This is a genomic window from Novilysobacter viscosus, from assembly GCF_046600715.1.
Classification (GTDB): Bacteria; Pseudomonadota; Gammaproteobacteria; order Xanthomonadales; family Xanthomonadaceae; genus Lysobacter_C; species Lysobacter_C viscosus.
Genome location: NZ_JBJMAV010000002.1, coordinates 1 through 56323, shown reverse-complemented (window position 1 = coordinate 56323; position 56323 = coordinate 1). Strand labels below are relative to the sequence as shown.

The following is a 56323-nucleotide window of genomic DNA, read 5'->3' as shown; positions in this document are numbered from 1 at the left end:
CTATCCGTCCGTCCGCCGGGACCTCGCGTTCGTCGTCGCGCAGGACGTGCCCTGGACGCTGCTGGAAGGTGCGATCCGGCAGGCCGCGGGCCCGTCGCTGCGGGATCTCGTGCTGTTTGACCGCTATCAGGGCAAGGGTGTGGAAACAGGTTGCAAGAGTCTCGCTATGGGCTTGATTCTGCAGGAGGATTCGCGCACCCTGACCGACCGCGACGTGGAAGACGTCGTGGCCCGGGTGGTGGCGGCGCTCAGCCGTGACCACGCGGCGAAGATCCGGGGATAGGGGACCACGGCGCGCGCATCTTCCGCACGCCGAACCGTTCGAGATTGAAGATGGCATTGACCAAAGCCGAGATGGCCGAACGTCTGTTCGACGAGGTCGGGCTCAACAAGCGCGAAGCCAAGGAATTCGTCGATGCGTTCTTCGACGCCTTGCGCGAGTCGCTCGAGCAGGGCCGACAGGTCAAGCTCTCGGGCTTCGGCAACTTCGACCTGCGGCGCAAGAACCAGCGCCCGGGCCGCAACCCCAAGACCGGCGAGGAGATCCCGATCTCCGCGCGGACCGTGGTGACGTTCCGTCCAGGGCAGAAGCTCAAGGAGCGGGTCGAGGCCTACAGCGGAGACGCCCGTGCTTGACCCCGGCAGCAACCGCGAGCTCCCGCCGATCCCGGCCAAGCGCTACTTCACCATCGGCGAGGTCAGCGAGCTGTGCGACGTCAAGCCGCACGTACTGCGCTATTGGGAAACCGAGTTCCCCAGCCTCAACCCGGTCAAGCGCCGTGGCAACCGCCGCTACTACCAGCGCCACGAGGTGCTGATGGTGCGACAGATCCGCGGGCTGCTGTACGAGCAGGGCTATACCATCGGCGGGGCCCGCCTGCGGCTGGAAGGCGAAGCCGGCAAGGACGAATCCGCGCTCAGCTCGCAGATCATCAAGCAGGTGCGGATGGAGCTGGAGGAAGTCCTGCAGCTGCTGCGCCGCTGAGGCCAAACGGCTATACTCTGCGGCCGCCGCGAGGCGGTCCAAGTAGTCATCGGGGCGTAGCGCAGCCTGGTAGCGCACCTGTCTGGGGGACAGGTGGTCGTCGGTTCAAATCCGGCCGTCCCGACCAACTTGGTGCAGCATCGACGAAAGCCCGGCCCTGGCCGGGCTTTTTTGTGTCGAACGGGCGGGAACTCGCCCCGCGCCGCGTGGTCGGACGCTCGCACCCATGCAGGGTGCGCCCCCGTTACGAAAAGGAGTTCGCGATGCGTTGTTCTGTTGCCGCGGCGATGGCCGTCCTGCTGATTGCATCCGCGGTGCCCATGCCGGGTGCCGCCCAGGCCGGGGACCCGGTCGATCCCGTCTCGTCATCTGCCACCGGCGCCCCGGCGACGGTGGGCCCTGCAGATCCGATCCGCGACCTCGCGCCGTTGGTGGTGTCCGGGGTGCAGCCTGGACCGGCCCTGTGGAAGGTGTCGCGTGGCGGCCACGTCATGTGGGTCCTGGGGCTGGTGGCGCCGCTGCCCCGCGAGATGGAATGGCGTTCGACCGAAGTCGAGCAGGTGATCGCCCAGGCCGACGCGGTGTTGCAGGCCCCCGTGTGGGCAGTCAACTCGGACGTGGGTGTCTTCAAGGGCCTGAGCCTGCTGCCGGCCGCATTACGGGCACGGCGCAATCCCGACCGGGCCGAACTGGCCGATGTCCTGCCCGCGACGCTGCATGCCCGATGGGAGGTCCAGAAGGACCGCTACCTGGGTTGGGAGCCCGGCATCGAACGTTGGCGGCCGATGTTCGCGGCCGAGAAGCTGGAACGAAAGGCGATGGAGCGGCTGGGTCTGGACGGCGAGGTGGTCGCGCCCGTGATCGCGGCGGCGGCCAAGCGCTCCGGCGTGGAGCAGGTCCGGGTGGTGCTCGAGACCAAAGTTGAGGCCCCGCGCGAATTGTTGAAACGCTTCAACGGGGCCGATCTGGATGACGTCGCATGCCTGGAGCGCACAGTGGACCGGTTGGAAAACGAGCTGCCGATGCTGGTGGCCCGCGCCAATGCCTGGGCGGTCGGGGACCTGGCGGAATTGCGGCGCCTGCCGCAGGGCAATCCCCTCTCCAGCTGCCTGACGACCGTGCTCCAGAGTGAACTGGGCCGATCCCTTGGGTATGCCGACATGGAGGCCAGGATGCGCGATACCTGGCTGCAAGCCGCCCAGAAGGCCTTGGCCGAACATGCGGTCAGCCTGGCGATGCTGCCGATGCGCCAGGTACTGGGCGGGGACGGCTACCTGGCGGCGCTGGAACGGCGCGGATTCACCGTACTCGCGCCCGACGCCAGCGACGAGGTCGGGCTTTCGGAAGATACGTCGCCAAGGGACGAAGCGGGTACCGGTTCCCAGGTGTCGCGGGATAGCTCGCCGGAATGACCGATCCCATGGGTGCTGCCCGCATCGCGCGGGTGGCGTCCACGGGCCATTGGGTCAAGCCCGGCGCGAGGCCCCCGCGGTCGCCGGCCGGGCCGGGTCGGCCGCCAGGTCCGGCCAGCGCCGGAGTACGGCAGCCCTGATTCCGGCGACGTCCAACCCCGCGTCGGCCAGCAGTTGCTCGCGGCTGGCGTGGTGCTGGAACGCATCGGGCAGGCCGAGGTGGACCACCGGCATCACTACGCCCTCGGCCGCGAGCAGTTCGGTCACGCCGCTGCCTGCGCCGCCGGCGACGACGTTGTCCTCGAGGGTGACGAAGCCCTCGTGGGAGGCGGCCAGTTCCAGCAGGAGGGCGCGGTCGAGCGGTTTGACGAAGCGCATGTTGACCACGGTGAGGCCGAGTTCGCCGCCCACCTCCTCGGCTGCCGCCGTCACTGCGCCGAAGGCGAGCAATGCAACGCGCTCGCCACGCCGGCGAACCTGGGCGCGTCCGACCGGGAGCGTGTCCAGCGTCGCCTGCACCGGGACACCGGGGCCGCTGCCGCGCGGGTAGCGCACCGCCGCCGGTCCCCGGAAATGATGGCCGGTGCTCAGCATCCTGCGGCACTCGTCCTCGTCGGCGGGGGTCATCACCACCATGTTCGGCACGCAACGCAGGTAGGACAGGTCGAGGTTGCCGGCATGGGTTGCACCGTCGGGGCCGACCACGCCGCCGCGGTCGATCGCGAACAGCACGTCCAGTTCCTGGATCGCGACGTCGTGCACGAGCTGGTCGTAGCCGCGCTGCAGGAACGTCGAGTAGATCGCGCACACCGGCTTGGCGCCCTCGCACGCCATGCCGGCAGCCAGTGTCACCGCGTGCTGCTCGGCGATCGCGACGTCGAAGTAGCGCTTCGGATACTCCCTCGAGAAACGCACCAGGCCCGAGCCTTCGCGCATGGCCGGGGTGATGCCCAGCAGCTTCGGGTCGGCGGCGGCCATGTCGCAGATCCACTCTCCGAACACATCGGTATAGCTGGGCTTCTTGGCGGCGGCGGTGCTCACCAGGCCCTGCACCGGGTCGAAGGGGCTCACCGCGTGGTACCCGATCTGGTCGCCTTCGGCCAGTTCGTACCCCTTGCCCTTGGTGGTGATGATGTGGAGCAGCTGCGGGCCCTTGAGGTCCTTCAGCGTCTTCAGTGCGCCCATCAGCGCGCCCATGTCGTGGCCGTCGATCGGCCCGGTGTAGTGGAAGCCGACCTCCTCGAAGAACGTCGAGGGCACGAACATTCCCTTCCAGTGCTCTTCCCAGCGGCGCACGAATTTCGCCGCGGGCCGGCGCTTGTCGCCCAGCAGCTTCTTGCCGCCTTCGCGCAGGGCGTTGAGCGTCCGGCTGCCGGTCAACCGCCCGAGCATCCGGGTCAATCCGCCGACGTTTTCGGAGATCGACATCTGGTTGTCGTTGAGGATCACCAGCAGGTTCGGCTCCTCCGTACCCGGGTCCTCGCCCATGCCGCCAGCGTGGTTCAGGGCCTCGAACGCCATGCCTGCGGTCATCGCGCCATCGCCGATCACCGCCACCACCTTGCGATCGTCATCGGCCTGCTGAAGGGCGATGGCCATGCCCAGCGCGGCCGAGATCGAAGTGGAGGAATGGCCGACGCCGAAGGTGTCGTACTCGGACTCCTCGCGCTTGGGGAACGGCGCCACGCCGTCCTTCTGCTTCACCGTGTGGATGCTGTCTCGGCGGCCGGTCAGGATCTTGTGCGGGTAGGTCTGGTGGCCCACGTCCCAGACCAGGCGGTCGACCGGGGTCTGGTACAGCCAGTGCAGGGCGACAGTGAGCTCGATCACACCCAGCCCCGCGCCGAAGTGGCCGCCGACCTTGGCGACCTGTTCGATCAGGTAGGCGCGCAGCTCGTCGGCAATCTCGCGCAGTTCCCCTTCGGGGAACTCGCGCAGGTCTTCAGGCACCTGGATTCGCGAAAGGCGCGGGTAGCGGAGCGGATCGATCATCACGTGGGGGACCGGCGACAGTCCGCCATTGTCCTGCCCGCGGCGGGCACGGGCAAGGCGAGGGTCGGGCGGTGCGATGCGGGGTTCAGCGGCCGCGCAGGCGTCCGAACAGCCCCGACGACCGCGTGGCGTCCGGTTCCGGCTCCGGTGGTCGCTCGATGTCGGCGAATCCGGTGGCCAGGTTCGCGTTCACGAAATCGGTGACATCAGGTTCGGGTACACCGCTGGCCTGGGCGATGTCGACGACCGTGGCCGGGCCCTTCATCATCACCGTGGCGATGCGGAAGTGCTTGGGGTACTCGCGCTCGGTCTGGGGCCACTTGAGCATCTGGAACCGCGTGTCCGGCGGGAACCCCCCCGCCAGCTTGCCGCCCCCGGACACGAGGGCGCCGAACCACACCAGCCGGTTCAGTGGCTGGGCGTCGCCGGCAGCTGCGCTGGCGGCGGCCCAGGCAGCGGCATCGATTGTTTCCAGGTCGGCGTCTTCGACCTTGCGCTGGAAATGGTCGGCCAAGGGCTTGAGCAGGGCCGGCCCGTGGTAGGTGCGTGCATCGGCGTCGATCAGCAACGGCACGTCGCCGTGGGCCAGCCGCACGCGGCCCTTCAGGCGCGGCGACGTCAACCACCCCAGCAGGCTGTCGGGTCCCTCGTCCACCAGCGGCACCGGCTCGGGTGGGGCGACATTGACCGGGGGTGCGACCGCCGAAGGTGCCGGGACTGCAGGCTGGTCCGGGTCCGAAGCCTCTTCGTCCTGGTCCACCACCTCGCCGGGCAGGGGGTCCTGCGGCACCGGCGCTGGCGTCATTCCCGCCGGCGACGGGGTATCAGCCCGCGTCGACATCGGGATATCCACGGCGACCAGGTCCAGGGACTCGCCCGTGGCGGCCGCCAGTTCCTGCAACAGCGCGGCCACGCCCTCGGAATCCACCGGCTGGGGCAGCAGGAAGTCCGCCTGGGTGCGTGGGGCACTGGTGAGGCCGATCACGGTCTTTCCGGCGGCATGCAGGCGCAGCCAACTCATCGGGCCGTACATGCTGTCCATGTCGACAATCACGTACTCGGCCTGGCTGTCAGGCACCAGCGACCACTGTTTGCCGAGGCGGGTGTTGGCGTCGGCGAAGGCCGCTTTGATCGCGATTTCGGTGGCCGCGTCCATGCCGGTCAGGCCGAGGGTCAGGGGCATCTTGGGGCATTCCGGTCGTAGCAGTGGCCCCGGAGTGTTGCGGAGCGGCCCGCGCGCGTCAACGCACGCATCGCGTCGCAGGGTGACGTGGGCGGGCACGGCGGGGGGCCACATCGCCCCCGGCTCGCCCGTCAGCCCGTGGAGCGCGCGTTGCGGGGCAGTTGCGCGCGCAGGAACGCCATCTGGTCGGCCAGGATGTTGCGGTTGGAGAGGATCAGGTGTTCGATCCAGCTGGGGCGGTAGGGCACGGCGAGCAGCGGCATTCCGGCTTGCTGGGGGGTGCGGTTGCCCTTGCGGGAATTGCAGCTGAAACAGGCGGCCACCACGTTCTCCCACACGTCGCGGCCCCCCTTGGACACCGGCTTGACGTGGTCGCGGGTGAGCTGGGGCCGGTGGAACCCGTGGCCGCAGTACATGCACAGGTGCCCATCGCGCGCGAAAAGCGCCAGATTGGTCAGCGCCGGCGTGGGGTCCAACGCGTGCGAACGTGCATGGCCGCGGGCAGCGACGATCGGGTGCAGGTCGAGCACGCTGCGCTCGCCGCTCAGGCGCGAGGTGCCACCATGGATGGTCAGGCAGGGGTCGCCCAGCGTCCAGGCCACCGCGCCACGCGCGTACAGGCACGCGGCATCCTGCCAATGCATCCAGCTGAGCGCACGCCCGTGGGCGTCGAGCGACAGCAGGCGCACCCGGTTGAGCCGCTCGATGGGAAGGTGGAACGGGGGCTGGGGTGCGGAGCGCGCGTCGAAACGGGCAGGTGCCGGGACCTGCCGATCGAGATCGGTGGAATTCCCCGCCTGGACCAAGCGCAGCTTCGCTCTGTCGGTCTCCATCGGGGCACCAGCTTATACCGGTTCGCGGGCCGTTTGGATAGCGTTGCCGCCGTGGTCCGGATCAGTCGAACGCTTCGGCCTCCAGCGACATCAGCGTGTCGGCCCCGGCGTCGATCGCGGCCGCGTGTGCAAGGGTGCGCGGGAGGATCCGGCGGAAGTAGAAACGCGCGGTCTCCCGCTTGGCGGCCTTGAACGTCGCGGGCCGGTCGGACGCCTCGGCGACGGCCACCGATCGCGCCCACCAGTAGGCCAGGCAGACGTAGCCCGAGTACATCAGGTAGTCGTGGGCGGCGGCGCCGATCTCTTCGGCGTCGGCGGCCGCACGCTGGCCGATGCGCAACGTGAGCTGCTGCCACTCGGCCCGCTTGGCCCGAAGCGGTGCGACGAACGCCTGCGCGGGCGCGGGCAGGTCCGGTGTCTCGCAGAAGGCTTCGATCATGTCGAGCATGACCTTCAACCCCGCACCCTGCTGTTGCAGGACCTTGCGGCCCAGCAGGTCCAGTGCCTGGATGCCGGTGGTGCCCTCGTACAGGGTGGTGATGCGGGCATCGCGTGCCAACTGCTCCATGCCGTGCTCGGCGATGTAGCCGTGGCCGCCGAAGCACTGCAGCGCGTGGTAGGTGCACTCCACCCCCCACTCGGTCAGGCAGGCCTTGACGATCGGCGTCATGAAACCCAGCAGGGCATCGGCCTGCGCGCGTTCTGCCGCATCGCCGGCGTGGTGGGCCAGGTCGACCTGCAGCGCAGCGTGGTAACCCATGGCCCGGCCGCCTTCGACCAGCGCCTTGCAGGTCAGCAGCATGCGCCGCACGTCGGGGTGCACGATGATCGGGTCGGCGGGCTTGTCGGGGAACTTGGGGCCCGACAGCGAACGCATCTGCAAGCGCTCGCGCGAGTAAAGCAGGGCGTTCTGGTAGGCGCGGTCCGAGAGCCCGAGCCCCTGCAGTCCGACCGCAAGGCGAGCCGTGTTCATCATTGTGAACATGGCCATCAGGCCCTTGTGCGGCTGGCCGACGAGGAACCCTTCGGCGCCATCGAAGTTGAGCACGCAGGTCGCGGACCCGTGGATGCCCATCTTGTGCTCGAGGCTGCCGCACCGCACCGCGTTGCGTTCGCCCAGTGACCCGTCCCCGTTGACCCGGACCTTGGGCACGATGAACAGCGAAATGCCCTTGCTGCCGGCGGGCGCGTCGGGCAGCCGGGCCAGCACCAGGTGCAGGATGTTGTCGGTGAAATCGTGCTCGCCGGCGGTGATGAAGATCTTCGTGCCGCTGACGGCGTAGCGATCGTCGCCGAGGGGCTCGGCCCGGGTCCGCAACAGGCCCAGGTCGGTGCCGCAGTGGGGCTCGGTCAGGCACATCGTGCCGGTCCAGCGACCGTCCACCAGCGGCTTGAGGAAGCGCTCCTGCTGCCAGGGCTCGCCGTGGTGGAGCAGTGCCTCGGTGGCGCCATGCGAGAGCAGCGGGAAGTTGCCCCACGCAAGGTTGGCCGCGTCGATCATCTCCTTCAGCGGAACGCCGGCGGCGTGCGGCAGGCCCTGGCCGCCGAACTCCCCGGGGGCGGTGAGTCCCGACCATCCGCCTTCGACGTACTGCGCATAGGCTTGCCGGAAGCCAGTCGGCGTGGTGACCTCGCCGGTTGCCACGTCGAGGCTGCAACCCTCGCGGTCGCCCACCGCATTGAGCGGTGCCAGCACCGTTTCGTTGAAACGTGCCCCTTCCTCCAGCACCGCATCAAGCACGTCCCGCGTGGCATCCGCGAAGCCCATCCGTTCGAACGCCGCTTCGGCCCCCAGGACATCGAACAGGGCGAAGCGCATGTCGGCGAGGGGGGCTTTGTATCGGCTCATGGTCGGATCCAGTTTGATCTGCAACAAGAGGCAGGGACGGCGCCCGGAGCGAGGTCCCGAGCGGAGGGTCGTGCAGGGTTTACGCGCTGGCGACGGCGGACTGCGAACGCAGGGTTGCCGTTTCCGACTGCGCCATGCGTCAGCGAAGAACGCCGGGCAACCCCGGCGCGGGGCTCAGCGCGCTGCGGCGCTCGACTTCGAAATCGCGCGACCCCCTCTCCTCCGGTGCCGCGACGATGCGCCCGCTCAGCCGGTAATCCACGCTGCGACCCGCCGACAGCGCGTCGGCGACGGCGAGCTTGGCTGCCGCCGGCGGGGCGAGCATGACGGTCACCACATCGGCGGATTCCGGGCCGATGGAAAGCCCGGGCGTAGCCTGCACGCGTCCGGCGTCCGCATCGGCCACGGTCAGACCCAGGTCCACCGACTCGAAGCGCATCGGCATGCTGCTGAAGTTCTCGATCCGGAGTTGCAGCGACCAGCGGCCATCGGCTTGCACGGCCAGCTGCTGGATCCTTGCCGAGGGCTCGGACACCCGCTTTACCGGGCCGCCCGCACACGCGGCGAGGCCGGTCGCAATGAATAGGACCCCTGCCATCCAGCGCAGGCTGCGTACAGGCCTTGGAGCTCTCATGCGGTGCCTCCGGACAAGGGAAGCGCGAGAATACTACGGGGCCCTGCGCCGGGGCGGGCGCGTAACGGACGAACGCCACGCATGCCTAGTCCAGAAGTCCGCGGCGCAGTGCATACCGGACCAGCTCGGCCGTGTTGCGCACGTCCAGCTTGGCCAGCACGCGGGCGCGGTGGTTCTCCGCGGTCTTGGCGCTGATGTCCAGCTTGCGGGCGATTTCCTTCGTGGTCAGCCCTTCGGCCATCAGGTGGAACACTTCCCGCTCGCGGGCGGTGAGCCGGCCGTAGGGGTCGTCGACCACGCGGTCGGGGTTCTGCAGCTGTTCGGCAAGTGCACGCGACGCCTGCGGTCCGAAATGGCCGCGGCCGGCATGCAGGCTGTGGACGGCGGCCAGCAGCTCGGCGGCGGCGCTGTCCTTGACCAGGTAGCCCGACGCCCCCGCGCGGACGGCCTGCAGCACGTACTCGTCCTCCTGGTGCATGGTCAGCACCAGCACGCGCGCGCCGGGCAGTGACTCGCACAACCGGCGGACCACTTCCACCCCGTTGAGACCGGGCATTGCCAGGTCGGTGACCACGACGTCGGGACGCGTGGCCAGGGCCCGATCCAACGCCTGCAGGCCATCGGCGGCTTGCGCCACCACCTGCACCTCCGGGTCGGACTGCAGCAGCCCGACCAGGCTCTCGCGAACCAGCGTGTGGTCGTCGGCAATCAGTACCCGGATGATCCCCATCGCCCTAAGCTGAGCGACGCCACCGGCAGCGTCAAGCGGGGGCCGCGCTCGATGCGGTGCCGGGCGGGTTCTCCAGCGGCACCACCGCGCGCAGGCGGGTGCCGTTGCCGGGCGAGGCGTGGAGCTGCAGGTGCCCCTCGTGCAGCCGCAGGCGCTCGCGCATGCCACCCAGGCCGCTGCCGCCGGACGCCTGGGCGATTTCCGGATCGCAACCCCGGCCATCGTCGACCACCTGCAACTGCAGCAGGCCACCGCGTGCGACCACCCGAACCAGCACGTTGCGGGCGTCGGCGTGGCGGACGATGTTGTGCAGCGCCTCCTGGGCGATGCGGAACATCAGCGTTTCAACGTCGCCTTCCAGCACGGGCAAGGCCTCGACCTCGACCGCGATGGCGAGTCCGGACGACTCCCCGACCGTGCGCGCGAGCCAATGCAGCGCCGGATCCAGCCCGAGGTCGTCGAGGATAGGCGGGCGGAGCAGCCGCGAAAGCTCACGGGTGTCCTCCAGCGTGTCCCCGCACAGTGCGATTGCCGCGTCCAGTTGGTCGCGCAGCGCCGCCTGAGCCGGCGTGAGCCCGTCGCCGATCCGCGCAAGCCGGTGCTTGAGTGCGGTCAGGTTCTGGCCCAGGCCGTCATGCAGTTCGCGCGCAAGGCGGCGGCGCTCGTCCTCCTGCACCCGCAGCACCGAACGACCCAGACGCCGGAACTCGCGTTCGTTCGCTTCGAGTCTTTGCAACAGCCGCTGGTACTGGTCGCGCAGGGCCTCGAGCGGGAGGTCGGAGGGGGTCGGGGGGCGGCGGCTCACGGTGTCGGCTCCGGGGGCATGGGTCCGGTGGCACGGGTGTCGAGGAGGAAGCCCTCGCGCATCCCGGGGGGCAGGGCCTTGACCGCTTCGGCATGTGCCGTGTCGGCCCGCGCCGAGGCACGCTGGGCGGCAGCGGCCTCCCCGCCCTGGGCATGGGCGAGCGCGCCGAGGCGGTGCAGTTGCCAGGCGCGCTGATAGTCCCCTGCGCGCAGCAACCCGGTCGCTTCGCGATAGGCGGCCCGTGCCGCGGACGCATCCTCGCGTGCGAGAGCCTGTTCCATCTGCCATTCCAGCCACGCCAGCCGCAAACCCGCATGGCCCAGTGCCGTGGTTGCCCCGTCCAGGCCGGCGTCGGCGTTGCGACGTGCGCCCAAGCGCGCCTCACGCAGTGCGATCTGCAACTGCAGGTGGCGAACGCCCGACGCGATCGCCAGTTGCGACGCCTGCCTCAATACGGCCGCGGCCTCGCGGGTGCGGCCCTCCCGGGCCAGCAGGTCCGACTCCAGCATGCCGGCTATCGCGCGCTGTTCGCTGGCGGCGGACTCCAACTGCGGTTGCAGGCCATCCAGTGCCGCGCGCGCCTGGTCATCGGCATGCGCCGCCAGCAGGGCCTGCACGCGCAGCAGGGCCACATCGGCCATGCCGCGCTGGTCCTGGCGTTGGCGGAACAGCGCTTCGGCGGGCTCCAGCTGTGCCAGGGCTGCCGCCACGTTCCCCTGCATCAGCTCAAGATCGGCGAGATTGCGCCGGCTGACGGCTGCCTCCTCGGGCATCTGCTGCCGCTCGGCCTGCGCCAGCGAATCCTCCAGGCGCTGCCGGGCCTGCTGCCAGTCGCCGCGCGCCATCGCCAGCAGCCCGAGGTTCTGTGCGGTGCGCACCGAGCCGGTCTCCGACCCGAGCGCGGCGTATGCCTCGGCCGCCTGCTGCCAGTACACCTGGGCGTCGTTGTAGGCGCCCAACTGGTAATGGGCGAAGCCGATGTTGTTGAACGCCTGCGCGCTCCCGTGCGCATCGCCGGCCGCCTGCCAACCACGCAGGGCGCGTTGGTACGCTTCCAGCGCCGACGGGTAGTCGCCGCGCTCCTCCGATAGCAGGCCGATCTCGTTGTCGACCGCTGCCAGGCCCTCGCGATCGCCCAACGCGGTGTACAGGGTGCGGGCCTGCTCGAGGTGCGCGGCCGCCTTGTCGAACCGTCCGGTCAGTGCCAGAACGTTGCCAAGGTTGCGCAGGCTGGTGGCGACGCCTCGGCGATTGCCGACCATGCTTCGCAGTTCCACCGCCTTGCGGTACTGCTCGATGGCGTCGGCGGTCTGGCCCAGCCGGCCATAGCCGATTCCAAGCGCGTTGACCGTCTCGGCCTCGCCGTAAGTGTTGCGGCTGCGCTTGTACAGCACCAGCGCGCGGACCAGGTGGTCATCGACCGCTCGCTGCGCGTCGCCGCTGAGCAGGGTGAACTTGCCCAGTTCGAACCATGCGCGCGGGTCGTTCGGGTCGCGCTGGCTGAGCGCCTCCAGGGTGGACACCGCCGCGGCGAAATCGCCCGCCGCGCCTTGGGCGCGCCCCTGCTGGAGCTGCGCGTAGGTATCGTCGGGCGTGGCCTCCCGCAGTGCCGTCCATTGGGCCACCGCCAACTCGCCGTCGCCCTCGAGCAGGGCGCGCTCGGCGACCAGGCGTTGCCGTTCGGGCCCCGGCAGGGCGTCGGCCCCACGCTGGGCATTGTCCAGTGCATCCAGGGCGGTATCGATCTCGCCGACGGCCCCGGCCGTCTCGGCCACGGCCAGCCACGCCCGGGGCTGGCCATCGATTGCAGCGGCTCGTTCGAACGCCGCGAGCGCTTCAGCCAGCTTGCCCTGCTGGCGCAGCAGCAGGCCCGATCCGAGCTCGTGCGCGACCGCCTCCGGGGTATCCGGCAGCCGCGGCACGGCGCCCGCCCAGCCCAGCGCATCACGCACCGCGGGTTGCGCCAGCCAGCCCTGCAGGGCGGCTGTCGGGGTCGCGGACGACGGGCCTGCCAGCCGACGCGGCGGGGCCGTCTCGCCGTGCAGTCGGGCGTCGGCCTGCCAAAGGCCGTTGGTCGTGCGCAGATCGACCTCCAATACGCGGCCGGCGGCGGCGGTGGCACGCAGGGCGTCGATATCCGGCTGGCCGGCACCGGCAGGGTCCAGTTGCCGGATCGCCTGGCGCGCGCGTTCGCCGTCGACCACGGCTACGCCCGGCAGGGACGCCAGCGTGCCCAGCAGGCTGTCGTCCAGGACCAGCCGTTGCGGGGGAGGCAGATCCGTCGCCGGGGCGAGGGGCAGGACCAGCACCCGCTGCAGCGGCCGCACGTTCTCGACCACCGGCGGGGCCGCCGGCCGCAGCACCCACCAGGCGCCCGTACCGGCAGCCAGGGCCAGCGCGGCTGCCAGGCCCCAGGCCCAGCTCCGTCGCGGGCGGAATTCGCGCGGCAGCCTGCGGGAGTCGATCGCGGCGATGACGTCCTGCGCCCGCTGCAAGCGCTGCGACGGCCGCGGCCGAAGGAGCCGCCCAAGCAGCCGCACGACCCATGCCGGGACGTCCTTGCGGCGCGAGGTGATCGAGGCAGGTGGCCTGACGATGCGTTGCGCCAGCGACTCGGCCAGCGTGCCGCCCGAGAACGCGGGTTCACCGGCGAGCATTTCGTAGAGGATCAGCCCCAGGGCGTAGAGGTCGCTGCGTGCATCCAGCCGGGCCCCGCGCGCCTGTTCCGGCGACAGGTAGTCGGGCGTGCCCACCAGCGTGCCCGTCTGTGTGAGCCCGCTGCTGGCCAGCGAGCGGGCGACGCCGAAATCGGTGATGTAGGCGTTGCCTTGCGGGTCCAGCAGGACGTTGGCCGGCTTCAGGTCGCGGTGTACCACGCCCTTGTCGTGCGCCGCCGCCAGGCCTTCGGCGAGTTGCCGGGTGATGGCGAGGGCTTCGTCGACGGCCATTGCGCCGGTGGTCTCGAGCTTTTCCTCCAGCGAGCACCCGTCGATGAAGTCCATGCTGATCAGCCAGCGCTCATCGTGCTGGGCGAGGTCGTGGATGCGCACCACGCGCGGACTCGACACCTGGCGCGCGAGCAGCAGTTCCTCGCGGAACCTGTCGAAGGCACCGGACCGCTGGGCCAGTTCCGGGCGCAGCAGCTTCAGCGCGACCGGCACGTCCAGGGTCAGGTCGGTGGCGCGGTAGACCACGCCCATCCCGCCCAGGCCCAGCATCGATTCCAGCCGGTAGCGACCGGCCAGTACCGTGCCGGGGGCCAGGTCAACCTGCGCGTGCAGGCCGGTCGCGGTGGCGGCCCCATCGTCCCCGGTGGAGCCGGCGGCCATCAGGGGTCCTCGTGCGCGGCGACGATCGACTGCCAAGGGAGCGCGTGGCGTGCCTCCAGCAGGTCGCTGGCGCGCCGCGCGGCGATCCACAGGGCGGCGTTCTCGGCGAAGGCTTCCAGCAACTCCAGGTCCAGCGTGGTGATGGCCGGGCCCGGGCCCACCCGGTCGGCGTAGATCACCCCCAGCACCCGGTCCCCGTCCAGCAGGGGCAGGCACACCAGTGTGCTCAGGCCTGCGCTCGACACCGATGCGCGGGAGGACAGCCACGCCTCGCCGGGCACATCGTTGACGATGACCGGCCGGCGCCGGTCGATCGCGCGGCGTACCGCGCCGACGCTGCCGGCAAACGTGCTAGAGGCCATGCCGGTGGGGTCCAATGAGAGGCTCGACCGCACCGAGAAGCCACCGCCTTCCTCCTGCATCAATGCGAAGCCACGCCCGCACTGCGCCAGGTCCATCACTGCGCTCACGCTGGCATCGAGCAGGGCGCCGAGGTCGGTGAGCTTGCCGATGCGGACGGTGTGCGCAGTGGCGGCGGCCCGACGGGCGACCCGGGCCGATGCTTCGGCGCCGGCGAGCGCGTCGTCGAAGGGGGTGAACTCGCAGTACACGTCGCCGAACCGCAGCCAGCAGGCCTGCGAGAGGGCGCCGGAGGAGATCGACATGCCGTCAACGAACGACCCGTTCTTGCTGCCCTCGTCGTGCAGCCGCCAGGCACCGTTGTTGCCCTCGATCCGGGCATGCCGCCGCGAGACCGAGGGGTGGTCCAGGACCAGCTCGTTGGCAGCCTCGCGCCCGACGCGCAGCACGCCGTCCGGTTCAAGTGTCCGGATGACGGCTGCCTGGTCGGGCGGATAGGCGATCAGTCGCGCCTGCATCGCACCATAGTAGCGTGCGGCTCGGCGGCCGGGACGGCCCGGCCGTGCGGCGACTCGCCCGTTGGCGCGCGCCTACTGACCGAAGTCGCGCAGGTAGGCGATGCTGAACTTCAGCGTGGCGGCACCGGAAATGATCTCGCCGGCCTCGTTGTCGGCGTCGCGCGTCGCCCGCCACTGGTCCTGCAGGCCCTTGCCCGCGCGCGCGGCGGCATGGGCGCGGATCGCGTCGAGCGAAGCCATCGCGGCGGCATAGTCCTCGATGGCCACCGCGTCCTCCGCGGCATCCAGCTGAGCCAGCAAAGGGGGGCGCTCGGTTGCCGGGGCGGCATCGATGCGTGCACGCAGCCAGTCGAACTTCTGCTGGACCACGCTACCCGTCTCGCGCACGTCGGCGAGCACCAGGAATTGCGAGAAGCCGCCCGTGGTGCCGCGCGCCCTCACGCTGCCGGGTGCGATTTCATCGGTGATGTCGCGGAAGGCGCCGCCCAGCGGAGCCTTGAACAGCCGATAGGAGCTGCCGACGGTGTAGACCAGCGCATGGGTGTGGAGGTCCACGCGGACCGTGCGATCAAAGCTGAGCCCGCCCAGCGCCGGTGGCTCGATGGTGACCAGCAGCGGGAGCGCACCGTCCAGGGACGTGTCAACGGAAGGCAGCCGTGCCAGCAACTGCGGGTCGGTGAGGCTGACCAGCTGGGCGCTGACTCCCAGGCTGGCGGCGGTCAGCCCGCTGGCGTCGTCAAAGGTCAGGGTGATGTCGGCGAGTGATTGGCCAACGCCACCAACGTCGATGGTGGCGGTGTCGCCGCTGACGTTGACCTGGACCGGGATCGGTTGCGCGGAGGCAAGGACCGGCGCCAGCAACAGGGTCGATACCAGCAGCCAATTCTTCACGAGCATCCCCATGTGTCCTCCGCGGCGCGCTGCGCCAGGCATCTTGTTCAGGTCGACCCCTCCATTCGACGCGTCCTGCTTCGTCGTGGGGCAAGTGGCTTGAGCTCCCTGGATGGAGCCTAGCGGCGCAGCGCGCGGGTGTCAGTAGGGAGTTCCACCCAGGCGGCGCGCCCGGTTCGAATTACGTCAGGGCGGGTGAATGTCGCGTCAACCGCGGGTGGAGCGGGACGTGGGGGATTTCCACCAGGCCCGCTGGAGGCAATGCCGGATGGCCGCCGGGGCGCCGCAATGGGAGAACGGAAGCACGCCGCCAGACCCGAGCGGAACATTCCCGGAGCCCACCATGCCCGTCCGTCATTCCCCCCCTGTCGTGAAGTCCCGGACATTCCGTGTCTGCGCCATCGCCGCCGGCCTCATGGCCAGCGGAATCGCGCTGGCCGAAGCGCAGCTCGATCCCCAGCTGCTCGCCCGGATGCAGGCCGCCCAGGCCACCGACCAGCTGCAGGTCGTCATCAGCTACGAGCAGTCCACCCCGGTCAGTGCCGGGCAGGTGGCCGCGCTCAAGACGCTGGGCATCGACAAGGGCGTGGTCATGCGCACCCTTCCGATCGCCGGCGCGCTGGCAACGCCTGCGGAGATCCGCGCGCTGGCCAAGCGCGACGACGTCGCCTCCATCTACTTCAATGCGCCGCTTCGCTACTTCAATAAGGAGCAGCGTGAGATATCCGGCGCCGCCCGGGCCGTGCAGAACCCGGGCGACTACGGCCGGGCAATTCCCTTCAGCGGCGCTGGCGTGGGCGTGGTGGTCAACGATTCGGGCGTGGACGCCACCCATGCGGACCTGAAGCTGGGCCGCAACGTTGTGGAGAACGTCCAGGCGGTGACCAACCTGGCCGCGATCGACTCGATGCTGCCGATCACCTACGTGGAAGGCCAGCCCAACACCGACACCGGCTCGGGCCATGGCACCCATTGCGCCGGCACGATCGGTGGCACGGGCGCGGCGTCCAACGGCCTGTACCGCGGCGTCGCCCCGGGCGCCAGCATGGTCGGTTACGGCTCCGGCGGCGTATTGCTGATCCTGGATGCGGTGGGCGGGCTCGACTACGCGGCGACGAACCAGTTCAGCTTCGATGCGCCGATCCGCGTCACCAGCAATTCCTGGGGCAGCAGCGGCAAGTTCGAGCCGCTCAACCCGGTCAACGTCGCGACCTACGAGCTGTACAAGCGCGGCATCGTCAGTGTGTTCGCCGCCGGCAACGACGGGTCGGGCGAGGACACCCACAACCCGTACGCCCAGGCACCGTGGGTGATCTCGGTCGGCGCGGGCGAGAAGGACGGCGTGCTGACCGGGTTCTCCTCGCGCGGCAAGCGCGGCGAGGTCGGCGACTTCACCATGCCCGACGGGCGCCAGTGGACCTACATCAACGAGCCGACGGTGGTGGCCACCGGCGTGGACATCGTGTCGACCCGTGCGCTGACGGGCGCGTTGCCGCTGCTGGCGTCCGAGCAGGACACCGCCAACCTGGCGCCGGCGCACGTGCCGTACTACACCCATTCCAGCGGCACCTCGATGGCGACGCCGCATGTGTCGGGCGTGGTCGCGCTGATGCTGGAGGCCAACCCCAACCTGACCCCGCAGCAGGTCAAGGACATCCTCGAGCGCACGTCCACCAACATGACCGGCCGGCTGCCGTGGGAAGCGGGCATGGGCCATCTCAACGCCTACGCCGCGGTCGCCGAGTCCGCCGGCATGCGCGACGACTACGGCATGACCGTCAATGGCCTGCGCGAGTTCAACGCCAATGCGCTGCTTGCGCCGGGGTCGGCTCCGCAGCCATTCTCGGTGGACTTCGCGCCGGTGGGTACCGTGGGCGAGTACACCTTCGAGGTCGGTCCCGAGGTCGCCTTCGTCAATGCGCGCGCCACGATCGGCGACAACACGCTGGCGCTGGTGCTGACCGACCCGGACGGCATCCGCTACGGGTCGGCGATATCGCTGCCGGTGCTGGGCTCCACGGTGAGCACTGGCGCGCCAGGCAAGGTCGGTACCTGGAGCGTGACCGTGCGCGGCATCGGCTCGGTGTCCGGTGTCGCGCTGGACCCGGCGAAGGTGACCAACGGGTACGGCGCCCCCGGCACCGTGGAGGGCGAGGTGAGCTTCCTCAACAGCGGCGGCTACACCGGGATGGGCGACGTCGCCCGCCATCCGGCCCGCCAGGCAATCGAGTTCGCGGTTGCCAACCGGTTGGTGGACGGTGGCTCGGACCGCCGCTTCCGTCCCGACGCAATCCTTAAGCGGCGGGAGATGGCCCAGTACCTGGTGATGGGCACCAGCATCCGCCAGCACCTCCCGCTGGACCGCCGCCCCAGCTTCAGCGACCTGTCCGAAACCAGCGCCGACTATCCGTTCGCCGAGTCCGTGGTGGCACGTGGCGCCGCCCTGCGTGACCTGGGCCAGACCCAGGAAGGCGTGATGGGCCTGATGGCGGGGCAGTTCCGCCCCGACGACGGCGTCACCCGGGTCAGCCTGGCGTACTCGCTGGTGCAGAGCCTTGCGTTGCAGGAGCAGGCGCAGGGCTTCCAGGGCGAGCTGACCGCGTTCTACATGGGGCAACGGGTCCCGGTGGCCGATGCAGGTTCGATCCCGGCCAGCCTCCGCGGCTACGTGCAGCTGGCGCTGGACCTGGGCCTGATCAACGCGCGCTTCGCGGTCAGCCAGGGTCCGTTCGACCTGCAGCCCACGTTGCACGCGTACTTCGACCCGACCAAGGGCGTGACCCGTGCTGCCTACGCGGTGGCGGCAGGGCGTTACCTGGCGCACTACCAGAGCGCCGAGGACTGATCGGCCAACCGTTCACAAGGCTGTAAGCAGGGAAGGCCCGGGTTCGCCCGGGCCTTTTTTCGCGTGGCGGCCCATGGGGCGCTGCGGTAGGCTTCCCGGTCTTTCCCCCCGCTGCGCCGACCGTGTCCAACCACGCCTCAAACGAGTCCCAGACCCCCGCCTCCACGTTCGACCCTTCCGCCGTGGAGGCAGCCGCCCAGCGCTTCTGGGACGGTACCCGCGCGTTCGAGGTGGACGAGGCTTCGGACAAGCCGAAGTACTACTGCCTGTCGATGCTGCCGTACCCCTCCGGGGCGCTGCACATGGGGCATGTGCGCAACTACACGATCAGCGACGTGATCAGCCGCTACAAGCGCATGACCGGCCACAACGTGCTGCAGCCGATGGGCTGGGACGCGTTCGGCCTGCCGGCCGAGAACGCCGCGATCAAGCACCGGACGGCGCCGGCCAAGTGGACCTACGCCAACATCGCCCACATGAAGCAGCAGCTCAAGGCGATGGGCTACGCGATCGACTGGTCGCGCGAGTTCGCCACCTGCACGCCGGACTATTACGTGCACGAGCAGCGCATGTTCGTGCGGCTGATGAAGCAGGGCCTGGCGTACCGCAAGAATTCGGTGGTGAACTGGGACCCGGTGGACCAGACGGTGCTGGCCAACGAGCAGGTCATCGACGGACGCGGGTGGCGCACCGGCGCAGTCGTGGAAAAGCGCGAGATCCCTCAGTGGTTCCTGAAGATCACCGACTACGCGCAGGAGCTGCTCGACGGGCTGGACACGCTGGAGGGATGGCCCGAGTCGGTCAAGACCATGCAGCGCAACTGGATCGGCCGCTCCGAAGGGCTCGACATCCGTTTCGACGTCGTCGACGGCGAGGGCCGCCCGGTGGATTCGGTGAGCGTCTACACCACCCGCCCGGACACGCTGATGGGCGTGACCTGCGTGTCCATCGCCGCCGAGCATCCGCTCGCCGCGCACGCGGCCCGCGACAATCCGGAGCTGGCCGGCTTCATCGCCGGGCTGCGGCAGGGCGGCGTGTCGGAGGCGGAACTGGAAACCCAGGAGAAGCGCGGCATGTTCACCGGCCTGCGCGCCGTGCACCCGCTCAGCGGCGAAGAACTGCCCGTGTACGTCGCCAACTTCGTGCTGATGAACTACGGCACCGGCGCGGTGATGGCCGTGCCCGGCCACGACCAGCGTGACTGGGAGTTCGCCAAGAACCACAACCTGCCGGTCAAGGTGGTGGTAATGCCCGAACCGGTGCGCGATGCGCTGGCCGAGATCGGTCGCGACGTCGCCCGGCACACCGACGCGATGGCCGCGGCCCTGGGCGGAGGGCCGTCCATCGACGCCTACGACACCGCCGCGGCGGTGCAGGTGGTGAAGGACTATGCCCGCGAGGTCGACGAGGTGGGCGCGCATACCGAGCGCGGCTGGCTGGTCAACTCCGGCGAGTGGGACGGGATGGAATCGGCGGAGGCGTTCGATGCCATCGCCTCGCGCCTGGAGGCCGAAGGTCGCGGCGCGCGCCGGGTCAACTTCCGCCTGCGCGACTGGGGCGTGAGCCGCCAGCGCTACTGGGGCTGCCCGATCCCGGTTATCTATTGCGACAGCTGCGGTGCGGTGCCGGTGCCCGAGGACCAGCTTCCGGTGGTGCTGCCCGAGGACGTCGAGTTCATGGGCACCGGCTCGCCGATCAAGGCCGACCCGGAATGGCGCAGGACCACGTGCCCCACCTGCGGGGCGGCGGCCGAGCGCGAGACCGACACGTTCGACACCTTCATGGAGTCGAGCTGGTACTACGCGCGCTACACCTCGCCGGGCGCGGCGACCCAGGTCGATGCGCGCGCCGACCACTGGCTGCCGGTGGACCAGTACATCGGTGGGATCGAGCACGCGATCATGCACCTGCTGTACTTCCGCTTCTACCACAAGCTCCTGCGTGACCAGGGGCTGGTAGGCAGCGACGAGCCGGCGCGCAACCTCCTCACCCAGGGCATGGTGATCGCCGAGACGTTCTACCGCGACAACGACGACGGCTCCAAGGACTGGATCAACCCGTCCGATGTCGAGGTGGTGCGGGATGAGCGCGGCAGGATCACCGGTGCCACGCTGCGCGCCGATGGCCGTCCGGTGGTGGTGGGCGGCATCGAGAAGATGTCCAAGTCCAAGAACAACGGCGTCGACCCGCAGGTCATGATCGGCAAGTACGGCGCCGACACCGTGCGCCTGTTCTCGATGTTCGCCGCGCCCCCCGAGCAATCGCTGGAGTGGAACGAATCGGGCGTCGATGGCATGGCGCGGTTCCTGCGCCGCTTCTGGCGCGAAGTCACCACGCACGTGTCACAAGCCGACCATCCGGACGTCGCCCACCTGCTGGACTCCGGCACGGCCCTGACGCCCGCGCAGAAGACGCTGCGTCGCCAGCTGCACGAGACGATCCAGAAGGTCGGCGACGACTACGGTCGCCGCCACAGCTTCAACACGGCGATTGCCGCGCTGATGGAACTGCTCAACCACGTGGCCCGGTTCGACGACATGACCGACGCCGGGCGCGCTGTCCGACACGAGGTCCTGGCGTCGATGGTGCTGCTGCTCAACCCGGTGACCCCGCATGTCAGCCACGCGCTGTGGCAGGCGCTGGGACACCCGGAGGCATTGCTGGAGGACGTGCCGTTCCCCCGGGCAGACCCGGCGGCACTGGTACGCGACGCGGTGACCCTTGCGGTGCAGGTCAACGGCAAGCTGCGCGGCACCATCGAGGTGCCGGTCAACGTCGACCGTGCCGAGGCCGAGCGCATGGCGCTGGCCGAGCCCTCGGTCGCCAAGAGCCTGGAGGGCCAGACCGTGCGCAAGGTCATCGTGGTCCCCGGCAAGATCGTGAACATCGTCGCCGCGGCCTGACCGCCCCGTCTTGCCGCCCCGCCAAGCCTCGTCCAGACTCCCCCGATGACCACGCCCCGCATCTTCCGACCGCTTGCTCCCCTCCTGCTGGCCCTGTCGCTGGCGGCCTGTGGCTTCCAGTTGCGCGATTCACTGGTGCTACCCCCCGACCTGGGCCCGGTGAAGGTCCGCTCGGTCGACCGCTACAGCCCGCTGGCCGAAACCCTCGCGCGCTCGCTCTCGCGTGCCGGCGCGGTCCCGGCGGCAGCCGATGCCGCCGATGCGGCGGTGCTCGACCTGCAGGCCGAGCGCTGGGGCGACACCCCGATCAGCGTCGACTCCTTCGGCCGCGCGCAGGAGTTCAGCCTGCGCTATGCGGTGGTGTTCGAACTGCGGCGGGCCGACGGAACCGCCCTGGTCCCGCAGCAGACGATCGAACTCGCGCGCGATTACATCTCGGTGCCGACCCAGTCGGAGGGCACCGAAGGCGAGCGCGAGATCCTGATGCGTGAACTCCAGCGCGAGATGGCTGCGGCCGTGCTGCGGCGCATCGATGCGGTCACCAAGGGCATGCCCGTGGGCGCCGTCGCGCCGGCCGGCCGGGTGCCGGCGCTGGAAGCCGATGGCGTGGCCCCGTCGATGCCGGCGGTGGACACCATGGCCCCGGTCCGCGGCGATGGAACCGCACCGCCCGAAGGCGAGCCGGAGCCGGAGCCGACCCCCGCCGCAGGCCAGCCGTACTGATCCGGTGGAGTTGAAGCCCGAGCAGCTGGCGGGCCAACTGGCAGACGGTCCGCTGCGCCCGGCCTACCTGATTGCCGGCCCCGAAGCCCTGCGCGTGCTGGAAGCGGCGGATGCCGTTCGCGCGGCCGGTCGGGCGCAGGGCATCACCGAGCGCGAGGTCTTCGAAGCCGAGGGCCAGCGCGAGCCCGACTGGGACGCACTGCGGGCGACCTTCCGCTCGCCTGGCCTGTTCTCGGCCCGGCGCCTGGTGGAACTGCGCCTGCCCTCCGGCAAGCCGGGCAAGGAAGGCGCCGCGGTCGTGGCCGAATTCTGCGACGAGCCCCCGGCCGACGTCACCCTGATGGTGGTGGCCGGCGACTGGAGCATGAAGCACGGTGGCAAGTGGAGCGAGGCGATCGCGCGGATCGGCGTGGTCAGCATCGCGTGGGCGGTGAAGCCGCATGAACTGGCCAACTGGATCGACCGCCGCCTGCGCGCGCGCGGCCTGGTGGCGGATGCCGGGGCGGTCCAGGTGCTCGCCGACCGGGTCGAGGGCAACCTGCTGGCCGCCGCGCAGGAAGTGGACAAACTGGCCCTGCTGTCGGACGGGCAGCCTCTGGATGGGCCGGGAATGCAGGCCCTGGTGGCCGATGCCGCCCGCTTCGACGTGTTCCGGCTGCTCGACGCGGCCATGGGCGGGCAGGCGGTGCAGGTCGCACGGATGCTGGCGGGATTGCGCGCGGAAGGTGTCGCGGTGCCGGCGCTGCTGGGCATGGTCGTGATGGAACTGCAGCGCTGTACAGCGCTGGCGAAGGTCGCGGCTGCCGGCGGCAACATGGCGGCCGAGTTCAAGGCCCAGCGCATCTGGGACTCCAAGCAGGCGGTCTATCGACGCGCGCTGCAGCGTCATGACGCGCGCCGGTGGGAGGCGTTCGTCGCCCAGGCCGGGCGGGTCGACCGCATCGCCAAGGGTCGCGGCCGGCCCGGCCACGATCCCGCCGATGAATGGGTGGCGCTGGAGCGGCTGCTGCTGGCGGTTGCAGAGCCACGCGCGATGCGCCTGGTGGCGGGGGCCGGCCGGGCGTGAGCGGGCTGCAGGTGTTCTACGGCGGCACGTTCGACCCCGTGCACGAGGGCCATCTCGCGGTCGCCCGCGCAGCCCGCGACGCGCTGGGCGCCCGCGTGCGCCTGGTGCCCGCGGCGGACCCGCCCCACCGTGCACCGCCGGGCGCCTCGGCCTTGCACCGTGCACGCATGCTGGACCTGGCGGTAGCCGGCGAGCGGGGGCTGGCGGTCGACCGCCGTGAGCTCGCCCGGGGCGGCCGCTCCTACTCGATCGAAACCCTGCGCGAAATCCGGGCCGAACTGGGTGATGGCGCACCGGTGGCGTGGCTGGTGGGGGCCGACAGCTTCCTGGACCTGCCTGCATGGCGCGATTGGCAGGCCCTGTTCGACCTGAGCCATTTCGTCGTCGCGCAGCGTCCGGGCGCTTCGCTCGACGTGCTGCCCGAAGCACTGGATCACTTCGTGGCTTCGCGGTGGACCCGCGATGCCGGCGACCTCCATGCCTCGCCTGCCGGGCGTGTGTGGCGCCTGGCCCAGCCCCTGCAAGCCGAATCGGGCACCCAGGTGCGCCAGGCGATCGCCGCCGACGCGGATATCGACGGGTTGGTGGCTCCTGCGGTCGGCGAGTACATCCACCGCCATGCCCTGTACCACTCCGGTCCCACCCACGGGTCCGTGACGGACGCTTCGTTATAATCGCGCCCCGCCCAACGACCCCACAGAGCCCGTTCCCCTTGAGCAGCCAAGCCCACGTCATCAAGACCCGCCTCCCCAACCCCCCGCCGCCGGTCGATGCGCTGTTGCGCACGGTGCGCGGTGCGATCGACGAGCTCAAGGCCAAGGATGTCGTGGAAATCGACGTGCGCGGCAAGAGCAGCGTGACCGACTACATGGTCGTCGTCTCGGGCACCTCGACCCGGCATGTCAAGTCGATCGCCGACGAAGTGGTCAAGCAGGCCAAGCAGCTGGACGTCATGCCGCTTGGCGTGGAGGGCGAGCGCGAAGCCGAATGGGTGCTGGTCGACCTGGGCGACGTGGTGGTTCACGTCATGCTGCCCCGCGTGCGCGAGTTCTACGCGCTGGAGCGCCTGTGGACGGTCGGCGACCAGCCGCCCGAAGACGGCGCCGACGCCCCCGACGATGCAATGGCGGACGAGCGCGACTGATTCCCGGGGGCGTGATCCCTCCGGTTTGAGCGCTCCCGTTCGCTTCCACCGGGATCGCGCGCAAGCAAGGGCGCTCCATCAGAACGCGTCGGCCCTGGGCCGGCGCGTTCTCGCACCTGCACGACTCGCCGCCCGGACGTTGCGGGAGGCTGGCCGCAGCGACGGCTAACATGGAGTGATGAAAGCCAGACTGATCGCCGTGGGCGAACGCGCACCGCGCTGGGTGGCCGACGGGTTCGGCGAGTACCAGAAGCGCCTCTCGCACTGGTTGCCGCTGGAACTGGTCGAAATCGAACCCGGCCTGCGTGGCAAGGGTCGTGACCCGGCGCGCGCCGCGCTGGACGAGGGCGCGCGCGCATTGGCCGCGGTGCCCAAGTCCGGCCTCGTGGTGATGCTCGATGGCGGTGGCCGGACATGGTCATCGGAGCAGCTGGCCGAGCGGCTGGAGCACTGGCGGGGGCAGGGACAGGACCTGGCGTTCATGATCGGCGGCCCGGAGGGCCATGCCGCGCAGGTGCGGGAACGCACCGATGAAGCGTGGTCGCTGGGGCCGCTGACCCTGCCGCACATGCTGGTGCGGCTGGTGGTGGCCGAGCAGCTCTACCGTGCAGCCGCGCTGCTGGCCAACCACCCCTACCACCGCGCCTGAGCGCTCCGGGACGGAACCTCGCCCCCGTCAGCGTCCCGGGTTGAACTCGACCGGAATGCGGCCGATCGCGCGCACGGCCACGCCATCGCGCATCGCCGGCTGGAAGCGCCACGACTGTTCCACCTGCCGCTGCGCGGCGCGGTCCAGGTCGCGGTGGCCGCTGCTGCGGACAATCGAGACCTCCAGCGGTCGCCCATCGACATCGACCAGGACCTCCAGCACCACCACGCCGCCCCGGCCGTCGCGCAACGCCCGCACCGGATATCGCGGCGCCGGGGCATGCGCGTACTCCAGCGTCACGCCGGTCGATATCGACGGCGTCGGGTCGGCCGGCAGTGACGGACCCCGGGGACGCGTCTCGAAGGTCGCGGTCGTCTGCTCATCCGCGGGCGGATCGCCTGCCATCGGCGCGACGGGCGCCACCACCGGCACCGCCCTGGGCAACGCAGGGGCCGGCACCGACGGCGCCGTCGGGGGGCGGGTGGTTGCTTCCACCGGCGGCGGGTCGACCGGCTTCAGCGGTTCGCGGGGGATCCACTCGATTGGCTCGGCGATGGTGCGGGGCACCTGCCAGTCGCCCACCGCGAGCGGCGCCATCAGCAACATCCCGGCGACGAGGTGCAGGCAGATCGCCAGCGTGTTGGCGGTGATGCGACCTGGATCCAGCCGGCGCTCCGCGGTGTCGCGCAGCGGGACATGTGCGGGGACTGCGATCGGTGCAGCGTTCATGGGCCACCTCCTGGGTTGTCATGGGGGACAACGCGCCGTCGGTGCCGATGGGGTTGGAGCCGTGCACGTGCCGCTCGCGGAGGTTGCGTGGACGGAACCCGCGGGCATGGAAAAGCCCGCGCGTGGCGGGCTTCCCGGGTGGGCTGGCTGCGGGACGTCAGTCGTCCGTGGCCGGGTCCTGGTCATTGTTGGGCTCGCGATCCAGCCCACCCTCGTCGGGGTTGGGCTTGTGCCGGGGCTCGGGCTGTTGTGCCTCGCGGGGGCCGCGCGGCTGGGTTTCGGAATAACCCGGGTTGCAGCCGGGATCGGGGTCCGCGGCGGGGGGTGCCTGTTTTCCGCTCATGGTCACTGTCCCAATTCGAATACGACATCCAGAGTGACCGACAGCGTGTTCTCGCCGGGTGAGATCGAGGTTTCCGCACGCGAGCCGGTAACCTGGATCATGTCCATCTTCATCATCGGCATCGGCGGCCCGAAACTCCCGCCCTCGCTGATGCTGACGATCCGGCGTACCCGCATGCCCAGGCTGCCGGCATACATGGCCGCTCGCTCGCGCGCCTTGGCGATAGCGGCCTTGCGCGCTTCGTCCATGGCGCCGTCCTTGTCGTCGATGTCGAAGGAGGGGCCATTGACCTGGTTGGCACCGCTGGCGACGAGGGCGTCCATGATCGGACCCAGCTCGCCGATGTCGCGCACGGTGATGTTGACCGTGTTGCTGGCCTGGTAGCCGGTGATCGCCGGCGGCTGGTTCTCGGCGTGGCGGTACTGTGGATACAGGTTCACGCCACTGGTCTGGATGTCGCGCTCGGCAATGCCGGCCCTGCGGATCGCCGCGACCACACGCTCCATCTGCTCGGCATTGGCCTGCATCGCCGCATTGGCGTCGGCGGCCTGGGTGACCACGCCTGCCGACAGCATGGCGATGTCCGGAACCCGTCGGACTTCTGCCTGTGCGGAGACCGACAACAACGTGCCGCCGGGGTCGGTCAACACCGGCATTGCAGGCTGGGCCTGGGCTTGGCGGGCGGCGAGAGCGCCCAGGGCAAGGACACCGAGCAAGGCCAATGCCTGCAGGTAACCACGGCGAGCTGCCGCGGCGCTTTCGGCGCGGACGGGACGGGAAGAACGCGGGGCGTGCCGGTGCATGGAAGAGCTCCTGGTCGGATCGATCAAAGGGTGTTGACGCAGCGGTGAACGGTCCGTGAGCCCACACGGGGTTGCCCGCTGGCGCGTCGGCCGGCGCTCAGCCGCTGCGGGTTATGCTTTCGCGGATGCTCTATCTCGCCTCGAAATCGCCCCGCCGCCGCGAGCTCCTGACCCGTCTCGGCGTGGAATTCGGGTTGCTCGACATCGACGTCCCCGAGCAGCGCGAGCCCGGTGAGGCCCCCGACGACTACGTCCGCCGGGTTGCCCGCGCCAAGGCCGGCGCCGGGCTGTTGCAGGTCAGCGCCAATCCCTCGGCGTGCGTGTTGGGGTCCGACACTGAAGTGGTGCTGGACGACGAAGTCTTCGGCAAGCCCGCCGACGCGCGGGACGCCGCCGGAATGCTCGGTCGGCTGTCGGGTCGGACCCACCGGGTGTTGTCGGCGGTGTCACTGGTGTCGGCGGAACGCGAGGTGCAGGTGCTGAGCGAGTCACTGGTGACCTTCGCGCCGCTGGACGAAGCGGCGATCGACGCTTACCTGGCGACCTCGGAATGGCAGGGGAAGGCCGGCGCCTACGCCATCCAGGGGGTCGCCGAGGTGTTCATCCAGCGGCTGGAAGGCAGCTACTCCGGCGTGATGGGGCTGCCGCTCCACGAGACATCGCAGCTGCTTGCAAGTCTGCGGACACCCGGCACGCGGGGCGCCTCCGAGCCCGAAGCCGCCCGGGCGCGCGCGGACACCCGCTTGCAGGCCGAATCCCTCCACCTGCATGCCGGCTTCCCGCCGGCGACGACCGGGCCCGGCGCATGAGCGAGGAAATCCTGGTCAACGTCACCCCGCGCGAAACCCGCGTGGCGGTGGTCGAGAACGGCATGCTGCAGGAGCTGCACATCGAGCGCGGCTGGTCGCGCGGCGTGGTGGGCAACATCCACAAGGGCCGCGTGCAGCGGGTGATGCCGGGCATGCAGGCGGCGTTCGTCGACATCGGGCTCGAGCGCGCCGCGTTCCTGCACGCGGCCGATGTCGTGCGGCCCACCCCGGTCAATGGCGACGGCGAGGAAACCGCGTTGCCACCGGCGCCGACCCGACCCATCGCCGAGCTGCTGCGCGAAGGCCAGGAGATCATCGTCCAGGTGGTCAAGGACCCGATCGGCACCAAGGGTGCCCGGCTGACCACGCAGCTGAGCATTCCGTCGCGCTACCTGGTGCTGCTGCCGCGCAACCGGGTGGTCGGTGTGTCGGCGCGCATCGAGGACGACTTCGAGCGCCAGCGGTTGAAGGCCATCGTCAGCCAGCTCACCCCGCCCGACATCGGCCACGGCTACATCATCCGCACCAACGCCGAGAGCCAGCCCGAAGAGGCGCTTGCCGAGGATGTCGCATACCTGTCCCGCGCGTGGGCGCTGATCGAGCAGCGCTCGGGCCCGGCGAAGGTCGGCGAGCGCGTCTACGAAGACCTTTCGCTGCCGCTGCGCGCGGTGCGCGACCTCATGCGCCGCGACGTGGAGAAGGTCAAGGTCGATTCGCGCGAGACCTGCGACCGCCTGCGGGCCTTCGCCGCGCAGTACATGCCGGGGCTGGACGAGAAGATCGAACACTACGGTGGCGCCCGTCCGATCTTCGACCTCTACGGGGTGGAGGACGAGATCCAGCGCGCGCTCGACAAGCAGGTGCCGCTGAAGTCCGGCGGCTACCTGGTGATCGACCAGACCGAGGCGATGACCACGGTCGACATCAACACCGGTTCATTCCTGGGCCAGCGCAACCTGGAGGAAACCGTCTACCGGACCAACCTGGAGGCGGCGCAGTCGGTGGCGCGCCAGCTGCGGCTGCGCAACCTGGGCGGCATCATCATCATCGACTTCATCGACATGACCGATGCCGAGCACAAGCGCCAGGTGCTGCGCCAGCTCGAGAAAGCGCTCGCCCGCGACCACGCCAAGACCACGGTCTACGACTTCTCGCCGCTGGGCCTGGTGGAGATGACCCGCAAGCGCACCACCGAGAGCCTGGAGCGGCAGCTGAGCGAGCCCTGCCACGAGTGCGGTGGCCGCGGCATGCTGAAGACGCCCGAGACGGTGACCTACGAGATCTTCCGCGACATCGTGCGGCAGGTGCGGCAGTTCGACGCCCAGCGCCTGCTGGTCATCGCCTCGCCCAAGGTGGTAACCCGGATCACCGAGGAGGAGTCCGCGGCGGTGGCCGAGCTGGAGGAGTTCCTCGGCAAGTCGATCCGGTTCCAGAGCGACGACCAGTACGCGCAGGAGCAGTTCGATGTCGTCCTGCTTTGAGTCAGGTCGTCGGGAACGGGACACAGGGAACAGGGTCGCCGGGCTTCCGTTCCACGTTCCCCACTCCCCCTTCGCCGTGAGCGCGGCGCACTGACATGCCAACCCCGCTGCGCAGGCGCCTGCGCCTGGCCCGCCGCGGGCTGGGGTACACCGTGGCGATCACCCTGGTGCTGGTCGCGGTGGTACTGGGCATGGCCAGCCAGGTGCTGCCGTTGGCCGAGCGCCATCCCGCGCGGATCGCCGAGTGGCTGTCGGAGCGCTCGGGGCGCACGGTGGCCTTCGACGCGGTGCAGACGCAATGGACGCGGCGTGGCCCGGTCCTGCAGCTCGAGGGCCTGCGGGTAGGCGACGGCGGTGACGCATTCGTTGTCGGCGATGCCGAGATGCTGGTTTCGCTGTACGCCGGGCTGTTGCCTGGCCGCACGTTCTCCGAATTGCGGCTGCGCGGGCTCGACCTGACCCTGCAGCGCAGCGACGACGGACGCTGGAGCGTGCGCGGCCTGCCGGGGTCGGATCGGCCCAGCGGCGATCCGCTGGAGGCGCTTGAAGGCCTCGGGGAGTTGCAGGTGGTGGGCGGCGCGCTGGCGGTATCGGCGCCGTCGCTGGGAATCGAAGCGCGGTTGCCGAAGATCGACCTGCGGCTGCAGGTGGATGGCGATCACGTGCGCGCGGGACTGCGCGCGTGGCCGGCGCTGGATGCCGCGCCACTGGATGCCGCGCTTGAGCTCGACCGGGCCAGTGGCACGGGACGCGCGTGGGGCGGCGCGCGCGAGGCCAACCTGCGGGCGTGGGCGCCGTTGCTGCGCGTGGCCGGCGTTGCCGTGGGCGGCGGTCGCGGCCCGGCCGAGGCCTCGGTCCGCCTGCAGGACCATCGCGTGATCGACGCACGCGTGCAGGCGTCCCTGGCCAACCTCGAGTTGCAAGCGGTGGACGGGTCGGCAAGGGCGCCGGTGGTGTTCGAGCGCGTGGATGGCAGCGCGCACTGGCGCCTGACCGCGACGGGCTGGCAGCTGGACGTTCCGGCCCTGCAGGTCGATGCGGTGGAGGGTGGCAAGGCCGTGTACGACCACGTGTCGCTGGCCGGCGGGCGCAGCGTGGCGCTGGTCGCCCGCCGGATCGACCTTGCGCCGCTGGCCGAGGTGGCCGGGCTCAGCGGCCGGGTGCCCCCGGCGTGGCGCGACTGGATGGAGCGGTCGCAGGTGTACGGGCGGCTGCTCGACGTTGAACTGCACGCCGAAGACGGCCTCCTGGAACGGGCACGGGGCCGGCTCGCCGGCGCCGGCTTCAGGCCCCTGGGTGGCTCGCCGGGGGTCTCGGGCATTGCCGGGGAGGTGTTCGCCGATGCGCACGGGGTGGGGTTCCAGGCCGAACCGGGTTCCCTCGTGACGGTCGATTGGCCGCGCGCGTTCGGGCGCAAGCACCAGGCGCGGCTTGCCGGCGAGGTGTCCGCGTGGCGTGCGGGCGATGGCTGGCAGGTCGGCACCGGTGGGTTGAAGGTCGATGGCGACGTCCTGGACATGGACCTGCGTGGCCACGTCTGGTGGCAAGGCGATGGCACCCGGCCGCGCGTGGACCTGGCGGCGCGGATCGGGACGGTCGCGCTGCCCTCGGCCAAGGGGTTCTGGGTCCGGCATTGCATGCCGCCGGCCGTGGTGCGCTGGCTAGATGAAGCACTGGTGGGCGGTCGCGTGGAGGACGGGCGCGCGCTGGTGTCGGGCGACCTCGACCAGTGGCCATTCGCCGCCGGCGACGGCCGCTTCGAGGCCAGCGGCCGCATCCGCGACGGTGTGGTGAAGTTCCGTCCCGACTGGCCCGCGGTGGACAGCCTGGAGGGGACGGTCGAGCTCGCCGCCGATGGGGTCCGGCTGCAGGGCGTGGCAGCGCTCGCAGGCATCGCCATCGGCGACCTGCAGGCCGGCATCGACCACTACCGCGGCGGCACCCTGACCGTGCAGGCGCAGGCCGATACCGAGGCCACGCGACTGCTGGCGGTGCTGCGCGAGAGCCCGCTGCGCAAGGCGCACGCCGAAACGCTGGCCAACCTGCAGGCGGCCGGACCGGCCGGGGTGGGGTTCAAGCTCGCCATGCCGCTGGGGCAGGGTCTGGCGACCCGGATAGATGGCCATGTCGACCTGCGCGGGGTGCGCCTGGCGGACCCGCGCTGGGACCTGGTATTCACCCAGGTGCGCGGTCGCGCCGACTATGCGCGTGACGGCTTCCGCGCCGACGGTCTGCAGGCGCTGCTCGAAGGCCGCCCCTCGCGACTGTCGCTGCGTGCCGGAGGCGGGGTCGACACTGCCGGGAACGTGTTCGAAGCGGCCCTTGCCGCCGAACTGGGTGCCCAGGCGCTGGTGGCGCGGGTGCCGCAACTGGACTGGCTGGCAAAGCACATGGCCGGCCGCTCGGACTGGACGGTCGACCTCGCGGTGGCGCGGGGAGGACAGGCGCGGCTGGAACTGGCATCGGACCTGGCCGGTACTTCGCTGGCGTTGCCGGCACCGCTCGACAAAGCCGCCGGCGCCGCCTGGCCGACCCGGGTATCGATGCCGCTGCCGGTAAGCCGGGGCGACGTCGAGGTAAACCTAGGTGGCCGGACGGCGCTGCGGGTTCGCCAGCAGGCGGGCCGCACTGGCGTCCGGGTCGAGCTGGGCGCGGCACGCGCGCCGGCGCCGCCCCCACACGGGCTGGTCGCCGGTGGCCGTGCGGATCGGCTCGACGCCATCGGCTGGATCGGACTGGCCCGCGCCGCTGCGTCGGGTCCCACCGACGCTGGCAGTGGCGGGCTTCCGCTGCGGCAGGTGGACGTGCATGCCGGACGGCTGGAGCTGCTGGGCGGCACGTTCCCTGATGGGCGCGTTAGCGTCCAGCCCGCCCCCGCCGGTGCACTGGCGGTCCGCGTGCAGGGGCCCGCCCTGCAAGGTTCGCTGTCGGTTCCCGCGGGGGGCGCCACGGTCACCGGCCGGTTCCAGCGGGTGCACTGGCGGACCGCATCGGCCGGCACCCCTGCAGCCAAAGGCCCGGACGGGCGCACCCGGACTCCGGCGGCGGATGTCGCGGGCGACCCCAGGGCAGCGCCCGGCTCGGTGGCACCAGCCGCCGGTGCTGCCGGTGCAGGCATCGACCCGGCCAGGATCCCGCCGCTGTCACTGGACATCGCCGACATGCGGGTCGCCGATGCCACGCTGGGTGCGGTGACCTTTCGCTCACGCCCGACCGCGGCCGGCCTGCGGGTGGAACGCCTTCAGGCGCGCGCGCGCGACCAGGCGATCGACGTCACCGGCGCCTGGACCGGCCGCGGTACCGCCGCACGCACCCACCTGGTGGCCGGCGTCGACAGTGACGACATCGGCGCGCTGATGCAGGGCCTGGGGCTGGGCGGCCGGATCGCGGGCGGCGACGGCAACATGCACGTGGACGTGGGCTGGGCCGGCAGCCCCGGGGTCTTTTCGCTGGCCGCGCTGGAAGGTGTGCTGACCCTGGATGCGCGCGACGGCCGGTTGCTGGAAGTCGAGCCGGGCGCCGGCCGGGTCCTCGGCCTGCTGTCCATTGCCGAGCTGCCGCGCCGGCTCACGCTCGATTTCCGCGACTTCTTCGCCAAGGGCTTCGCGTTCAACCGGATCCAGGGCAGCGTGCGGTTCGCCGACGGCCAGGCCCGGAGCGAAGGGCTGCGGATCGACGGTCCCGCCGCGGCCATCGCCATACGCGGGCACGCCGACCTGCTGCGCGAGCGTTTCGACCAGACCATCGAGGTCCGGCCCAAGACCGGCAACCTGCTGACGGCCGTGGGTGCGCTGGCCGGCGGCCCGGTCGGCGCCGCCCTGGGCGCGGCCGCCAACGCCGTGCTGAGCCGGCCCCTGGGCGAGATCGCGGCGCGCACCTACCGGGTGACCGGCCCCTGGTCGGATCCGGACGTGCAGGTCGTCGATGAGCGGTCCGCGCGCCCGGTCGCGGCCGGCAAGCCCGCCGGGGGCTGATGCGCGCGGTTGATTCGCGGCGCCGCGGCCTCCATCTGGAGGGATCGACGTCGGTGTCGCAGCTATCGTCCGGGCCCGGCGCCCTGCCGGTATCGACCGCGCCGGCGCGGGCGGGATCCTGCCCGCCACCACCGACACACGTCCCCCCACTTCCAGACCCCGCCATGACCCTGCCCCTGCAACTCGCCGAATCCCGCCTGCTGCTGCCTGCCGGCCTCGACACCGGGGGGCTGGACCGTGCGTTCGGTGCATTGCTGGGGCCCGGCGTGGACTTCGGCGACCTCTACTTCCAGCACTCCCGCCACGAGAGCTGGACGGTGGAGGACGGCACCGTCAAGAACGGGGCCCATTCCATCGAGCAGGGCGTGGGGGTACGCGCGATCAGCGGCGAGAAGACCGGCTTCGCGTACTCGGACGAGATCAATGGCGAGGCGCTGCAACTGGCCGCGAAGTCGGCGCGCGCCATCGCGCGTGACGGTTCCAGCATCGCCACGCGCACGCGGGTGCGCAGCCAGGGGCGCGACCTGTACCGACCCGAGGATCCGATCGACTCGTTGCCCAACGAGGAAAAGGTCGAAGCGCTGCGCCGCATCGACCGCTACGTGCGCGCCGCCGACCCGCGGGTGACCCAGGTGGTCGTGAGCCTGTCGGGCAGCCTGGACACCATGCTGGTGGCGCGCAGCGACGGCGTGCTGGCCGCGGACGTGCGCCCGCTGGTGCGCTTCAACGTTCAGGTGATCGTCGAGCAGGGCGGACGGCGCGAGAGCGGCTACTCCGGTGGCGGCGGGCGCTACGGCTATGCCGAGCTGCTGGGTGACGGCAAGCCCGAGGGTTTCGCCCGCGAGGCGCTGCGCCAGGCGCTGGTCAACCTGGAGGCGGTCGACGCCCCGGCCGGCATCATGCCGGTGGTGCTGGGCAACGGCTGGCCCGGCGTGCTGCTGCACGAAGCCGTCGGCCATGGCCTGGAAGGCGATTTCAACCGCAAGGGCACCTCCACCTATGCCGGACGCATGGGCCAGCGGGTGGCCTCGCCGGGCGTCACCATCGTCGACGACGGCACGCTCCCGGGGCGCCGTGGCTCGCTCAACGTGGACGACGAGGGCCACCCGACCCAGTGCACCACGCTGATCGAGGACGGCGTGCTTGTCGGGTACATGCAGGACACGCTCAATGCCCGGCTGATGGGCGTGGCGCCCACCGGCAATGGCCGCCGCGAGTCCTTCGCGCACCTGACCATGCCGCGCATGACCAATACCTACATGCGTGCCGGCAACGACGATCCCGCGGACATGATCCGCTCGGTCAAGCGCGGCCTGTACGCGGTGAACTTCGGCGGCGGGCAGGTCGACATCACCAGCGGCAAGTACGTGTTCTCGGCCACCGAGGCCTACCTGATCGAGGACGGCAAGGTGACCGCCCCGGTCAAGGGCGCGACACTGATCGGCAACGGACCCGAAACGATGCAGAAGGTGCGCATGGTCGGCCACGACCTGGCGCTGGACGAGGGCGTGGGCGTGTGCGGCAAGGACGGCCAGAGCGTGCCGGTGGGCGTCGGGCAGCCGTCGCTGCTGATCGAGGGTCTGACCGTGGGTGGCACGCAGGCGTGAGCCGGGCCGTGCAAGCGATGGCGCCGGCCGTGCCCGCTCCAGGTTTCCGCGCGCGGAACGCGCTAGGGCCTGCCGTCTTCGCCTTCGCCCGCGTCCTCATCCCCGCTTTCGGCCGACGCGCCCCCCAGCAGCAGCCCCCGCAGCTCCCGGAACAGTTCCCGGTACGCGCGCGGCGGCTTGTTGCGCTTGCGTTCTTCCAGCGTGTTGCGCACCAGTTGCCGCAGGTGCTGGCGGTCGGCCGACGGGTACTCCTCCAGCAGTTCGCCCAGGGCCACGTCGCCCTCGTCGATCAGCCGCTCGCGCCAGTTCTCGACCCGGTGCATGGCCGCGGTTTCGCGCCGGGCGGCGTCGCCCTTTTCATCCAGCGCGTCGCGGATGGCCTCCAGCGTTTCGTCGTCCTCGCGTCGCATCTGCTTGGCCAGGTACGCCATCTGCCGCTTGCGGGCGATGTGCGAAGTGATGCGGCGGGTGTCCAGGATATGCGGCAGCAGGTTTTCGGGTATCGGCAGCTTGGCCAGCTGGGCATCGGTCAGCGCCACCAGTTGCTCGCCCAGTGCCAGTACCTCCAGCGCTTCGCGTCGCTGCTGGCTGCGGCTGTCGCCACGGTATTCGCCGGTGTCTTCATCGATGCCGCGCATTCGTATCGGTCCCATGTCGTCCGGCGCCTGCGCGGCTCCATGCCCCGCGGCCCGGTACAGAAAAAACGGATCCCGCGGCGAAGCCCGGGACGACGCAAAACAGGATAAGCCATTGAACGCCATCGCCTCCCCCGATTCACCCAACCTGGTCGACAGCGACGTGCGCCTGGACGCGCTCGCCGACCTGTCCCGTCGCCTGGTCGCCAGCGCACGCCGCCGTGGCGCCAGCCAGTCGGAGGTTTCGTGCTCGGAGGAAACCGGGCTCAACGTCAACGTGCGCATGGGCGAGGTGGAAACCGTCGAGTCCACCCGCGACCGCGGCATCGCCGTCACCGTCTACTTCGGCACCCGCAGGGGCAGTGCCAGCACCGCCGACCTGCGCGAGGAGAGCCTGGAGTCCACCGTCGAACAGGCCTGCGCGATCGCCCGCCACACCGAGGACGATCCCGCCGCCGGGCTGGCCGACGCGGACCTGATGTCGACCGACCTGCGCGAGTTCGACAGCTGGCACCCGTGGGCGGTGGACGCCGACCAGGCAATCGACCTGGCGCTGGCGGCGGAAGCCGCCGGCCAGGCCGTCGATGCCCGCATCGGCAACTCCGACGGCGCTTCGGTCGGCAGCGGCACCAGCCTGGGCGTGTATGCCAATTCCCACGGCTTCGTCGGCCGCGAGCGCAGCACCCAGCACAGCATCGGCTGCGCGCTTATCGCCGGCCACGGCGACGCGATGCAACGCGGGGGCTGGTACAGCATCGCGCTGGCGGCCGACGAACTGGAAAGTGCCGTCGCCATCGGCCGCAGGGCGGGTGAGCGTGCGGTGTCGCGGCTGGCACCGCGTCCGATCGCCACCGGCCACTATCCGGTCGTGTTCGCGGCGGAGGTCGCTCGCTCGCTGATCGGCCACCTGATCGGCGCGGTGTCGGGCGGCGCGTTGTATCGCAAGTCCAGCTTCCTGCTCGACAGCGCCGGCACGCAGTTGTTCCCGGACTGGTTCTCGATCGAGGAGCGGCCGTTCCTGCCGCGCGGGTTGCGCTCGGCATCGTTCGACGCCGAGGGCGTGGCCACGCGCGAGTCGCCGCTGGTGAGCGGGGGCGTGCTGCAGCGCTACGTACTGGGCAGCTACTCCGCGCGCCGGCTTGGGCTGCAGACCACCGGCAACGCCGGTGGCGTGCACAACCTGCAGGTGGCATCCAACGCCGGGGACCTGGACTCGATGCTGGCTGGCATGGGCCGTGGCCTGCTGGTGACCGAACTGATGGGGCAGGGCGTCAACGCCATCACCGGCGACTATTCGCGCGGCGCCGCCGGGTTCTGGATCGAGGACGGCCGCATCGCCTATCCCGTCGATGGCATCACCATCGCCGGCAACCTCAGGACCATGTTCCAGGCGATCGAGGCGGTGGGCAGCGACGTCGATCCGCGTTCGCACGTGCGCACCGGCTCGATCCTGCTCGGACGCATGACCGTGGCTGGCGGGGCGGCAGAGGACTGAGCAGCCAGCCCGGCACGGCACCCGCGGCCCGGACGCGCCCGGAAGGGCGCCGCGTCGCCCCTAGCCCATCGGTTGGGTTGAAGCGGGGCGCTTCCGGCACGATCTTGTACAGGCACGCCGGCCCCATGACCGGCGCTGGAGTCCGGCCATGAATGCCTCGGTCCACGATTCGTCCCTCGTCACCACCACGCCTTCCACCAGCGAGCGCCAGTGGGCGCTGGCCGCTCACCTGGCAGCACTGCTGCTGGCGCTGATGACCAGCTGGCTGGTCGGCGTGGCCGGGGTGGTCGGTGCGCTGGCGGTGTGGCTGCTCAAGCGCGACGATTCGCGCTTCGTCGCCGACCACGCGCTGGAGGCGGTCAACTTCAACCTGTCGATGCTGATCTACAGCTGCATCGCGGTCGCCATCGGCATCGCTCTGGTCGGCATCAGCATCATCACGCTGGGACTGGGGCTGCTGCTGACGATCCCGGCGGGCCTGATGCTGCTGGTCGCGGTCGCCGGTATCGCCCTGCTCTGGCTGGTCGGCAGCATCCTGGCAATGGTCGCCGCGTGGGAGGGCCGTGCGTACCGCTACCCGCTGAGCATCCGCCTGCTGGGCTAGGCGTGCGCTTGACCCGCCCCCGCAGGGCGCGGAGAGTGTCGCGCGGGGGACAATCCACCCAGGAGGGGACGTAATGAGCGATTTCGAACAGCAACCGCCGCCGGTGACGGAAACCGACGGTGACACCACGACCGCAACCGGCGGTATTTCCGCCGAGCAGCGCCAGTGGGCGATGTACGCCCACCTGTCGGCCCTGGTCGGTGGCGTGGTCACCGGCGGCTGGGCCTTCAGCGTCGGCTGCTTCATCGGGCCATTGATCATCTGGATGATCAAGAAGGACACCATGCCCTTCGTCGATGACCAGGCCAAGGAGGCGTTGAACTTCAACCTGACCGTGGCCGCGGTGTTCTTCGTGCTGCTGGTGCTGACCCTGGGCACCCTGGGCATCGGCATCGTGCTGACGCTTCCGTTGGGGCTGATCGTGGGCCTGGCGTGGCTGGTGCTGACCATCATCGCCGGCATCAAGGCCAACGAAGGCGTGGCATACCGGTACCCGTTCGCGATCCGCCTGGTGAAGTAGCCACCACGGGGAGCCGAATACGGAAAAGGCCGGCGCGATGCCGGCCTTTTCCGTTGCAGCACGCCCGGGTGATCTCACACGCTGCACGGCGTCCTTGCGGGAGCGACTCGAGCCGCGACGGGTGACTCGCCGGGGCCAGGCAGGTCGCGACTGACGTCGCTCCTACATGAGCGCAAAGCGCGACATCAGCGATCGCGCTCCACGGCCAGCCGGCCGAGCGCCCGCAGCGGCGCGGCCGCCTCGCCGAACGGCGCCAGCGCCGCGTCCATCTCCGCCACCAGCGCGACCAGCCGGGCGCGCGAATCGCCAAGGCCGATCAGCGCGGGGAAGGTCGCCTTGTCCTGCGCGGCATCCTTGCCGGCCGTCTTGCCCAGGATGGCGCTGTCGCCTTCTACGTCGAGGATGTCATCGCGCACCTGGAACGCCAGCCCCAGTGCGGCGGCAAAGCCGTCCAGTCGCTCCAGGTCGGCGGGTTCCATATCGCCGCACAGGCCACCCATGCGGACTGCCGCGCGGATCAGTGCACCGGTCTTGAGTGCGTGCAGGCGCTCCAGTTCGGCGACCGTTACCGCGGCGCCTTCGCCGGTGGCATCGATATCCAGCGCCTGCCCCCCGCACATCCCGGCCGCGCCTGCGGCTTCGGCCAGTGTGCGGAGCATCGCGACCGTGGTCGCCGCGGGGGTGGTGGCATCCGCCAGCACCCGGTGCGCCAGCGACTGCAGCGCATCGCCGGCCAGCACCGCGGTGGCCTCGTCGAAGGCGACATGCACCGTCGGCTGGCCGCGCCGCAGCGCATCGTCGTCCATGCACGGCAGGTCGTCATGGACCAGCGAGTACGCGTGGAGCAGCTCGACCGCCGCGGCAGGCGCGTCCAGCGTGGCCTCGTCGGCACCGGCCAGGGTGCCGGCGGCGTAGACCAGCAGCGGTCGCATGCGCTTGCCGCCCAGCAACACCGCATGGCGCATCGCGGTGTGCAGGCGGCGGGGGCGCAATCCCGGGTCGGGCAGTACCTGCGCGAGGGCGGCATCGGCGCGGTCGCGCCAGCCGGCCAGGCGCGGGTCAGCGGTCATCGGCAGGCGGCGCGTCCGACGGCAGGCCCGGGAACGGCGCGCCGCTGGCGGGATCCTGCGGGTCGCTGAGCAGCCGCACGCGCAGCTCGGCCTGTTCCAGCGCCGCCTGGCAGCGGCGGTACAGGCCGACGCCGCGTTCGTAGGCGGCGAGCGAGTCTTCCAGGCTCATCTCGCCGTGCTCCATCTTCTCGACCAGTTGCTCGAGCGAGTCCAGCGACTTTTCGAAATCGGCGACCGGTGAGGCTTCGGAGGCGGTGTCGGGGGTGGCTTTGCGTGGCATCGCGCCAGTGTGGGGGGGCGCTGGTGACGGGTCAATCGATAGGCCGGCCTGCATGGTCCTCGCGCGCGGGATGGGCCGGCGCACGCTCAGCGCGGTCGACCGGCACGCCGGTCGGTTGCCAGCGCAGCCGCCCGCCACGCTCGCGCAACCACGCATCGAACCGTGCCGAGTAGGCCACGTCGCCGGCGGCCAACAGCGTGCCGTCCCGGTCCCACGCCAGGGGCAGCCGCTCGCGCCGCCACGGCGGGACCCCGAGGTCCTGCAGCACCTGCTTGAGCGCGTGGCCGTGGGCGCGGCCGGGCAGGTGGATCCGCTCGCCACCGCGGCGGGCGCCGACGGTCAGCGGCGGGTCGAAACGCTGCGCCCCGGCGTCGACCTGCAGGGCGAGTTCGCCGCCGCCCGGAAGGGGCAGCGCATGGCGACCATCCCACGCGACCTGCCAGTCGGTCGGCAAGGGGGCCTGTACCGGGCCGGCATGCAGCAGCCCGCGCCAGGCGCGCACGTTCGCGCCGTGCCACTGGAAGCAGGCGTCCGCGTCCGGCGGCGCCTGCAGCAGCTCCGACTCGATCCGCGCCACGCCGTTGCCCGGCAACGGGGGCAGTCCGAGCGACGCCACCCAGCGTCGCAGAACGCGGGCCCGACGGGCGCGCGGCAGGGCGAGCAGGGCAGGCCGCGACAGGCAGGTCGGCTCGGCCCCGGCGACCTGCGCGATTGCCTGTGCATCGCCCTCTTCCAGCAGTTCGACCGACTCGGCCGCCAGTGCGCCCACCCGCGCCAGTGCGGCGTCGGCGTGCGGCCAGCGCTCGCGCAGCAGCGGCATCACCTGGCGGCGCAGGAAATTGCGGTCCAACGCGGTGTCGGCGTTGCTGGGGTCCTCGATCCATACCAGGTCGTGCTGGCGCGCATGTGCCAGCAGCGCCGCCCGGGGCAGGGCCAGCAACGGTCGCCACAGCCTGCCGGCGGCGAACGGGACCGACACCGCCATCGCCGACAGCCCATCGGGCCCCGCGCCGCGCAGGGCGCGCATCAGCACGGTTTCGGCCTGGTCGTCGCGGTGGTGTGCCAGGGCAAGCGATTCGCCCGGGTGCAGTTCGGCGGCGAACGCTTCGCGCCGCGCTGCCCGGGCCGCCGCCTCGGGTCCTTCACCACCGGGGGCGACGGACACGAGGCGAACGGCGACAGGGACGTCCCACACGCGGCACGCTTGCTCGCAGTGCACGGCCCACGCGTCCGCCTGCGTCTGCAGCCCGTGGTGGACGTGGACGGCACGCAGGCCGAGGGCGCGTGCCTCGGGCAGCCGCGACAGCGCATGCAGCAGGACGGTCGAATCCAGCCCCCCGCTGAAGCCGACGCAGATCGGCCCGTCGGGCAGGTCGGCCGGATCGACCGGATGGGCGGGGTGCGGGGACATGCGCCGATGGTGACATGGGGGCAGCGGCAGGTAGGCCGTGCGCGCCCGCCCTGGTGGATCCGGCGCGCGAAGAACGGCCGCTTCGACCCCGCACAGCAGCCCGGGGGGCGAACCCGGGCGACTACTCCCCGTCCCGCGTATCCGAACGTCCGCGCGCCCGGCGCCATGCCCACACCCCGACGGCAGCGATTCCCGGAACGGCTGTCACCGCGAACAGGAACCAGGCCCTGTGGTCCAGCATCGCTTCCAGGATCATCGGGCCCCCGTTCGCGGCTGTGCCGCGGTCAGTGGATCAACGCCAGTTGCGGCTCACGGGTGCATCGTCGACGCGCGATTCGCTGGCGGCCTGCGCCTGGCGCTCGCGCGCGGCACGCCGGGCGATGGTGCGGTGCGAGGGCTTGAGCAGGCAGGCCAGCGCCAGGCACGCGCAGCCGGCGGATACGCCCAGCGCGACCAGGGCGAAGATCATGTTCGCGTCGAGCAGCACCCACGACGCCAGGAACAGGGCACCGCTGGCGATGGCCCAGCAGGCGGCGGCGAACTTACCGGCCAGCAGCATCACGCGGCCTCGTACGCGCCGTAACTGCGCAGGCGCAGGTAACGGCGCTCCAGCAGCTCGGCGGTGGGGAGGTCAACCAGCGCGTCCAGCTCGTTCATCAGTACCGCCTTCAGTCGCGTGGCCATCTGCCGCGGGTTGCGGTGCGCGCCACCGATAGGCTCGCGCACCACCTTGTCGATCAGCCCAAGCCCATGCAGGCGCTTGGCGGTGAGGCCCAGTTGCTCGGCGGCGTCCTTGGCCTTGTCGGCCGACTTCCACAGGATCGACGCGCAGCCCTCGGGCGAAATCACCGAGTAGGTGCTGTATTCCAGCATCAGGGTGCGGTCGCCCACCCCGATCGCCAGCGCGCCGCCGGAACCGCCCTCGCCGATCACCGTGCACACCACCGGCACCTTCAGCTCGGCCATTTCCATCAGGTTGCGGGCGATGGCCTCGGACTGGCCGCGCTCCTCGGCGCCGATGCCCGGGTACGCGCCGGGGGTATCGATGAAGGTCAGCACCGGCAGGCCGAAGCGCTCGGCCAACTTCATCAGGCGCAGCGCCTTGCGGTAGCCCTCCGGCCGCGGCATGCCGAAGTTGCGCTTGATCTTGCTCTTGGTGTCGCGGCCCTTCTGGTGGCCGATGATCATCACGCTGCGCCCGTCGATCCGCCCCAGGCCGCCGACGATGGCGGCATCGTCCGCATACGCGCGGTCGCCGGCCAGCTCCTGGAACTCGCTGCAGACCAGGCGGACGTAATCGTTGGTATAGGGCCGCGCCGGGTGGCGTGCCAGCTGGCTGACCTGCCATGACGACAGGTCGCGGAAGATGTGCGCGGTGCGCTGGCGCAGCTTGTTCTGCAGCGCATGCACCTCCGCGTCCGCGTCCACGGCCGAGCCGTGGCTGGCGTGGCGCAGTTCCTGGATCTTCGCTTCCAGGTCGGCGATGGGCTGCTCGAAGTCGAGGTAGTTCGGGTTCATGCACGGGCCGGGGCCGGGGTGGCGGACAGTCTAGCCGACCGCTCCGGCCCGTACCGAGCCGTGTGGACCCGTCTTCACGTACGGGTGCTGGCCGCGGCCCCCCGAAACCCGGATAATGCGCAAAAGCCGGATGGGGCCGTTCATTGCGAACCACCCCTCCGGCTTTTTCCGTGTCCACGCGGCGGTGCGCCGCCGTTGCCTGCCGCGCGCGGGCCATTCAGGAGTGCAGGTAATGGGTCAGTCGGTGGTGGTGTTGGGCGCCCAGTGGGGCGACGAGGGCAAGGGAAAGATCGTCGACCTGCTGACCGAGGAAATCGGCGCGGTGGTGCGCTTCCAGGGCGGCCACAATGCCGGCCACACCCTCGTGATCGGCGGCAAGAAGACCGTCCTGCACCTGATCCCCTCGGGCATCCTGCGCGAAGGCGCGCTGTGCCTGATCGGCAACGGCGTGGTGCTGCATCCCGGCGCGCTGCAGAAGGAGATCGCCGAACTGGAATCCAACGGCGTCGAGGTCCGCTCGCGCCTGAAGATCAGCCCCGCAACGCCGCTGATCATGCCGTACCACATCGCCCTGGACCAGGCGCGCGAGAAGGCCGCCGGCGGCAAGGCCATCGGCACCACCGGGCGCGGCATCGGCCCCGCCTACGAGGACAAGGTCGCCCGTCGCGGCATCCGCGTGGCCGACCTGCACTACCCCGAGCAACTGGCCGAGAAGCTGCGCGCCGCGCTGGACTACCACAACTTCGTATTGACCCAGTACCTGAAGGTCGACCCGGTCGATTTCCAGCAGACCCTCGACGAAGCACTCGCGTTCGCCGACTACGTCGAGCCGATGAAGTCGGACGTGGCCGGCATCCTGCATGACCTGCGCAAGCAGGGTAAGCGCGTGCTGTTCGAGGGCGCGCAGGGTTCGCTACTGGACATCGACCACGGCACCTACCCGTACGTCACCAGCTCCAACACCACCGTCGGCGGCGCATTGGCCGGCACCGGCGTGGGCGCGGACGCGATCGACTACGTGCTGGGCATCGCCAAGGCCTACGCCACCCGCGTCGGCGGTGGCCCGTTCCCGACCGAGCTCCACGACGAGGTGGGCGAGGGCATCCGCGCGCGCGGCCAGGAGTTCGGCGCCACCACGGGGCGCCCGCGTCGCTGCGGCTGGATCGACATCGTCGCGCTCAAGCGCGCCGTCGCGATCAACGGCATCAGCGGCCTGTGCATCACCAAGCTCGACATCCTGGACGGCATGCCCTCGCTGAAGATGTGCATCGGCTACCAGTACCGCGGCAAGCGCACCGAGTACGCGCCGCTGGACGCGCAGGGCTGGGACGAGTGCGAGCCGGTGTACCTGGAGTTCCCCGGCTGGGAGGACAACACCCACGGCATCACCGAGTGGGACAAGTTGCCGCCCGCCGCCCGCGCCTACCTGCGCGCGCTGGAGGAGCTGTCCGGCTGCCCGCTGGCGATGGTCTCCACCGGGCCGGACCGCAACGCCAACATCGTCCTGCGCGACCCGTGGGCGTGATTCGCGCCGCCTGACCGGGCGTTCGCGCCGATCAGCAAAGGCCGCCTCCGGGGCGGCCTTTCCGTTTGCGCCCGAATGCACGTGTAGGAGCGACGTGAGTCGCGACCTGAAATTGGCGCAGCATGCCATCCGTGCCGAGTCTGCCCAAAGTCCATACGCCGCGACTCCGCAACAGCCACTCCACTGCACGGTCACGCCGTCGGCGCGACCCTTGGCCATCCCCGCCCCACGGTGCATCCCATGTTCAAGACCGCACTGATCACCCTGGCCGTGGCCGCCTCGGCGGCCGGCGCGCCGGCAAGGGCCAACCAGCCGGTCGCCTCGTTGGACCTGCAGCGCTATGCGGGTACCTGGCACGAGATCGCGCACCTGCCGATGTTCTTCCAGCGCCATTGCGTCGACACCGTCACCGCCACCTACACCCCGCGCCCGGACGGCACCATCGACGTGCGCAATGCCTGCCGCACCACGGGCGGCGACATGGACGAATCCACCGGGGTCGCGCGGCCGGTCGAAGGCCTCAACGGCGCGTTGCAGGTCCGGTTCGCACCCGAGTGGCTGGCATGGTTGCCGGTGGTGTGGGCCGACTACTGGGTGATCGGCCTGGACTCGGACTACCAGTGGGCCGTCGTCGGCGGGCCCAGCAAGAAATACCTGTGGATCCTCTCGCGCCGGCCCGGCATGGACCAGGCGCTGTTCGACAAGCTCAAGGACGATGCCCGCGCGCTCGGCTACCCGGTCCAGGACCTGGTGATGGTCGCCCCCCTGGACTGACCGCCGCATCGTTCCCCCTCCCGATGCGCATCGGCGTCATCTCCGATACCCACGGACTACTGCGCCCGGAGGCGCTGTCGTTCCTGCACGGCTGCGACCACATCGTGCACGCCGGTGACATCGGCAGGGTCGAGGTGGTCCACGCGCTGGCCGGGCTGGCGCCACTCACCGCGATCCGCGGCAACATCGATACCGGCGACTGGGCCGATGCCTACCCCGCGACCGCCACCGTGGCCCTGGGCGGGCATCGCGTGCACGTACTCCACGACCTCAAGCAGCTCGCGCTGGATCCTGCGGCCGCGGGCCTGCACGCGGTCATCGCCGGCCACTCCCACGCCCCGCGCATCGACCATGTCGACGGCGTGCTCCACCTCAACCCCGGCAGCGCAGGCCCGCGCCGCTTCAAGCTGCCAGTCACCGTGGCCGAGATCCGGATCAACGGCGAAGGCCTGCATCCCCGCATCGTCCAGCTGGCCTGACCCCCGCAGGGCTCGGTACCCGCCTCCCCCTGTCGGAGCGGCTTCAGCCGCGATCCCAAACCGTCCCGGCTGTGGATCCATCCGATCGCGGCTGAATCCGCTCCTGCAACCCACCGGCCGCACCCGGTCGGACCCTTTGTAGGAGCGACGCAAGTCGCGACCCCGCTCGATCACCATCGCGACTCACGTCGCTCCTACAGGTGCATCGGTTTCAAGAGACGACACCGGATCGGGAGCCCCCCAGCATTGCCTGTAGGAGCGGCTTCAGCCGCGATCCCAAACCGTCCCGGCGGTGGATGCTTCCGATCGCGGCTGAATCCGCTCCTGCAACCCACCGGCCGCACCGGGTCGGACCTTTGTAGGAGCGACGTAAGTCGCGACCCCGCTCGATCACCATCGCGACTCACGTCGCTCCTACAGGTGCATCGGTTTTTCAGAAGGCACCGGATCGGGAGCCCCCCAGCATTGCCTGTACGAGCGGCTTCAGCCGCAAACCGGTACCGTGCTGGTTGCTGATGCTTCCGATCGCGGCTGAAGCCGCTCCTTCAACCCACCGGCCGCGCCCGGTCGGACCCTTTGTAGGAGCGACGTAAGTCGCGACCCCGCTCGATCACCATCGCGACTCACGTCGCTCCTACAGGTGCATCCGTGGCGAGAGGGTGCAGTGGGCCCTCCCGGCACATCCCTTGCATCGCCCCTGCCATACGACCGTCCACCGGAGGCACCGTCGGCCCCGCGCCGGCCCGACGCATGTCCAGCTCACCAACGCGACCCGATGCCGCGCACCACTCGCCCTATCGCGAGGCGATGGAGCGCGGCTACACCCGGCTGCGCTTCGAGCCCGAGCTCGAGGCCGCCTTCCAGCTGGAGCAGCATCGCCTCAACCACACCTGGCTGCGCTTGGTGTTCTGGATCGGTGTAGGTACCTACCTGGTCTTCGTCGCCATCGACCTGGCCACGGTCCCCTTGCACGCGTCGCGCTGGACAGCCGCGATCCGGCTGTTCCTGATCGTGCCGGCGCTGGCGGCGGCGCTGCTGGTCAGTCGCCGGCCGGCATGGCAGGCGTGGCTGACGCCCGCGGTGTTCATGGCCGCCGTCGTCACCGGCCTGGGGACGGTGGGCATCGTGGCGCTCTCCCTGGCACTGGATGCGCCGCTGCCCTACGAGGGCACGCTGTTATTGCCGGTGGTCATCCACCTGCTGACCGGCCTGCCGTGGCGCTGGGCGCTGGGCGCCAATCTGCTGGCGCTGGCGATGTTCCTGGTGCTGGTGCCGATGGTGCAGCCCGACCCCCTCACCCTGACCTACCAGTTGTCGTTCATGGTGCTGGCCAACGTGATCGGCGCCTGTGGCGGCTACGCGCTGGAGCACCGCGCGCGGACCACCTTCCTCACCGCCGGCATGCTGTCCGAACTCGCCGAGCGCGACGGGCTGACCGGCATCCACAACCGCCGCAGCTTCAATGAGCATCTGCACCGCGTCTGGCAACAGGCCGCTCGCGAACGCGGCGGGATCGGGCTGGCCCTGCTCGACGTCGACCACTTCAAGCAGTTCAACGACCGCCATGGCCATGGCGAGGGCGATGCGGCGCTGATGGCGGTGGCCAAGGCCATCGCCGGCCACGCCGCGCGCCCGCTGGACATGGCCGCACGCTACGGCGGCGAGGAGTTCGCCCTGGTCTGGTACGACCCCCAACCCGGGCACCTGCGGGGCATGGCCGAGCGCCTGCGGCAGGAAATCTCGGCACTCGATCTGCCGGTCGAAGGCGGCGGGGCCGGTCATGTCACCGCCAGCATTGGCGTTGCGCTGCTGTGCCCGCACCAGTCGCCCCGCCACGCCGACCTGCTGCGCGCCGCCGACATCGCCCTGTACCGCGCCAAGCACGACGGCCGCGACCGCGTGGTCATGCTGGAACACCCGGACCTGGACGCGTTGCGCTTCCCCGAAACCGCGTCCAACGGCTGATCCGGTACGGAGGATCGACGGCGGCGGATGTTTCCGTCGCCCGGGTGGTGCTCCCCTCAATGCAGCCCCACCGTCGCTTCGCGACCGGCCTATGTAGGAGCGACGTAAGTCGCGATCGAATGCACGGACAGGCGGGTGGTTGCAGCCGCACCTTGGACCGTCTGCCCGGCGCAGGAGCCCCCCTCCGGATGCTGATCGCGGCTTACGTCGCTCCTGCAAGGGGCGGATTCGCGGACCGAGCGGCAGGAGCGGCGCTGCCGCCTGTCCGTGCCCCCAATCGCGACTTACGTCGCTCCTACACGAAGCGCTGCCAAGGGCAGACGGGCAGGGCGGCCTCCGGTGCAACTACCCGCCTGTCCGTGGATCCGATCGCGACTTACGTCGCTCCTACAGGAAGAGGGGCTCGCGGAAGGACGGGTCCGTGGAGGGAGCGGCGCGGGGGACTGACCTCACTCCGCGGCGAGCTTCTTCTTCATCCGCTCGAAATCCTTGCGGTACTTCTTCGCCAGCTGCGTCTTCTGCGTTTCGGTCAGCACCTTGCCCGAGACCTGGAAGAACTTCTTCTCCTCCTCGCGCAGGTGGTGGTGCACCTGGTGGCTCAGCTCCTTGCACTTCTCCAGCCACGCGTCCCCGGCCGGGTCCAGTGACTGCACGTCCTCGACCAGTTCGTCGATCTCGTGGTGCTCGTGCAACGCATGGCGGGTGGAGTTCAACCCCATGTCGTCCATCAGCATCGGCGCGTAGAGGAACCGTTCTTCCGCCGCTTCGTGCGCTTCCAGCTCGATCCGCGCCTGGGTGAACAGGTCCAGGCGCTCGCGCGTGCCGGCCTTGCTGCGCAGCAACTTGCGGAACAGCGCGCGCTGCGTCTCGTGGCTCTCGCGCAGGGCGTCGTAGATCGTCTCGGACATGCCGGCCTCCATGGGCTAGGGAAGCCACCACCCTAGCCACCCATGCGTCAACGCCGCATCGCCGCCGCACGCGCACACCCCTGTAGGAGCGGCTTCAGCCGCGATCGCCACCCACCCAGCGCAGCGCCACCCAAGGCGCACGGAGCCGTTCCAGGTGTCAACGAGCACCGGCCGACAAACCGTACGCAACCCTCGATCCCCTGGAACCCGCACCCCCCCCCAACCGGCGCCGGCGGATCCGCCACGTCGTCCCCCGGCGGCCACGGCGACACGTACGGCGTCAGGCAACGGAAATGCCGACGGTTGCAATGGTGGCGGCGTCGCAGCCTCCGCGCCCGCCGGCCCAGGCGCCGCGGCGTCGCAATCGCCGGAAGACAGGTCATCTCCGACATCCGACGACGCAATGCCCACGATCAAGCGCCCCCGTCCGCGCCAACGCCGCGCACCACCGCACCCGCCAGCATCAAGTCACTTCCCAGCCGTCACCTCGTCCATCAACCGGGTCAGCGCCTGCTCCACGTCCTGTGCGTGGGGCCGGATGTCGGCGTCGTTGCTGACCAGCGCGAGCAGCTCCACCGGTCCGATCATCGACACCCGCGTGCCGCCGTCCTGCTCGAACACCGCGATGCGGCAGGGCAGGGCGGCGGCCAGCGATGCATCGTGGTTGAGCACCTGCCGGGCGATGGCCGGGCTGCACAGCTCCAGCACGCGGCATTCGAAATCGATCGGGTGCCCTTTCTCCTGCAGGGTCTGCCTGAAGTCGTAGCTGTGCAGCACGCCGAAGCCGTGGGACTTGGCGGCCGCTTCGATGCGCTCGGCCACGGTGGCGGCGGGCTGTTGTGTCGTGCGTTCGATGGTCATGTTGGTTCCTGGTCAGCGGGTGGCGGGGTTGGCGCCCAGCAGGCGCCCGTCGACGGTGGTGCCGTAAGGGGAGTCGGGGTCGTCGTGGAAGCGGCTGCGGGTTTCGGCGACGTCGCCGGTGAAGCGCGGGTCCTGCGGGCGCTCGTGGCCGTTCATGTACAGCGCCACGTCCCACGCGTCCTGCAGCGACAGCGTGCCGCCCTTGCCCAGCGGCATGTTGGCCTGGATGAAGGCCGCGGCGTTGTCCAGCTGATGCATGCCCGCACCCCAGTTGTACGACTCCGGCCCCCACAGCGGCGGGAACACGAAGCGCCCGTCCACCTGCTGGCCCTGGCCGTCGGCGCCGTGGCAGATCGCGCAGTTGGCGTCGAACACGGCCTGGCCGCGGCTGAAGTCCGGGGCCGACGGCGGGCGCGGGCCCTTGGGGTAGCCGGCGCCGGGCAGGGTGGCGCCCACCGGCGCGCCCCGGGACATCCAGAACGAATACGCCTCCAGCGCCACCAGCACGTCGTGGCCGGCCGGCGGCGCGGTGCCGTCCATGCTGTAACTGAAGCAACCCTGCAACCGCTCGGTGAAGTTGTTGACGCGCTGGTTCTTGCCGCGGAACGCCGGGTAGCGGACCCACGCGCCCCACAGCGGCGCCGAGTCCGCCTTGCGCCCCGCATCCAGGTGGCAGTTGCCGCAACTCAGGCCGTTGCCGACGAACTCGGCCGCGTGCGTCGGCGTGTCCAGGAAGATGTCGCGGCCCCGGCGCACCGTGTCGCCGAACGGGCCTTCGGGGATGTCGGCCTCGGACGGGGGATTGAACGGCCCCCCGGCCGCCGCGGGTGCAGGGGCGGCGGGAGCGGACGCGACAGACCGTGCGTCATCGGCGGACGGCCGCTCACCGGTGCGCGGCGGGCGGATGTTGTCGCACGCAGCCATCAGCAGCGTGGCGGCGGCCAGTGCAAGGGCGGTGCGCGCGCTCATCGTGGCGCCTGCATCGGCTGCCTGGAGAAGTAGTCAGACACGTCGCGGATCTCCTCGGCAGTCAGCCCGCGTGCGGCCGCCTGCATCAGCCCGATGGGGTCGTTGCTGCGGCGGCCGGACTTCCACGCTTCCAGCTGGGTGGACAGGTAGTCGGCGGTCTGCCCGGCAATGGCCGGGAACGCATCGCCCACGCCACGCCCGCCCGGGCCGTGGCACTGCACGCAGCCGGGGACGTTGCGGTCCCACGCGCCGCGCTCGGCCACGCGTGCCCCCGGGTGGACGCCGGTGGGTGCGGCCCCGGCAGGCAGGCGCATGGCGCCGTAATAGCCGGCCATCGCCTCGCGCGTTTCGGGCGACATGGCCTTGGCGATCGGTGACATCAGCGCGTGCTCGCGGGTGCCGCTGGCGAAGTCCTCCAGCTGCTTGCGCAGGTAGGCGGCATTGATGCCGGCCAGCCGGGGCATCGCCGCCATGCCCTCGCCGCGGGCGCCGTGGCAGCTCGCGCACGAGGCCAACCCGTCCGCACCGCTGCTGGCCAGCTGCGCCGGGTCGGGCGCCTGCGCCTGCGCCACGGCTGCCGCGCCACACAGCACGAGGCCTGCACACATCCGGGTCACTGACATCATGCGCTCCGTCATCGTTGCCCCGGCGAGTGTGCTCGCCGTTACCGTTCGGCCAACGTGAACCGGCCGGCGTGCGCCGACGTAGACGATAACGCCGCAGGCACGGCACCCCCGTAGGCACGGCGCACACGCGGCCCGCCGACGGGGAGCCCCGCGCCACCTGGCGGCGCCTTTCCGGGCGCCTGCGCCTTGCCCGTTCTACGGTCTAGGTGGGTCAAGGCGCCCAACGATCACGGCCACCCGACGCCGCGCGGCCGACACTCGGTACCTGCGTGGCGCGAAAGGCCCGGCATCCGGCGACCGTCCCGCGCCCGCCGCATCCCCCGCTACCCGAGACGCCCCATGAGCCAGACCACCATCGCCGTCCTCGTCGGCAGCCTCCGCCGCGAATCGTTCAACCGCAAACTCGCCGATGCGCTCGCCCGGCTGGCGCCGGCCGACACCACGTTCAAGCAACTGGAGATCGGCGACCTGCCGCTCTACAACCAGGACCACGACGACAACCAGGCCGAGGCCGTCAAGCGCCTGAAGGCCGGCATCCAGGCCGCCGACGGCGTGCTGTTCGTCACCCCCGAGTACAACCGCTCGGTGCCCGGCGTGCTCAAGAACGCCATCGACCACGCATCGCGCCCCTATGGAAAGAGCGCCTTCGCCGGCAAGCCCGCGGGCGTGATCGGCGTGTCCGTCGGCGCCATCGGCACCGCCATGGCCCAGCAGCACCTGCGCAACGTACTCGCCTACCTGGACATGCCGACCCTCGGCCAGCCCGAAGCCTTCATCCACGCCAAGGACGGCCTGTTCGACGACGCCGGCAACATCGGCCCCGCCAGCAAGGAATTCCTCCAGGGCTGGACCGACGCCTTCCTCGCCTGGGTCAAACAGCACGGGTAAATCCACCGCACCCGCGGCCCCCGCGGCGGCCCGCCCCGGCCGCCGCCAGCCACCCCCCGTGCCCCCACCAGCCCTCGGAGGAGCGACGGAAGTCGCGACCGCCATCCCCATGCCCGTCGCCCCCATCCGCTTCCCCTGCAGGAGCGGCTCCAGCCGCGACCGCAACCCCCAGCCTCCCACGCCCCCCGCCAGCCCGTGTAGGAGCGACGTAAGTCGCGACCGCCATCCCCACGCCCATCGCCCCCTCTCCGCTTCCCCTGTAGGAGCGGCTTCAGCCGCGACCGCAACCCCCAGCCTCCCACGCCCCCCGCCAGCCCGTGTAGGAGCGACGTAAGTCGCGACCGCCATCCCCACGCCTCCGCGAAGCACGACACTCGAAACCACCTCCAACCCACGCCCAGACCCAACCGCACCGGTCCCGCGGCGCCGTGGCACCCGTGGAAAGAAAGAAGGCCGCCCTCGGGCGGCCTTCCATTCGCAGGGGAATGCACCGCCGTCCAGCCGTCGTTCCCTGCGTCACCGGCCCGACAGGGCGCAGTCCTGCCGCAGCAACGCGCGTGGCACCCGAAAAAACCGCCAGCGAAGCGACACCCACCGCCGTGTCAGGCAAACGGCCTGCGAGAGAGATCGAGTGCCAGGCCAGCTGTGCACAGCGCCCCGCCAAGTGCGCCAACCAGCAACGCAACGCTGGCCGATGACGGGTTGCTGCCGAGTGCATTGGTCGGGATCAGCCAAGGGAAGTAGGGGCCAAGATCCGAGCCTGTAGCCACGACGGCCACGAACGTTCCACCAATCCCCAGCGCAAGCGGCGGAACGAAGCTCCGCCAACGCAACGCAGCCCACAGCTGCACCGCGACCAGGAGCCACGCGCTGGCATACATTCGAAGAAGCACTCCCGCGAACTCTGCCCAGTCGAACGATCCTGTCAGGGCGCGACCGGGGGTGAGCGCGTCGCTCACGCGCCCGAGAACCGGCGCGAGCACCGCGAGCAGAACCGTCATGCCCGCACATAGAAGCAGCACGACGCCCGTCTTCGCGAAAAAGGTGTCCCGCCGAGGGATGGGCAACGAGAGAATGTGGTTCCACATGCGTGGGCCATGTTCCATCTGCGCCACAAGTACCGTGAGCGCGGTGACGGTCATGGGCAACATGAAATACGCCCAGGTCGCCGCGTTGCCGAGCAGGTACATCCGCCATGGCAGGTCGGTGCCACCCTGGCGGTTGAAGATCAGCGCCATCAGGACGGCAACGGTTACGGGGGCGACGACGCAAAGCGTAAGCGCAAGCGAACCGCGTAGCTTCGCGATCTCGGCGCGCATGCAGCGCAGGAAAGTGTGCTCAGGCAGCAAGGGCATCTGCTTGGCCTCCGGTGACGGCGTGGAAGAGCGATTCAAGTCGCAGCGCACCGGCAGCCAGGCCATGGACCGGGATTCCGTGGCCGACGAGCAAGGCATTGATGTCCTCCGGGGCCAACGCGTTGTCGGTGGTCGGGACCACCAGTCGCCCGCCTTCGGCGCTCGCGACGATCCCGGCGTCGCGCAGCACGGCAGCCGCTTCCCGCGGTCGCGTGGTCTCCACTTCGATGCCGAGGCGATAGCGCTGCCTCAGTGCCTGCATCGACGATTGCAGGACCAGGCGGCCCTCGTGCATGAGGCCAACATGGGTCGCGATCTCGTCTATGTCGGCGAGCGCATGGCTGGAGACCAGGACGCTCACCCCGTCGCGCCCGGGAAGCTCCTGCAGCAGGCGGCGCATGTCGCGCACTCCGCGTGGGTCGAGCCCGTTGGTGGGCTCGTCGAGTACGAGCAGGCGCGGCCTGGAGAGCACGGCCCGCGCAACACCCAGGCGCTGACGCATCCCCAGCGAGTACTCGCGCACGCGCCTGTTCGACTCGGGGGCGAGTTCGACGATGTCGAGCGCGCGGTCGATAGCAGCCGCCGGCAGCCCCAGCAGCCCGGCCGTGATCGCGAGGTTCTGCCGCCCGCTGAGGTGGTCGTAATGGCCCGGCGTTTCCACCATCGAGCCGATCAGGCTCGCCACGCGCCGGCGCTCCCGCGCCAAGTCAAGACCGCAGATCTCGATCCGGCCCGCGCTGGGGGGCAGCAGCCCCAGGAGCATGCGGATCGTCGTCGTCTTGCCGGCGCCGTTGGGCCCGAGAAAGCCATAGACCGCTCCTGCCGGCACCTCCAGGTCGACGCCCTGCACGGCTCGCAAGCGGCCGAAAGAGCGGCTGAGCTGGTGGGTTCTTACAGCCGGTTCCATGGGCCATCTCCACGCGGTAATATTTAAGTTAGACACAAACTTCTTTAAGTGCAACCTAAATTATGGACCTGGAATCCCGCTTGCGCCTTCAACGCCACAGCCATTGGCTGGCCCGTATCGCTGATGGGATGCTGGTTGGAACGGTGGCCGTGCTGGTCCTCCCGGCGATGTTGGCCATGACGCGTGCCCCGGCCGCAGCGGCGGTGGGCCTCGGCGCACTGCCGTACGGCCTGGCGGCGGTGCCTTATCTGTTCGCGGTTCTCGCCATACGGCAGGCGTTTGCCGCCTATGCGCGGGGCGGTGTTCTCGGGCGCGTAATGGCGCGCGCCTGCAGGCGGGCCGGGGCCGCGCTTGCTATCGGCGCGGGGTTCAGTGCGTTTGGCACTCCGCTCATGTTGCGGTGGCTTGCGAGCCCCCCGCATCCGATGTCGCGCACGCTGATGGTGTTCGACCCCGCGTACGTGGCGGTAGGCGTGGTCGGGCTTGCGCTCTGGTTGCTCGGCGGTTTGCTCGATCGCGCCGTCGCCGAGCAGGAGCGCATGAAGGCGCTCGAGATCGAACTCACGGAGTTTGTCTGATGCCCGTGGTCGTGAGGCTGGACGAGGTGCTCGCAGCGAAAAGGATGACTGCAAAGGATCTGGGCCGCCGAATAGGCCTGAGCGAAACGCAGCTGTCGCTCCTGCGCACCGGCAAGGTTCGCGGAATGCGGTTTTCGACCTTGGCCGCGATCTGCGCGGTACTCGAGTGCGTACCCGGCGATCTGCTGGACTACGAGCCCGGGGAAGGCGATGTGCACGATGCCCAGCCGGACGGTGACGCCTAGCAAGGGCGCCGTCGTTCCCTGCATCAGCGGCCCGACAGGGCGCGGTCCTGCCGCCGCAACGCGCATCGTTCCGGAAAGGACCGCCGGCGATGGCGCATCAACCGCCGAGCGAGCCACGGGACGCGGCAGCGCCGCCAGTCGCGATCCCACCACCCGTCCTGCAAGTCGCATCGCTGCCAGAAAAAGCGCCGCCACCGACGCGCCGACTGCCACGCACGCGCAGGACAAAGCCAACGCTGCCACTCAAAGCGCCATGCATGCCACTCAAAGGCCCATCGGTGTCGCACACGGCGCCACCCCTGCCGCTCCAACAGGCGCCACTATCCCTCCGTCCTGCAACGCTGCCGCTGAGAGGCGCACCCGCACCACCGTTGCCGCCATCCGCGCCAAGGCGGGGATCGACGGTGGTGCAACCACGCCCAAACGGGAGACAAGAAAAGGCCGCCCGGAGGCGGCCTCGTCCAGAATCCAGGGCTGTCACACGCCTGCCGCCCAACTCCCACGCCGCCGCCTTTTCCCCGCCGCGCGGCGCATCCAGACGCGTTCGGCGCTACGCGAACCTCAGTTCGAGGTCTTGAGCGTGAGCTGGCTTCCGAGGATTTCCGCGATGGGCTGGAAATAGCTGGTGGCAAGAGATGCCTGCTTGCCCTTGCAGCTGTAGTTCCCGCCCGACAGCACGCCCTGCGCCTGGTCGCCACTGATGAACGAGCCGCCCGAGTCGCCGCCTTCCGCGCAGACCTTGACGCTGGTCAGGCCGTTGATCGTGGCCTCCGGGTAGTTGACGGTCTGGTTGTAGCGCAGGATCGTTCCGCACTTCAGGCCCGTGGTGCGGCCCGACCGGCACACCGCCGCGCCCTCTGGGGCAACCGCTTGGCCACGCACCGGCTGGTTGTAGCCGTCAACGGTGGCCGATACCGAACTGCCCGCGAACAATTGCACATGGGCGCCGTCGCCACTGCCGCCGAAGAACGAGCTTTTGAACGATCCGATCTGCGGCCCGACCGTGCGCCGGTTCGCCAGGGTGAACACGCCGTCGTTGGTGTTGCCGCAGTGCCCGGCTGTCACGTAGCCCTCGACTCCATTCTGAGTCACGCCGAAGCCCACCGAGCAGTAGTAGTAACTGCCGCCACTCTGCGAAAGATATTCGCTACCGCCTTCCAGGGTTGCCAGCAGGCGCGGTGCCGAGTGCATCGTGTTGAAACGGATGACCGACACGTCTGCACCACTGGCGGCAACAAAGTCGATCGCAGCCGCTTGCGCGCCCGGGGCCACGTCAACCGTCACCGTGTTGTTCCTGACGTCGACGCCCCACGCGTAGACACCCTCCGGGGCGGAGCCGTGGCGCGACGCCAGCACGTCAAGCTCGGACTTGGACGCTTTCAGGTGCGCCAGGCTGTGCCGGGCGCTACGGAAAGACAAGCCAGGCGCAGAAGCCTTCGCACCCGGCGCCGTGGTCGCCAGCACGAACTCATAGGTTCCGTTCGGCTTGCGCTCGATCCAGCTGCCGGCGAAGTGCCGCCCCTGCGCGCGGGCCAGTGCCTCGCCTTGTGAGACGGCCACGCGCTCGACCTTCAGGTATTGGGCAAGCTGCGCGGAGGTCATGTTCAGATCCCGCTGCATGGTGGCGCGCATCTGCGGCGACGGAAGGTCTCCAGGTGCAGCGCTGACGGCCATCGAGATCGCTAGAACGATTGGCGAAACTGCCCAAGGTACGAACTTGTGCATCTTCTTTCTCCGGTCATGGCGGGAAGTCGAACGTGCCGAACAGCAGCAACCGTGACGCGGATCACCGAAGCGGCCGGGCCGCTGGATACTGGCACAGCGAATGACGAATGGAATGCGGCACTGCCGCAACGCACATCCAGTCCATAACGAAGGCGGGTCGGCATCGCAGAACGTTCTTCTCGACCGCGTGGCTGATGGGCGGGGGGGTAAGAAACATCATCGTCATCGACCTTCCCCGGCTTCGAGTAAGCCCGGCCGAGCAAGCCCCTCGTCCAGACAGGCAAGTCGCAACGCAACCCGCGGCTTTGCCTCCCCCCCCCCCCCCCGCCCCCCCCCCCGCCCCGGGGCGGGGGCGGGGGGGGGGCCCGCCCCCCCGCCCCCCCCGCGG

51 protein-coding genes and 1 tRNA gene (1 of these 52 cut by a window edge) are annotated in these 56323 nt (G+C 70.3%); 26 read left to right on the top strand and 26 right to left on the bottom strand.

The annotated features are described in order from the left end of the window. The 5 genes from pheT to ACJQWL_RS03900 form a co-directional block, all read left to right on the top strand. Positions 1-283 carry the final stretch of a phenylalanine--tRNA ligase subunit beta gene (gene pheT / locus ACJQWL_RS03920; RefSeq protein ID WP_330967620.1) on the top strand. It extends 2105 nt beyond the left edge of the window, so 283 of the gene's 2388 nt are visible here — the last part of the coding sequence; its start codon lies beyond the left edge, outside the window; its stop codon occupies positions 281-283. A gap of 50 nt (positions 284-333) precedes the next feature. After that, positions 334-636, top strand: a complete 303-nt coding sequence (locus ACJQWL_RS03915; protein WP_330967621.1) for an integration host factor subunit alpha — start codon at positions 334-336, stop codon at positions 634-636. Further along, positions 629-985 carry a MerR family transcriptional regulator gene (locus tag ACJQWL_RS03910; protein WP_223676046.1) on the top strand — a complete coding sequence of 119 codons (357 nt, stop codon included), beginning with the start codon at positions 629-631 and terminating at the stop codon, positions 983-985. The genes ACJQWL_RS03915 and ACJQWL_RS03910 overlap by 8 nt, the downstream gene beginning before the upstream one ends. A gap of 50 nt (positions 986-1035) precedes the next feature. Beyond that, positions 1036-1112 (top strand) — tRNA-Pro (locus ACJQWL_RS03905). Positions 1113-1248: 136 nt separating this feature from the next. Then, positions 1249-2397: a TraB/GumN family protein gene (locus tag ACJQWL_RS03900; RefSeq protein ID WP_411300729.1), complete on the top strand. Its 1149-nt coding sequence runs from the start codon at positions 1249-1251 to the stop codon at positions 2395-2397. A gap of 54 nt (positions 2398-2451) precedes the next feature. On the opposite strand, the gene dxs is transcribed toward ACJQWL_RS03900, so the two are convergent. From dxs to ACJQWL_RS03850, 10 genes are all read right to left on the bottom strand, one after another. After that, on the bottom strand, positions 2452-4389 hold the full coding sequence (gene dxs, locus ACJQWL_RS03895) for a 1-deoxy-D-xylulose-5-phosphate synthase (RefSeq protein WP_330967622.1): 1938 nt from the start codon (positions 4387-4389) through the stop codon (positions 2452-2454). Between the two features lie 85 nt (positions 4390-4474). Continuing rightward, a complete protein-coding gene (locus ACJQWL_RS03890) occupies positions 4475-5572 on the bottom strand; it encodes a hypothetical protein (protein ID WP_330967623.1) in 1098 nt (365 codons plus the stop codon). A 131-nt stretch (positions 5573-5703) separates the two neighbouring features. Next, positions 5704-6405: an HNH endonuclease gene (locus ACJQWL_RS03885; RefSeq protein ID WP_411300728.1), complete on the bottom strand. Its 702-nt coding sequence runs from the start codon at positions 6403-6405 to the stop codon at positions 5704-5706. A 61-nt stretch (positions 6406-6466) separates the two neighbouring features. After that, positions 6467-8254, bottom strand: coding sequence for an acyl-CoA dehydrogenase C-terminal domain-containing protein (locus tag ACJQWL_RS03880; protein WP_330967624.1), 1788 nt, complete (start codon positions 8252-8254; stop codon positions 6467-6469). A 139-nt stretch (positions 8255-8393) separates the two neighbouring features. Continuing rightward, positions 8394-8888, bottom strand: a complete 495-nt coding sequence (locus ACJQWL_RS03875; RefSeq protein WP_411300727.1) for a hypothetical protein — start codon at positions 8886-8888, stop codon at positions 8394-8396. A gap of 85 nt (positions 8889-8973) precedes the next feature. Continuing rightward, positions 8974-9618, bottom strand: a complete 645-nt coding sequence (locus tag ACJQWL_RS03870; protein WP_330967626.1) for a response regulator — start codon at positions 9616-9618, stop codon at positions 8974-8976. 31 nt (positions 9619-9649) lie between these two features. After that, the gene (locus ACJQWL_RS03865) at positions 9650-10423 is read right to left on the bottom strand and encodes a sensor histidine kinase (RefSeq protein WP_330967627.1); all 774 of its coding nucleotides are present in this window, start codon (positions 10421-10423) and stop codon (positions 9650-9652) included. Then, a complete protein-coding gene (locus ACJQWL_RS03860) occupies positions 10420-13752 on the bottom strand; it encodes a protein kinase domain-containing protein (RefSeq protein ID WP_411300726.1) in 3333 nt (1110 codons plus the stop codon). Before ACJQWL_RS03860 ends, ACJQWL_RS03865 begins: the two co-directional genes overlap by 4 nt. Next, the gene (locus tag ACJQWL_RS03855; RefSeq protein WP_330967629.1) at positions 13752-14630 is read right to left on the bottom strand and encodes an FHA domain-containing protein; all 879 of its coding nucleotides are present in this window, start codon (positions 14628-14630) and stop codon (positions 13752-13754) included. The genes ACJQWL_RS03860 and ACJQWL_RS03855 overlap by 1 nt, the downstream gene beginning before the upstream one ends. 72 nt (positions 14631-14702) lie before the next feature. Continuing rightward, positions 14703-15527, bottom strand: coding sequence for a DUF6689 family protein (locus ACJQWL_RS03850; protein ID WP_330967630.1), 825 nt, complete (start codon positions 15525-15527; stop codon positions 14703-14705). 337 nt (positions 15528-15864) lie between these two features. Between ACJQWL_RS03850 and ACJQWL_RS03845 the strand changes: the two genes are divergently transcribed. The 7 genes from ACJQWL_RS03845 (at position 15865) to rlmH (ending at position 24851) form a co-directional block, all read left to right on the top strand. Beyond that, complete coding sequence (locus ACJQWL_RS03845; RefSeq protein ID WP_411300725.1) at positions 15865-18366, top strand: S8 family peptidase; 2502 nt, start codon at positions 15865-15867, stop codon at positions 18364-18366. A gap of 122 nt (positions 18367-18488) precedes the next feature. Then, a complete protein-coding gene (gene leuS, locus ACJQWL_RS03840; RefSeq protein WP_330967632.1) occupies positions 18489-21269 on the top strand; it encodes a leucine--tRNA ligase in 2781 nt (926 codons plus the stop codon). Positions 21270-21314: 45 nt separating this feature from the next. Next, a complete protein-coding gene (locus tag ACJQWL_RS03835; protein ID WP_330967633.1) occupies positions 21315-21992 on the top strand; it encodes an LPS-assembly lipoprotein LptE in 678 nt (225 codons plus the stop codon). Positions 21993-21996: 4 nt separating this feature from the next. Continuing rightward, on the top strand, positions 21997-23058 hold the full coding sequence (holA, locus tag ACJQWL_RS03830) for a DNA polymerase III subunit delta (RefSeq protein ID WP_330967634.1): 1062 nt from the start codon (positions 21997-21999) through the stop codon (positions 23056-23058). Further along, positions 23055-23732, top strand: a complete 678-nt coding sequence (gene nadD / locus ACJQWL_RS03825) for a nicotinate-nucleotide adenylyltransferase (RefSeq protein WP_411300724.1) — start codon at positions 23055-23057, stop codon at positions 23730-23732. The genes holA and nadD overlap by 4 nt, the downstream gene beginning before the upstream one ends. A gap of 38 nt (positions 23733-23770) precedes the next feature. Beyond that, entirely contained in the window at positions 23771-24202 is a 432-nt protein-coding gene (rsfS, locus tag ACJQWL_RS03820) for a ribosome silencing factor (protein ID WP_330969936.1), read from the top strand. A 178-nt stretch (positions 24203-24380) separates the two neighbouring features. Beyond that, complete coding sequence (gene rlmH / locus ACJQWL_RS03815) at positions 24381-24851, top strand: 23S rRNA (pseudouridine(1915)-N(3))-methyltransferase RlmH (RefSeq protein WP_330969937.1); 471 nt, start codon at positions 24381-24383, stop codon at positions 24849-24851. A 27-nt stretch (positions 24852-24878) separates the two neighbouring features. On the opposite strand, the gene ACJQWL_RS03810 is transcribed toward rlmH, so the two are convergent. The 3 genes from ACJQWL_RS03810 to ACJQWL_RS03800 form a co-directional block, all read right to left on the bottom strand. Beyond that, on the bottom strand, positions 24879-25580 hold the full coding sequence (locus tag ACJQWL_RS03810) for an energy transducer TonB (RefSeq protein ID WP_330969938.1): 702 nt from the start codon (positions 25578-25580) through the stop codon (positions 24879-24881). A 157-nt stretch (positions 25581-25737) separates the two neighbouring features. Further along, on the bottom strand, positions 25738-25923 hold the full coding sequence (locus ACJQWL_RS03805) for a hypothetical protein (protein ID WP_330969939.1): 186 nt from the start codon (positions 25921-25923) through the stop codon (positions 25738-25740). 2 nt (positions 25924-25925) lie between these two features. Beyond that, on the bottom strand, positions 25926-26726 hold the full coding sequence (locus ACJQWL_RS03800; RefSeq protein ID WP_411300723.1) for an SIMPL domain-containing protein: 801 nt from the start codon (positions 26724-26726) through the stop codon (positions 25926-25928). 125 nt (positions 26727-26851) lie between these two features. On the opposite strand from ACJQWL_RS03800, the gene ACJQWL_RS03795 reads away from it, so the two are divergent. The 4 genes from ACJQWL_RS03795 (at position 26852) to tldD (ending at position 34597) form a co-directional block, all read left to right on the top strand. Next, positions 26852-27535, top strand: coding sequence for a Maf family protein (locus ACJQWL_RS03795; protein WP_330969940.1), 684 nt, complete (start codon positions 26852-26854; stop codon positions 27533-27535). Beyond that, positions 27532-29016, top strand: coding sequence for a ribonuclease G (rng, locus tag ACJQWL_RS03790; protein ID WP_330969941.1), 1485 nt, complete (start codon positions 27532-27534; stop codon positions 29014-29016). The genes ACJQWL_RS03795 and rng overlap by 4 nt, the downstream gene beginning before the upstream one ends. Positions 29017-29111: 95 nt before the next feature. Beyond that, on the top strand, positions 29112-32990 hold the full coding sequence (locus ACJQWL_RS03785) for a YhdP family protein (protein WP_411300722.1): 3879 nt from the start codon (positions 29112-29114) through the stop codon (positions 32988-32990). Positions 32991-33154: 164 nt separating this feature from the next. Then, positions 33155-34597 (top strand): metalloprotease TldD, encoded by a 1443-nt coding sequence (gene tldD / locus ACJQWL_RS03780; protein ID WP_330969898.1) that lies wholly within the window; start codon positions 33155-33157, stop codon positions 34595-34597. A 62-nt stretch (positions 34598-34659) separates the two neighbouring features. On the opposite strand, the gene yjgA is transcribed toward tldD, so the two are convergent. Continuing rightward, positions 34660-35235, bottom strand: coding sequence for a ribosome biogenesis factor YjgA (yjgA, locus tag ACJQWL_RS03775; RefSeq protein WP_330969902.1), 576 nt, complete (start codon positions 35233-35235; stop codon positions 34660-34662). A gap of 112 nt (positions 35236-35347) precedes the next feature. On the opposite strand from yjgA, the gene pmbA reads away from it, so the two are divergent. The 3 genes from pmbA to ACJQWL_RS03760 all read left to right on the top strand — a co-directional run bounded on the left by pmbA (position 35348) and on the right by ACJQWL_RS03760 (position 37851). Next, positions 35348-36727 (top strand): metalloprotease PmbA, encoded by a 1380-nt coding sequence (gene pmbA / locus ACJQWL_RS03770; protein ID WP_330969897.1) that lies wholly within the window; start codon positions 35348-35350, stop codon positions 36725-36727. A 148-nt stretch (positions 36728-36875) separates the two neighbouring features. Then, positions 36876-37331 carry a DUF4870 domain-containing protein gene (locus ACJQWL_RS03765; RefSeq protein WP_330969896.1) on the top strand — a complete coding sequence of 152 codons (456 nt, stop codon included), beginning with the start codon at positions 36876-36878 and terminating at the stop codon, positions 37329-37331. A gap of 73 nt (positions 37332-37404) precedes the next feature. Continuing rightward, positions 37405-37851, top strand: coding sequence for a DUF4870 domain-containing protein (locus ACJQWL_RS03760; RefSeq protein ID WP_330969895.1), 447 nt, complete (start codon positions 37405-37407; stop codon positions 37849-37851). A gap of 185 nt (positions 37852-38036) precedes the next feature. Here ACJQWL_RS03760 and ACJQWL_RS03755 read toward each other — a convergent pair whose 3' ends face one another. The 5 genes from ACJQWL_RS03755 to ACJQWL_RS03735 all read right to left on the bottom strand — a co-directional run bounded on the left by ACJQWL_RS03755 (position 38037) and on the right by ACJQWL_RS03735 (position 42130). Next, a complete protein-coding gene (locus ACJQWL_RS03755; RefSeq protein ID WP_330969901.1) occupies positions 38037-38921 on the bottom strand; it encodes a polyprenyl synthetase family protein in 885 nt (294 codons plus the stop codon). Further along, entirely contained in the window at positions 38911-39201 is a 291-nt protein-coding gene (locus ACJQWL_RS03750; RefSeq protein ID WP_330968541.1) for an exodeoxyribonuclease VII small subunit, read from the bottom strand. Before ACJQWL_RS03750 ends, ACJQWL_RS03755 begins: the two co-directional genes overlap by 11 nt. A 31-nt stretch (positions 39202-39232) precedes the next feature. After that, positions 39233-40612, bottom strand: coding sequence for a tRNA lysidine(34) synthetase TilS (tilS, locus tag ACJQWL_RS03745; protein ID WP_411300721.1), 1380 nt, complete (start codon positions 40610-40612; stop codon positions 39233-39235). Between the two features lie 292 nt (positions 40613-40904). Further along, on the bottom strand, positions 40905-41171 hold the full coding sequence (locus tag ACJQWL_RS03740) for a hypothetical protein (RefSeq protein WP_330968539.1): 267 nt from the start codon (positions 41169-41171) through the stop codon (positions 40905-40907). After that, entirely contained in the window at positions 41171-42130 is a 960-nt protein-coding gene (locus ACJQWL_RS03735) for an acetyl-CoA carboxylase carboxyltransferase subunit alpha (RefSeq protein ID WP_330968538.1), read from the bottom strand. The genes ACJQWL_RS03740 and ACJQWL_RS03735 overlap by 1 nt, the downstream gene beginning before the upstream one ends. Positions 42131-42362: 232 nt before the next feature. On the opposite strand from ACJQWL_RS03735, the gene ACJQWL_RS03730 reads away from it, so the two are divergent. The 4 genes from ACJQWL_RS03730 to ACJQWL_RS03715 all read left to right on the top strand — a co-directional run bounded on the left by ACJQWL_RS03730 (position 42363) and on the right by ACJQWL_RS03715 (position 46873). Beyond that, positions 42363-43655: an adenylosuccinate synthase gene (locus tag ACJQWL_RS03730; RefSeq protein ID WP_330968537.1), complete on the top strand. Its 1293-nt coding sequence runs from the start codon at positions 42363-42365 to the stop codon at positions 43653-43655. 240 nt (positions 43656-43895) lie between these two features. Beyond that, entirely contained in the window at positions 43896-44429 is a 534-nt protein-coding gene (locus ACJQWL_RS03725; protein ID WP_330968536.1) for a lipocalin family protein, read from the top strand. A gap of 23 nt (positions 44430-44452) precedes the next feature. Then, complete coding sequence (locus tag ACJQWL_RS03720; RefSeq protein WP_330968535.1) at positions 44453-44908, top strand: metallophosphoesterase family protein; 456 nt, start codon at positions 44453-44455, stop codon at positions 44906-44908. Between the two features lie 750 nt (positions 44909-45658). Then, positions 45659-46873 carry a GGDEF domain-containing protein gene (locus tag ACJQWL_RS03715; protein ID WP_330968534.1) on the top strand — a complete coding sequence of 405 codons (1215 nt, stop codon included), beginning with the start codon at positions 45659-45661 and terminating at the stop codon, positions 46871-46873. Between the two features lie 449 nt (positions 46874-47322). On the opposite strand, the gene ACJQWL_RS03710 is transcribed toward ACJQWL_RS03715, so the two are convergent. The 4 genes from ACJQWL_RS03710 to ACJQWL_RS03695 form a co-directional block, all read right to left on the bottom strand. Continuing rightward, positions 47323-47781 (bottom strand): hemerythrin domain-containing protein, encoded by a 459-nt coding sequence (locus tag ACJQWL_RS03710; RefSeq protein WP_330968533.1) that lies wholly within the window; start codon positions 47779-47781, stop codon positions 47323-47325. A 468-nt stretch (positions 47782-48249) separates the two neighbouring features. After that, positions 48250-48642: a DUF302 domain-containing protein gene (locus tag ACJQWL_RS03705; RefSeq protein WP_330968532.1), complete on the bottom strand. Its 393-nt coding sequence runs from the start codon at positions 48640-48642 to the stop codon at positions 48250-48252. Between the two features lie 12 nt (positions 48643-48654). Beyond that, the gene (locus ACJQWL_RS03700; RefSeq protein ID WP_330968531.1) at positions 48655-49611 is read right to left on the bottom strand and encodes a c-type cytochrome; all 957 of its coding nucleotides are present in this window, start codon (positions 49609-49611) and stop codon (positions 48655-48657) included. Next, positions 49608-50234, bottom strand: coding sequence for a c-type cytochrome (locus tag ACJQWL_RS03695; RefSeq protein ID WP_330968530.1), 627 nt, complete (start codon positions 50232-50234; stop codon positions 49608-49610). The genes ACJQWL_RS03700 and ACJQWL_RS03695 overlap by 4 nt, the downstream gene beginning before the upstream one ends. Before the next feature lie 342 nt (positions 50235-50576). Between ACJQWL_RS03695 and ACJQWL_RS03690 the strand changes: the two genes are divergently transcribed. After that, positions 50577-51125, top strand: a complete 549-nt coding sequence (locus tag ACJQWL_RS03690) for an NADPH-dependent FMN reductase (RefSeq protein ID WP_330968529.1) — start codon at positions 50577-50579, stop codon at positions 51123-51125. A gap of 602 nt (positions 51126-51727) precedes the next feature. Here ACJQWL_RS03690 and ACJQWL_RS03685 read toward each other — a convergent pair. Continuing rightward, complete coding sequence (locus ACJQWL_RS03685; RefSeq protein WP_330968528.1) at positions 51728-52480, bottom strand: ABC transporter permease; 753 nt, start codon at positions 52478-52480, stop codon at positions 51728-51730. Continuing rightward, complete coding sequence (locus ACJQWL_RS03680; RefSeq protein ID WP_330968527.1) at positions 52464-53387, bottom strand: ABC transporter ATP-binding protein; 924 nt, start codon at positions 53385-53387, stop codon at positions 52464-52466. The genes ACJQWL_RS03685 and ACJQWL_RS03680 overlap by 17 nt, the downstream gene beginning before the upstream one ends. A 62-nt stretch (positions 53388-53449) precedes the next feature. Between ACJQWL_RS03680 and ACJQWL_RS03675 the strand changes: the two genes are divergently transcribed. Then, a complete protein-coding gene (locus ACJQWL_RS03675; protein WP_330968526.1) occupies positions 53450-53965 on the top strand; it encodes a hypothetical protein in 516 nt (171 codons plus the stop codon). Continuing rightward, positions 53965-54210 (top strand): helix-turn-helix domain-containing protein, encoded by a 246-nt coding sequence (locus tag ACJQWL_RS03670; protein WP_330968525.1) that lies wholly within the window; start codon positions 53965-53967, stop codon positions 54208-54210. The genes ACJQWL_RS03675 and ACJQWL_RS03670 overlap by 1 nt, the downstream gene beginning before the upstream one ends. Before the next feature lie 561 nt (positions 54211-54771). Here ACJQWL_RS03670 and ACJQWL_RS03665 read toward each other — a convergent pair. Further along, positions 54772-55935, bottom strand: a complete 1164-nt coding sequence (locus ACJQWL_RS03665) for a S1 family peptidase (RefSeq protein WP_330968524.1) — start codon at positions 55933-55935, stop codon at positions 54772-54774. Positions 55936-56323: the final 388 nt, after the last annotated feature.

Coding starts and splice junctions, on each gene's coding strand:
- ACJQWL_RS03900 (WP_411300729.1), top strand. CDS start 1,249: ATGCGTTGTTCTGTTGCCGCGGCGATGGCCGTCCTGCTGATTGCATCC.
- ACJQWL_RS03810 (WP_330969938.1), bottom strand. CDS start 25,580: ATGAACGCTGCACCGATCGCAGTCCCCGCACATGTCCCGCTGCGCGAC.
- ACJQWL_RS03680 (WP_330968527.1), bottom strand. CDS start 53,387: ATGGAACCGGCTGTAAGAACCCACCAGCTCAGCCGCTCTTTCGGCCGC.
- tilS (WP_411300721.1), bottom strand. CDS start 40,612: ATGTCCCCGCACCCCGCCCATCCGGTCGATCCGGCCGACCTGCCCGAC.
- ACJQWL_RS03700 (WP_330968531.1), bottom strand. CDS start 49,611: ATGAGCGCGCGCACCGCCCTTGCACTGGCCGCCGCCACGCTGCTGATG.
- ACJQWL_RS03870 (WP_330967626.1), bottom strand. CDS start 9,618: ATGGGGATCATCCGGGTACTGATTGCCGACGACCACACGCTGGTTCGC.
- ACJQWL_RS03800 (WP_411300723.1), bottom strand. CDS start 26,726: ATGCACCGGCACGCCCCGCGTTCTTCCCGTCCCGTCCGCGCCGAAAGC.
- ACJQWL_RS03665 (WP_330968524.1), bottom strand. CDS start 55,935: ATGCACAAGTTCGTACCTTGGGCAGTTTCGCCAATCGTTCTAGCGATC.
- ACJQWL_RS03740 (WP_330968539.1), bottom strand. CDS start 41,171: ATGCTGCTGGCCGGTAAGTTCGCCGCCGCCTGCTGGGCCATCGCCAGC.
- ACJQWL_RS03890 (WP_330967623.1), bottom strand. CDS start 5,572: ATGCCCCTGACCCTCGGCCTGACCGGCATGGACGCGGCCACCGAAATC.
- ACJQWL_RS03705 (WP_330968532.1), bottom strand. CDS start 48,642: ATGACCATCGAACGCACGACACAACAGCCCGCCGCCACCGTGGCCGAG.
- ACJQWL_RS03885 (WP_411300728.1), bottom strand. CDS start 6,405: ATGGAGACCGACAGAGCGAAGCTGCGCTTGGTCCAGGCGGGGAATTCC.
- ACJQWL_RS03845 (WP_411300725.1), top strand. CDS start 15,865: ATGCCCGTCCGTCATTCCCCCCCTGTCGTGAAGTCCCGGACATTCCGT.
- rlmH (WP_330969937.1), top strand. CDS start 24,381: ATGAAAGCCAGACTGATCGCCGTGGGCGAACGCGCACCGCGCTGGGTG.
- ACJQWL_RS03690 (WP_330968529.1), top strand. CDS start 50,577: ATGAGCCAGACCACCATCGCCGTCCTCGTCGGCAGCCTCCGCCGCGAA.
- tldD (WP_330969898.1), top strand. CDS start 33,155: ATGACCCTGCCCCTGCAACTCGCCGAATCCCGCCTGCTGCTGCCTGCC.
- dxs (WP_330967622.1), bottom strand. CDS start 4,389: ATGATCGATCCGCTCCGCTACCCGCGCCTTTCGCGAATCCAGGTGCCT.
- ACJQWL_RS03860 (WP_411300726.1), bottom strand. CDS start 13,752: ATGGCCGCCGGCTCCACCGGGGACGATGGGGCCGCCACCGCGACCGGC.
- ACJQWL_RS03685 (WP_330968528.1), bottom strand. CDS start 52,480: ATGCCCTTGCTGCCTGAGCACACTTTCCTGCGCTGCATGCGCGCCGAG.
- ACJQWL_RS03765 (WP_330969896.1), top strand. CDS start 36,876: ATGAATGCCTCGGTCCACGATTCGTCCCTCGTCACCACCACGCCTTCC.
- ACJQWL_RS03805 (WP_330969939.1), bottom strand. CDS start 25,923: ATGAGCGGAAAACAGGCACCCCCCGCCGCGGACCCCGATCCCGGCTGC.
- ACJQWL_RS03720 (WP_330968535.1), top strand. CDS start 44,453: ATGCGCATCGGCGTCATCTCCGATACCCACGGACTACTGCGCCCGGAG.
- yjgA (WP_330969902.1), bottom strand. CDS start 35,235: ATGCGCGGCATCGATGAAGACACCGGCGAATACCGTGGCGACAGCCGC.
- ACJQWL_RS03855 (WP_330967629.1), bottom strand. CDS start 14,630: ATGCAGGCGCGACTGATCGCCTATCCGCCCGACCAGGCAGCCGTCATC.
- ACJQWL_RS03875 (WP_411300727.1), bottom strand. CDS start 8,888: ATGAGAGCTCCAAGGCCTGTACGCAGCCTGCGCTGGATGGCAGGGGTC.
- ACJQWL_RS03880 (WP_330967624.1), bottom strand. CDS start 8,254: ATGAGCCGATACAAAGCCCCCCTCGCCGACATGCGCTTCGCCCTGTTC.
- ACJQWL_RS03725 (WP_330968536.1), top strand. CDS start 43,896: ATGTTCAAGACCGCACTGATCACCCTGGCCGTGGCCGCCTCGGCGGCC.
- rng (WP_330969941.1), top strand. CDS start 27,532: ATGAGCGAGGAAATCCTGGTCAACGTCACCCCGCGCGAAACCCGCGTG.
- ACJQWL_RS03735 (WP_330968538.1), bottom strand. CDS start 42,130: ATGAACCCGAACTACCTCGACTTCGAGCAGCCCATCGCCGACCTGGAA.
- ACJQWL_RS03760 (WP_330969895.1), top strand. CDS start 37,405: ATGAGCGATTTCGAACAGCAACCGCCGCCGGTGACGGAAACCGACGGT.
- ACJQWL_RS03835 (WP_330967633.1), top strand. CDS start 21,315: ATGACCACGCCCCGCATCTTCCGACCGCTTGCTCCCCTCCTGCTGGCC.
- ACJQWL_RS03850 (WP_330967630.1), bottom strand. CDS start 15,527: ATGCTCGTGAAGAATTGGCTGCTGGTATCGACCCTGTTGCTGGCGCCG.
- ACJQWL_RS03715 (WP_330968534.1), top strand. CDS start 45,659: ATGTCCAGCTCACCAACGCGACCCGATGCCGCGCACCACTCGCCCTAT.
- ACJQWL_RS03675 (WP_330968526.1), top strand. CDS start 53,450: ATGGACCTGGAATCCCGCTTGCGCCTTCAACGCCACAGCCATTGGCTG.
- ACJQWL_RS03915 (WP_330967621.1), top strand. CDS start 334: ATGGCATTGACCAAAGCCGAGATGGCCGAACGTCTGTTCGACGAGGTC.
- ACJQWL_RS03750 (WP_330968541.1), bottom strand. CDS start 39,201: ATGCCACGCAAAGCCACCCCCGACACCGCCTCCGAAGCCTCACCGGTC.
- ACJQWL_RS03730 (WP_330968537.1), top strand. CDS start 42,363: ATGGGTCAGTCGGTGGTGGTGTTGGGCGCCCAGTGGGGCGACGAGGGC.
- ACJQWL_RS03710 (WP_330968533.1), bottom strand. CDS start 47,781: ATGTCCGAGACGATCTACGACGCCCTGCGCGAGAGCCACGAGACGCAG.
- ACJQWL_RS03755 (WP_330969901.1), bottom strand. CDS start 38,921: ATGACCGCTGACCCGCGCCTGGCCGGCTGGCGCGACCGCGCCGATGCC.
- ACJQWL_RS03670 (WP_330968525.1), top strand. CDS start 53,965: ATGCCCGTGGTCGTGAGGCTGGACGAGGTGCTCGCAGCGAAAAGGATG.
- ACJQWL_RS03695 (WP_330968530.1), bottom strand. CDS start 50,234: ATGTCAGTGACCCGGATGTGTGCAGGCCTCGTGCTGTGTGGCGCGGCA.
- ACJQWL_RS03795 (WP_330969940.1), top strand. CDS start 26,852: ATGCTCTATCTCGCCTCGAAATCGCCCCGCCGCCGCGAGCTCCTGACC.
- ACJQWL_RS03785 (WP_411300722.1), top strand. CDS start 29,112: ATGCCAACCCCGCTGCGCAGGCGCCTGCGCCTGGCCCGCCGCGGGCTG.